We start from the raw sequence: 56235 nt of genomic DNA, 5'->3' as shown, positions 1-56235 counted from the left end.
ATCTTCTCCAGCGCGGGCTGGAGGATCGGGTACGCGGCGATCATCGCCCGGGAGCGCGGGTTGGACGTGTGGAAGGTGGCGACGATCGGGCCCTGCGCCGCCCAGCAGGCCAGCAGGCCGAGCGACGGGGAGGCCGGCTCGTGGATGTGGATCACGTCGAACGTGCCGTCGTGGAGCCAGCGCCGTACCCGGGCCGCGGACAGGAAGCCGAAGTTCAGGCGGGCCACCGAGCCGTTGTAGGGCACGGGGACCGCGCGTCCCGCGGAGACGACGTAGGGCGGCAGGGGCGTTTCGTCGTCGGCGGGGGCGAGCACCGACACCTCGTGGCCGAGGCGGATGAGGTGGTCGGCCAGGTCGCGGATGTGGAACTGGACTCCCCCGGGCACGTCCCAGGAGTACGGACAGACGATCCCGATTTTCACGGGCGCCCCTTCTCGGCGTCCTGCTCGGGACTTCGCAGATCGTTTCGGGGATCGTTTCGGAGATCGGCGGGACTCTTCGCGGGGTCGAGGTCCGCGAGCCACAAGCGCTGGAGCATGTGCCAGTCCTCCGGGTGGTCGGCGATGCCGGTGGCGAAGGCGGCTGCCAGCGCCTGTGTCATGACAGACGTCTTCTCGGCGCGCGTACCTGTCCCGGGTACCTCGATGGGGGGATGTACGCGTCCCCGCATGACGGGCGAGTCGTCGTACCAGAGTGTCGCCGGCAGCAGCAGCGCGCCGGTCTGCTGGGCGAGGAGGGCCGGTCCGGCGGGCATGCGCGTCTTCTCCCCGAAGAACTCGACCTCGACGCCGGACGCGGACAGGTCGCGGTCGGCGACCAGGCAGACCAGGCCACCGTCGCGCAGCCGCCGGGCGAGTCTGCCGAACGCGGAGCCGCCGTCGTGCGGCACGACCTCCATGCCGAGGCCCTCGCGGTAGGCGACGAAACGGTCGTACAGCGTCTCGGGCTTGAGGCGTTCGGCAACGGTCGTGAACGGGATCTTCAGCTCGGTGGTGAGCCAGGCGCCGGCGAGGTCCCAGTTGGCCAGGTGCGGCAGTGCGAGGACAACGCCCCTGCCTGAGGCGAGGCCGTCGGTGAGGACGTGGATGTCCCTTATCTCGCAGCCGGCCCTGATGCGTTCCTCGCTCCAGGCGGGGAGGCGGAAGGACTCCATCCAGTACCGCAGGTACGAACGCATGCCCGCGCGGGACAGCTCGGCGAGGCGCTCGGGGCTCGCATCGGGCACCACGCGCGCGTAGTTGGCCTCCAGCCGGCGGACGAGGGTGCCGCGCCGCTTCCAGGTGGCGTCGGCGATCGTCCGGCCGAGGCGGACGGCGACGGGTTCCGGGAGCTTCTTGACGGTGCTCCAGCCGAGGCCGTACAGCCCGTCGGTCAGACGGTCCTGCAGTGCGCTCACGGCGTCGCCTCGCTGTTCCGGGTGGCGTCCGGCGTCTCCTGGGCGACCTCAGCGGCCGCCTCCGCCTCGGCGGACTCCCGGCGGACGGTGACGACGCGCTGGATCAGCGTGACGAGGCTGCCGACGGCGACGATCCACAGGGCGATGGGCAGCAGGACGTCGATGCCGGGCACGCCGAACGCGTGCAGGCCCGAGAGGCCGGCCGCGACCAGCGAGATCACCAGGCGTTCGGCACGCTCCACCAGGCCGTTGACCGCCACCGGCAGTCCGATGGACTCGCCGCGGGCCTTGGTGTACGACACCACCTGGCCGCTCGCCAGACAGAAGATCGAGACGGCGCACAGGGCGATGTCGTCGCCGTTGCCCGCGTACCAGAGGGCGAAGCCGCCGAAGATCGCGCCGTCGGCGACCCGGTCGAGCGTGGAGTCGAGGAAGGCGCCCCAGCGGCTGGAACGGCCCATCTGGCGGGCCATGTTGCCGTCGACGAGGTCGGAGAACACGAACAGCGTGATGACGACCGTGCCCCAGAAGAACTCGCCCCGGGGGTAGAAGACCAGCGCGCCCGCGATCACTCCGGCGGTGCCGAGGAGCGTGACCGTGTCGGGGCTGACGCCCCTGCGGATCAGAAACGCGGCGAACGGTGTGAGGACACGCGTGAAGAATGCACGCGCGTACTTGTTCAGCATGGCCTTCCCGAGGGTCGGTGTCGCCGCGTGGCCCCTGCTGGCCACCGGCTGGCCCATCGTAGCCACGCGCGCGCGTGTGCGACCGTCGGGCACCAGCCTGCCGTGTCCTGGCCCGATGGCGCCGGTGTCACGGCGTGATCACGGAACGTCCCCACCGGGGCCCACCTGGGCAGCGAGGAGCGATCGCGTCCCCCGTATGGACGCGCAGTGACGCGAGTGCAAAGCTCGAAGACACCGCGGGCGTCATCGGAGCCGCCACCGCACGCGGATCCGCATGTCCGCGCCCACAGTGACCTCACCGTGCACGGGAGGCAGGATCATGGGCGACAAGGCGAACGCACATCCCGGAGCCGCCGGCAGGGCTACGGCGGCCGACCACCCCGCGTCCGTACGGAATGTGGTGCTGGTCGGCCACTCCGGTTCGGGCAAGACCACTCTGGTGGAGGCTCTCGCGCTGACGGCGGGAGCGGTGAACCGGGCGGGCCGTGTGGAGGACGGCGGCACCGTCTCCGACTACGACGAGATCGAGCACCGGCAGCAGCGCTCGGTGCAGCTCTCCCTTGTGCCCGTCGAATGGAACGGGTACAAGATCAATCTGCTGGACACCCCCGGATACGCCGACTTCGTCGGGGAACTCAGGGCCGGTCTGCGAGCGGCGGACGCGGCCCTTTTCGTCGTCTCGGCCTCCGACGGCGTCGACGGCTCGACCCGCATGGTGTGGGAGGAGTGCGCGGCGGTCGGCATGCCGCGGGCGATCGTGATCACACACCTGGAGGCCGCGCGGGCGGACTTCGACGAGATGACCAGGGTCTGCGCGGAGACGTTCGGCGGGGACGACCCCGACGCCGTGCTCCCGCTGTATCTGCCGCTGCACGGCCCGCAGGGTCCGGACGGGCACGCGCCCGTGACCGGTCTGACCGGGCTGCTGTCGCAGAAGCTGTACGACTACTCCTCCGGGGAGCGCAAGGAGTCCGAACCGAGCCCCGAGCAGCTCCCCGCGATCGAGGAGGCCCGCAACCGGCTCATCGAGGGGATCATCGCCGAGAGCGAGGACGAGACCCTCATGGACCGCTATCTCGGCGGCGAGGCCATCGACGTCGAGACCCTGATCGACGACCTGGAGCGGGCCGTCGCCCGCGGGGCCTTCCACCCCGTACTGGCCGCCGCCCCCGCGGCCGAGGGCGCCCGGCAGGGCCTCGGCACGGTCGAGCTGCTCGAACTGATCACCGGCGGTTTCCCCACTCCCCTGGAGCGGGACACGCCCTCGGTCACCACACCCGACGGCCGGCCCCGCGAGATCAAGACGGCGTGCGACCCGGAGGGACCGCTGGTCGCCGAGGTCGTGAAGACGGCCAGCGACCCCTACGTGGGCCGCATCTCGCTGGTACGGGTCTTCTCCGGGACCCTGCACCCCGACGAGACGGTGCACGTCTCCGGGCACGGCCTCACCGACCGCGGGCACGAGGACCATGACGTCGACGAGCGGATCGGTGCCCTGTCCGCACCGTTCGGGAAGCAGCAGCGCACGCTCACGCACTGCATCGCCGGCGACCTGGCGTGTGTGGCGAAGCTGAGCCGCGCGGAGACCGGGGACACGCTTTCGGCCAAGGACGACCCGCTGCTCATGGAGCCGTGGGAGATGCCCGACCCGCTGCTGCCGCTCGCCATCCAGGCACACAGCAAGGCCGACGAGGACAAGCTCTCCCAGGGCCTCGCCCGGCTGGTCGCCGAGGACCCGACCATGCGGCTCGAACAGAACCAGGACACCCACCAGGTGGTCCTGTGGTGCCTGGGCGAGGCGCACGCCGACGTGGCGCTGGAGCGGCTGCGCAGCCGGTACGGCGTCCAGGTCGACGTCGTACCGCACAAGGTCTCCCTGCGGGAGACGTTCGCCGACAGGTCGGCCGGGCGGGGTCGGCATGTGAAGCAGTCCGGCGGACACGGGCAGTACGCGATCTGCGAGATCGAGGTGGAGCCGCTGCCCGGCGGCTCGGGCATCGAGTTCGTGGACAAGGTCGTCGGCGGTGCCGTGCCCCGGCAGTTCATCCCGTCCGTCGAGAAGGGTGTGCGGGCGCAGGCCGCCAAGGGCGTCGCGGCCGGCTATCCGCTCATCGACGTACGGGTCACGCTGCGGGACGGCAAGGCGCACTCGGTGGACTCCTCGGACGCCGCGTTCCAGACGGCGGGCGCGCTGGCGCTGCGCGAGGCGGCGGCCGACGCGAAGATCCATCTCCTGGAGCCGGTGGCCGAGGTGTCCGTCCTGGTCGGCGACGGGTACGTGGGCCCCGTGATGAGCGATCTGTCCGGGCGGCGCGGCCGGGTCGTCGGCACCGAGCAGGCGGGCGGCGGACGCACCCTCGTCCGGGCCGAGGTACCGGAGATCGAGATCGACCGGTACGCCGTCGATCTGCGCTCCCTGTCCCACGGCACCGCGCGCTTCGGCCGCCGGTACACACGGCACGAGCCGATGCCCTCCCATGTCGCCGAGAAGGTCCGCGGACAGACGAAGGAGAGCTGAAGGACAGCTGAGGGAGAACTGCCGGTTCGGGATCGACGGAAGGCCCCGGCGACCTGTCGGCGGGCGGCTCCGGCCGTCCGCCGACAGCTACGGGAGCCGTCCGCCGACAGCTACGGGAAGGGACAAGGCCGGTTCACGGCCGGTGGGTTCCGTGAATGTCCGTTCTTCGCACCGCGCGATGTCCGTGGCTGCGGATACGCTGATCACCTGATCGACAAGTGTGGCTTGATCAGGTCCAGATCGGGTGATGACCTGATCAACAGGTGTGCGGAGCACGGAAGTCGGGAAAGCCGCAGAAGCGAGTATGCGGCGATGGGGGCGGCGGTGGCGGACGAATTCGATTTCTCTCCCGGGGCACAGGTGCCGCTGACGGGCACCGCGGGACAGACCGCGGCGACGTACGCCCTGGCGTCTGCGGCCTACCGGGACAACGAGATCGCGGAGATCCTCAAGGCCAACAACGATTGGCACAAGTCCACGGTCAAGCCGGGCCGCAAGTGGGCGACCATCTTCCGGCCGAACCTCGGGGAGGCGTTCTCCCTGGCGGTGCGGGACCGGATGGTCGGCGCGGGCCGCAAGCCGCTCATCCAGTCCTTCGGCATGGAACCGCAGGTCGTCGTCGAGCACTGCCTCGCGGCCACCAACATCCGCAGGGAGCGCGACAACTGGCTCTCGGCCGTGATGGTCCTGTGCGGCGTGCTCTTCCTTCCCGGGCTCCTCCTGTGGCTGCTGGTCTTCCAGATCCGCACGACGGTCGCCAAGCGTGACGACAAGCGGGCCGGCGCCCTCGGCACCACGCTGCTGGTCGCCGTCGGGGCCCTCGCCGTGATCTTCCTGCTCAGGATGCCGTTCGACGGTTTCTGGGCCTGGTATGCCCGTGCGTGCGTCGTGCTGCCCGTGGTCGGCTGGTTCTGGGCCAAGCAGATCTGCGAGCGCACCGCCAAGGACCTGCGGGACCGTTGGGCCGGTCTGCTGGCCGGGGGCGGTGTCGGCGCCAAGATCCCCGAGGCCGTCCCCGGCAGCCCCGGCGAGACCAAGGCCGAGCAGCTGCGCAAGGAGCTCGCCCGGCTCAGCGCCGAGCAGCGCTCCAACCTCGTCTTCTACGCCGGCCCCAAGGGCATCCTCGGCATGGGCACCCGCTGGGGCAGCTGGCAGCTCGCCGAGGACCTGGTGCCCGCCGACTCCGGCAAGGAGATCCACCCGTTCCGCAGCTGGGACGTCATACGCGCCATCCACGACCAGCTCCGCATGCTGGAGCGCACCCCGCTCAACACCGGTGGTTTCACGGCGCCTTCCATCAAGCACTGGGTGGTCAGCCCCATCGGTGAGGGCGCCGGAGCCGTGGCCCGCCCCGACAGCACCGACGTGGACGCGTACCAGTACAAGAACCACGCCATACAGGAGATCTGCAACAAGCAGCACTTCGGCAGCGGCAACCGGCACTACCTCGGGGTCCAGTGGACGCTCTGGGACGGCCAGTTGATCATCACCATGCTGGTCACGGTCACCGTCCTGCACCAGACGCTCCGCATCGAGGTGACCGGGCACGCCCTCGGTCCGGTGCACGGCCTGTTCACGACCGGGCCGGCGGCCAAGGAGAAGGAAGTCCAGAAGTCGCTGAGGTTCTGGGAGACCCGCAAGGTGAAGCTCCCGCTCGTCGACGCCGACGAGGTCGTACGGCTCGCCGCGCGCGCCCCGCTGACCTGGTACCCGCCGCTGCTCAACTGGCTCGGCGGTTCCATGGGCCTGCCGGAGCCGTTCGGCCTGCGGCACGCCTGGGCCGACCAGCCGTGGCGGCACCGCTTCATGGCGGACGACGCCCTGCGCGCCGCCACACCCGTGCTCCGCGTGGTCCACAACGCCGCCATCAAGGTCCTGCGGGAGAACGGCGTGGACACCGAGAAGTTCGGTTCACGGGCCGGGTTCCTCAGCGGGGCGGTGCAGGATCCTACGCCGCGGAAGGCCGACCTCTACGACGCGTGAGCGCTGCGCTGGGCTTGGCCGGGGGGTGCGTGGGGGTGGGGGCGCGTTGTCGGGTGCGGGTGGGTGGGGGCTGGTCGCGCAGTTCCCCGCGCCCCTGAAAAGCAGGGGCTGCGCCCCTTGCTTTTCGGCCCGCTGACCGTCGTCTTTCAGGCCCGCGGCCCCGTCGTCTTTCAGGCCCGCAGGGCCTGGTCTTTTTGGGGCGCGGGGAACTGCGCGACCAGCCCCCACCCACCCGCAGACGACAACGCGCCCCGGTGCCCCGTTCAGCCCGCCGGCCAGGCCTCCGCGAGCATCTTCCTGGTGTCCGCGAGGAGTTGGGGCAAAATCCGCGTGTGACCGACCACCGGCATGAAGTTGGTGTCGCCGCCCCAGCGGGGGACGATGTGCTGGTGGAGGTGGGCCGCGATGCCCGCGCCCGCGACCGTGCCCTGGTTCATGCCGATGTTGAAGCCGTGGGCTCCTGAGGCGGTGCGGAGGGCGGTCATGGACTGCTTGGTCAGCTCGGCCAGCTCGGCGGTCTCCGGCCCGGTGAGGTCCGTGTAGTCGGCGACGTGCCGGTAGGGCACGACCATGAGGTGGCCACCGTTGTACGGGTAGAGGTTGAGCACCGCGTACACATGCTCCCCGCGCCTGATGACCAGGCCATCCTCGTCCGATTTGGCCGGAATCGAGCAGAACGGACAGCCGTCGTCGGCCCCCGGGCCGGTCGGCTTGTTCTCGCCCTGGATGTACGCCATCCGGTGGGGCGTCCACAGGCGCTGGAACGCGTCCTGCGTACCCACTCCGATCTGCTGCTCCGGCTCACTCGTCATGCAGTGCAGCATATGACTTCGCCCGTTCGCGGCGTGTCGAGGCCCCCGGGGGAGCTGATCCCCGGGGGCCTCGACCACCTGCGCACCGCGCTCACGTACGCCGTACGCCTCAGATCTGGACGCGGTCCTCCACGACCTTCGCGATCTTCGCGATGGCCTCCTCGACGGGGATGCCGTTCTCCTGGGAGCCGTCGCGGTAGCGGAAGGAGACGGCGCCGGCCGCCATGTCCTCGTCGCCCGCGATGACCATGAAGGGCACCTTGGCCTTCTGCGCGTTGCGGATCTTCTTCTGCATACGGTCGGAGGAGGCGTCGACGTCGACGCGCAGCCCCGCGGCCTTGGCCTTCTTGGCGAACTCCGCCAGGTACGGCACATGCGCGTCGCCGATCGGGATGCCGACCGCCTGGACGGGCGCCAGCCAGGCCGGGAACGCGCCCGCGTAGTGCTCCAGGAGCACCGCGAAGAAGCGCTCGATCGAGCCGAAGAGAGCGCGGTGGATCATGACCGGGCGCTGCTTGGAGCCGTCCGGACCGGTGTACTCCAGGTTGAAGCGCTCGGGCAGGTTGAAGTCGAGCTGGACCGTCGACATCTGCCAGGTGCGGCCGATGGCGTCCTTGGCCTGGACGGAGATCTTCGGACCGTAGAAGGCGGCGCCACCCGGGTCCGGGACCAGCGGGAGGCCCTGCTTCTCGGCGACCTGGCGGAGCGTCTCGGTGGCCTCCTCCCATGCCTCGTCGGAGCCGACGAACTTCTCCGGGTCCTTGGTGGACAGCTCCAGGTAGAAGTCCGTGAGGCCGTAGTCGCGCAGCAGGTTCAGGACGAAGGTGAGCGTCTTGTCGAGCTCGTCGGCCATCTGCTCGCGGGTGCAGTAGATGTGCGCGTCGTCCTGGGTGAAGCCGCGGGCACGGGTCAGACCGTGCACGACACCGGACTTCTCGTACCGGTACACGGTGCCGAACTCGAAGAGCCGCAGCGGCAGTTCACGGTAGGAGCGGCCGCGCGCGTCGAAGATCAGGTTGTGCATCGGGCAGTTCATGGGCTTGAGGTAGTAGTCGACGCCCTCGTCGAGCTGCATGGGCGGGTACATGCCGTCGGCGTACCAGTCCAGGTGGCCCGAGACCTCGAAGAGCTTCCCCTTCGTGGCGTGCGGGGTGTAGACGAACTCGTAGCCCTCCTCCTCGTGCCGACGGCGCGAGTAGTCCTCCATGACCCGGCGGATGACGCCGCCCTTGGGGTGGAAGACGGCGAGGCCGGAGCCGATCTCGTCCGGGATGGAGAACAGGTCGAGTTCGTTGCCCAGCTTGCGGTGGTCGCGCTTCTCGGCCTCGGCGAGGAAGTCGAGGTGCGCCTTCAGCTCCTCCTTCGAGGGCCAGGCGGTGCCGTAGATGCGCTGGAGCATCGGGTTCTTCTCGCTGCCGCGCCAGTACGCGGCGGCGTTGCGCATCAGCTTGAACGCCGGGATGTTGCGGGTGGTGGGCAGGTGGGGACCGCGGCAGAGGTCCTTCCAGCACAGGTCACCGGTCTTGGCGTCCAGGTTGTCGTAGATCGTCAGCTCGCCGGCGCCGACCTCGACGTCCGCGCCGTCGTCGGAGGATGCCGAGCCCTTGAGGCCGATCAGCTCCAGCTTGTACGGCTCGCCCGCCAGCTCCTCGCGGGCGGCCTCGTCGGTGACGACGCGGCGCGAGAAGCGCTGGCCGCGCTTCTGGATCTCCTGCATCTTCTTCTCGACGGCCTTGAGATCCTCCGGCGTGAACGGCTTCTCCACGTCGAAGTCGTAGTAGAAGCCGTCCTTGACCGGCGGGCCGATGCCCAGCTTCGCCTCCGGGAACAGCTCCTGCACGGCCTGGGCCATGACGTGCGCGGTGGAGTGGCGCAGGATGTTGAGACCGTCCTCGGAGGAGATCTCCACGCCCTCGACGGTCTCGCCGTCCTTCACCTCGTACGCGAGGTCCTTCAGCTCGCCGGCCACGCGGGCGGCGACGACGGTGCGCTCGCCGGCGAAGAGGTCGGCGGCCGTAGTGCCCGTCGTCACCACGCGCTCGTCCCGCTCGGAATCGCGTTGGATGATCACACGGACGTCGGACACCGGTTTCTCCTACCTGAAGGGCGGCCCGGTCATCTGATGCGGGCCTGGGCCATTGGGAAGGATCGTACCGAGCCCGGGGTCCTGCTCGCGAAACAGATACCTCAGTCCCCTCCGCAGGCCTCCCCGAAGAAGGCTGTGATCTCTGCGGTCTCGTGGAGCGACTTCATCAGCCGGTCCCGCTCGGCCTCGTCGACCTGCACGGGGGCGACCCCGGCGGCGTTCGTGAGCCGCCGGAACCCGCCCCGGCTCTCCAGCCGCCCGTGGACGCGGACCGGCAGTCCGACGAGATGCGCGTGTCCCGCTATCCGGTACGACTCCTCGTCCAGGGTCATGCGGACGTGCGGGACCTCGGCCCCGGCGATGACCCGCAGCCGTACCGTGCCCTCGCCACGCGCGGCCGACCGGCGCATCCGCACCACGGCCCCGGTGATCCGCACCGGCATCGAGGGCTCCTCGCGCAGATAGCGGGCCCCGGCCTCGCGCAGCACGGGCAGGTCGCCCGGTGAGAACTCGACGGGCTCGGCCGGTGTCGCACCGCCCTCGGGGACACCGGCGGCGGGCGCCCACTCGACGGCGATCCGGGCGCCCTCGGTGCCCCGGACGAGGGCGACGAGGGCCTCGGTCAGCTCATGGCTCACCCCGGCCTCGACGGCGCCGTCGAAGGCGTCCATGCCGCCGGTGGCGCGCTGGTAGTCGATGGCCTCCCGGGCGGCGTACAGGGCCTGGTGGAGGCGCAGGGCGAGGCGGCGGCCGGTGGCCACGGGCACGAAGGCGGTGAGGCTGCGGCCGCCGGGGGCCGCGCCGACGAGGACGCCGTCGAGGGAGGCCGCGGCGGGACGGCGGTGCCGGGCGCCGTAGTAACCGGCACGCGCGCGGGTGGCCAGTGCCGCCGCGAGGAGCATCTGGCGGGCGGCCGAGCGCAGTTGGTCCTCGACGACCCAGGAGGCGGTGCCCACGGGGCCGGTCGGCACGTCCCGCCACCAGCGGATCTCGTCGCTGGGCACGGCGAGTCCGACCAGCACGTCCCGCGCCGCGGGCGAGCCGCTCCGGGACAGCGCGGTGAGGGCCTCGCCGAGCAGGTCGTCGCTGTCGGGGAAGGCCCGGTTCTCCGGCACGAGCAGGCTCATGCCCCGGCCGGCCGGTCCCGGTGGGGTCCAGCGGCCGTACCGTCCGGTGGCGCCGCCGCGCCGCTGCCAGCCGTGCCGGCGCAGGAGGGCGCCGAGGACGGCGGGGTCGACCTGGGCGGGGTCGGGCGGCTGGGTCCAGGTGGGCTCGACGGGGTGGGGCCGCACGGGGCGTAGGGGCTCGTCGAGGGAACGGCGTACGGACCCGCCCTGTTCCTCGGGACGACTCCCCGGGTAGGGAGGGCTCCCGGGCCCGTCCTCGCCGTTGGCGCGTCGGCCGGACGCGTCGTCGTCGGGCCATCGGCCGGCCGCGTCGTCGATGGGGCCGTGGGTCACGGTCTGCCTCCCGTTCCGACCCGCGTCATGATCTCGCAGAGCGCTCGGTCGTCGAAGATGCGCGAGGTCGGTATGCGCACGGTGGTGCGGCGCCGACCGGTGATCGGGTGTCCGGCGAGATTGATCCAGTAGCAGCAGTGGCGCAGGTCGAGCCGGTCGTGACCGGCTCGCAGCCACTGTTCCTGCGATCTGGGGACGATCATCACGACCAGGATCTTGTGCACCGAGACGGGCGTGCGGGCGAGCTTCGCCAGGTGCGCGTTGTCGAGGGTGAAGGAGAAGAACCGGCCCGGCGGGTTCGGCGCGAGCTGGTAGGTGGCCTTGAGCTGCACCTTGATGGTGACCTCGTCGTCGACCGTGTGCCCGGGCGAGCCATGGCTGACGTGCCAGTCGATGCCGTTGTCCGGAAAGGGCTGGGAGAGGGAACAGCCGGCCGCGGCGGCCACCGCGTGCAGGTAGCCCACCTGCAGGGTCTCCATGCAGGCGGTGGTGGCGAGGGAGCCGCGATGCGATGCCGCGCGCTCGGGCAGCAGCCCGCCCCGCTCGGGCTGCGCTATGGCCATGACCAATAGCCTTCCAGTGCAGGTGTTTCACCGTGCCGAGCCCCTGAACTGCACAGACCCGTACTTCTGTTGTCTCCGTCCGGCGTACGGCGCAAACAGCCCGGGTATCACCAAACAGGCAGAAGACGGGACGTCAGCTGCCGTGGGTGAACGAGGAGTTGTGTACGTATGACGTGTTGGTACGAGGGGCCCTTGGCGGCGTTCGACACGGAGACCACGGGCGTGGACGTCGAGACCGACCGGATCGTGTCGGCCGCCGTCGTCGTCCAGGACGCGCCCGGCACCCGTCCCCGGGTGACCCGGTGGCTGGTGAACCCGGGAGTGCCGGTGCCCCCTGGGGCGACGGCCGTGCACGGGCTGACGGATGAGCATCTGCAGCGCGAGGGCCGCTGGCCCGCGCCGGTGATGGAGGAGATAGCCAGGGCGCTGGCCGAGCAGGCGGCGCGCGGCCGCCCGCTGGTGATCATGAATGCGCCGTTCGATCTGACCATGCTGGACCGTGAGTTGCGGCGGCACCGCGCGTCGTCGCTGGACCACTGGTTCGAGACGACGCCGTTGCAGGTCCTCGATCCACGGGTCCTGGACAAGCATCTGGACCGCTACCGCAAGGGCCGTCGTACGCTCACCGATCTGTGCGCGCACTACGAGGTCGTCCTGGACGGCGCGCACGACGCGGCGGCCGACGCACAGGCCGCGATGGATGTCGTCCGCGCGGTGGGGCGCCGTTTCGCGGCCCGCCTCGCCCGTCTCTCCCCCGCCGAACTGCACACCCTGCAGGCGGTGTGGCATGCGGCGCAGGCGCGCGGGCTGCAGGCCTGGTTCGCGCGCAGCGGCACGGACGAGGCGGTGGACCCGGCGTGGCCGCTGCGTCCGGATCTGCCGGCCGCGGCATGAAAAAAGCCGGTCCGCGTCTGCGGACCGGCCTTACCCGGTGGGCGATACTGGGTTCGAACCAGTGACCTCTTCGGTGTGAACGAAGCGCTCTCCCACTGAGCTAATCGCCCGGGAACGCAGTGAACAATACAGGTCCCGACGGCTCTGGTTCAAACCGCTTGCCCACGGGCCGCGAGGTACGCGAGGAGTCCCCGCCTGCCCGCCCGCATCATCAGCGTGTGGTTGGCGCGGAACACGGGCCGCCCCGGTACGGCGAGCCGGCGCAGCAGGGGCTTGGTGACGTCGACTTCCTGGTCGTAGCGGGCGAGGGTGCCGGTCCCGTCCGCGGTGAGCGTCCAGCGGGCCCAGCCGTCCAGGTCACCGGTCATCTCGATCTCCAGAATCCCGGCGGCCGGGTCGCGTCGCGCCTCGCGGGCGGTGAAGACGAGGTCGTAGGGCACGACCGAGCGGATCCGGACGGTGCCGGTGGTGTCGTCGGTCCGGATCACCTCGCGCACCTGCGGCCACCAGTGCGGATAGTCCTCGGCCCGCTGGAGCACGTCGTAGACGGCGGCGGGCGGCGCCGGCAGGTTCCAGCGGCTGCGGAAGCGGTAGTGGCACCAGTCCATGGTCGGATTCTGCCTGCGCGGAGGCCGTCTGCGCGGGATCTGAGTACGTCCTGAGTACTCGCACTCATGTCGTACGAGGTGACGCGGACCACACTCCGGGACATGACGCATTTTCCGTCCCCGGCCGAGGAGTTGCGGGTCCTCGACTCCGAGCTGCGGCGACTCGACGCCCGCCGCACCTTCCTGCTGGCCCGCCGCGCCTGGCTGGTCAACGCCCTGTACGCGCCCGCCCCCGCGCCCGCCGCTCCGCCCGTGCGGCGCCCCGAGGCGACGGCACCCGGTGTGCAGAACGTGCTGCTGATCCTCGGCGGCGTCCTGCTGACGGTCGCGGCGATCGCGTTCACGCTGGTCAGCTGGGGGCACATGGGAATCGCCGGCCGTGCCCTGGTCCTCGGCGCGGTGACCCTGGCCGCCCTCGGCGCCCCCGTACCGCTCCTGCGCCGAGGCCTGCGCTCGACCGCCGAGGCGGTGGCCGGCCTCGGTCTCGCCCTGACGGTCCTCGACGCGTACGCCCTGCACGAGGTCGCGTTCACCGGGTCGGACGGCACGGGATACGCGGCCGCCGCGTCGGCGGTGCTGGCGGGGGCGTGGGCGGCATACGGGCTGGGGCTCGGTTCACTGGTGCCCTCGGCGGCCGGGGGCACGGACGGCCGTCCGGCCGGGAACACGAACGCGGTCACGCGCACCCCTCTCCGACTGCCGCTCCCCCTGGCCCTCGTCGTCGCTCAACTCCCCCTCCTGCTCTGGTCGTTCGCGATGAACGCCGGTGTGGAGACGGTCACGGCCGTGCTGCTGGTGACAGCGGCGGCCGACACCGCGGTCGCGCTCCGGGTGTCCCCCGAGCCGGTACGGATCGTCGCCATGGTCGGCGCGTTCGGCTGGGGTGCCTGGGGTGTACTGGCGGCCGGGTGGCTCTCGTGGGCCGCCGCGGGCCCGAGCGCCGCCGCCCGTGCGGCGGCGCTCCTCGCCCTCGCCGCGGCGGTCGCCCTGACGGCGGCCTGGCGCGCCCCGAAGCCGGCCCTGGCCCTCGGCACCGCGCTCACCGGCGGGCTCCTCGCGGTAGCGGGCCTCGGCGGCATCGCACGCTCGGTCCTGCCCGACGAGTGGACGGTCCCGGCCCATCTCCTCTGCGGGGTCGCACTGTTGGCGGCCGTACGCACACGGATCCCCGAGCCCGTACGCCGAGGCCTCGCCCACGCCTCCGCCGTCGTCCAGGCCCTCGCCCTGGCCACCACCCTGCCCGTCCTGCTCGTCGTCCTGCTGGGCCCGGCCGGCTGGATCGAGCGGATCTGGTCCGGCACGCCCACGGACACCCGCGCGGCGGTGACGCTCGACGCGCCATGGCCCCCGAACACGGCGACCGTCCCCCTCGTGCTCGCCGTCGTCGCCGGAGTCCTGGCGCTGACCGGACGCACGGCCTCCTGGCGCACCCCGGCCCTCGTGGGCGCCTTCGTCCTCACCTGGGCGACGGCCCTGGTGTTCCCTACGGTCCTCGAACTGCCCTACGCGGCCGGGCTGACCGTGCAGGGCCTCGTGGTCGTGGCCACGCTGGGAGTCGCGGGATTCCTGCGGTCGGCGGCGCCCCAACGCCTCCGGGCGCCGCTGCCCCTGACGGGCGCCCTGCTGGCTCTCGTCACCTCCCTGAGCCTGGCCCTCCTCTCCCTCGCCACCGAACCGGCGACGCTCGCCGTGCTCGCCGCCTCGACCGCCCTGTTCGCGCTCGCGGCCTGCCGCACGGACCTCGGCCCCCTCACCGCGCCCGCCTCCCTCGCGTACGCCACCGCCCTGACCTGCGCGATCGGCGCCTCCTCAGGCTGGGAGCCGCAGCACACGGCCCTGCTCGTCCTCACCGTCCCGGCCACCGCGGCCCTTCTCGCGGCACGCCTCGGCGGCTCCCCCATGACCATCCCGATCGAGGCGACCGGCGCCGCGGCCGGCCTCCTGGCCATCGCCCTCTCCGCCACGCACCCGCCCCTGCTGGCCCTGACCCTCGCACTCTGCGGAGTCATCGCCGCGGGCACGGCCGTACGACCGGACCGGCGATACGTCGGCTACGCGGCCGCAGCGCTCTTCGTACTGGCCTCCTGGGTGCGGCTGGCGGTCTGGGAGGTCGGCTCCCCGGAGGCGTACACCCTGCCGGTGACCGTCCCGGCCCTGATCGTCGGCCACCTACGCCGACGCCGTGACCTGACAGCCTCGTCCTGGACGGCGTTCGGCCCGGGCCTGGCGGTCACCCTCGGCCCGAGCCTCGTCGCGGCCTGGGGCGACGAACACTGGCTCCGCCCCCTGCTCCTGGGCATCGCCGCCCTGCTCATCACCCTCACGGGCGCCCGCCACCGCCTTCAGGCCCCGCTCCTGCTCGGCGGCGCCACCCTCACCCTGGTCGCCCTGCACGAACTGGCGCCGTACATCGCCCAGGTCGTGGACGCCCTGCCCCGTTGGGTACCTCCCGCGCTCGCCGGTCTGGCACTGCTCGCGGCGGGTGCCACGTACGAGCAGCGACTGCGCGACGCACGGCGAGTGCGGGAGGTGTTCGGGAAGATGACGTGACACTCCTGACGTACCCGGGGGCGCCCCTTCAGGGGCGCGGGGAACTGCGCGACCAGCCACAACGGACCCGCAGTTCCCCACCGACGCCAAGGCACACCCCCAAGCCCCGGCGCCCCGGCGCCCCCAGCGGAGCGTCACGGCATCTTGTCGCCCACCAACGCCAGGTTCTGAATGGCCGCCAACCCGTACAGCGCCGTCGCGTTGGTCGACACCCACGCCGCCTCGCTGCCCGGCACCAGCGCCGTCGGCCCTTCGATCTTCTTCGTGGACCAGTCGGTCGACTCCTTGTAGTCCCAGGTGTCGGCGCTGTTGTAGAACTGCCGCCACGCCCGGGCCGCCAGCTTGTCGTCGCCCAGCTGGACCGCCGCGTACGCGTCCTGCCGCGAGTGGCCCTGGAAGAGCAGCAGGGTCCCGAAGTGGGAACCGTAGCGGGCGGTCTGCTCAGCCCTGGTCGCGTTGAAGTACCGGCAGTAGTCGAGCCAGGCCTCCTTGAACTTCGGCATGTCGATCTGGTCGAGGAGTTCGGCGTTCAGCTCGACCAGGCCGAACATCGCCGACAGGTGCGAGACGCCGACCCTGGGCTCGGTGGCGACGGCGAACTTGCCGGTGTCCAGGTCGTAGAGCGCGTTGCCCTGGACGAAGCCGTTGGGCTGGGCCGCGATCGTCTCCATCGTCGACAGGACGCGCTCCTTGGCCTTCTCCCACTTCGGCCCGCGCCGCTCCCACTCGGTCAGCCAGGCGGACACCAGCCCGGACCAGTCGGTACCGAACCCGATCGACAGCGCGTTGCGGTCGGGGGTGTACGGCTCGGTGCGGATCTTGCGGATCGGGTCGAGGACGAGGAACGTCTCGTCGGAGTCGACGTTGGCGTGCATGAGGTCACCGACGCGCTCGTCGGCGGTGAGGAAGTAGTAGTAGCGCCGGTACGTGGTGTTGGCGATGCGCTGCTGCTTGGCACTGTCGGCGTAGTGCTGCACCCCGTGCCGGGTGCCGAGGCCGGCCCATTTGCCGAGGTGGTAGACGTCGACCTCGCCGGTGTGCCGGGTCATGGCCTCGGCGAAGCGGAAGATGTCCGCGCGCCCGGAGCGCATGTACGCGAACCACAGCCACAGGTCCGGCGAGAGCTCGGAGTTGTCCCAGGCGTAGCCGCCGACGTCGTAGCACCACTGGTGGCGGCTGGGGTCGTAGCTGTGCATGATGTCGCCGTAGTCCCAGAAGCCGTACCAACGGCGCATCTCCACCTGGTCCTTGTAGTAGGTGAAGAGGAAGTCGAGGTGGTCCTCGATCTTCGCCTTGGCGGCGGTGGACCGGTCCGGCTCGGCGAACAGCCGGCCGAAGACGCCCGCCTTGATGAGCTGCTTGGGCGGGGCGGCGAGCTGCGGGGGCGTACGGACGGCCTCGACCTGCTCGGCCATGTCCTCGGCGCTCGGGGTGGACTCGTGGGCCCAGAAGAGGAGTTCGCTGGTCCGGGCGATGCCGTAGGGCGTGCCGAACCCGGGCTCGTAGTCCTCGTAGGTGATGTTGAGGCCTTCGAGCTGCTCGGGGTAGGTGTCCTGGCCCATGCCGTCGTGGTAGAAGCGCAGGTCCATGGGCTGCGCCTCGGGCGACCAGAGCCAGAGGGTGACCTCGGCGGTATCGGTCTGGGCGTCGCGGATGTCGAGCTGGGCGGGGAACTTCTCCCAGAAGTCCCGCAGGCCGAAGGCGAAACCGCCGGACGCGCCACCGACGTAACCGAAGCCGCTCGCCCGTCGGCCGCCGCCCGCCGGGATCCAGCCGTGGCCCTTCTTGGTGCGCTTGCGGACACCGAAGCCGTCGGCGGAGAGCTGTGAGAGCGTGTAGTCGCCCCACTCGGGGATGTACTGGAGGCGGGTGGTGACCCGCTGGTCCCAGGTGGACGGGTCGGGCAGTTTCTTGCCCTCGAACTGGGCCGTGCGCACGGCCGTGCCCGGGTCGCGCCGCAGCCCGGTGATGCCCTTGACCGCCTCCCGCAGCAGACCCGTGCCCTCGCCTCCGATACGGATGTGGCGGTCGTACGCGGCGTCGCGCATCGGCACCTTGAAGCGGACGCCGATGCCGCGGACGAAGTCGCCGCTGGCCTTGCCGGGCTCCTGGGTGCCGTCGAAGGTGATGGTGTGCACCATGCGGAACGACTCGGCGCCCGCGTAGAAGTAGAGGCGGATCGAGAAGGGCAGCCAACTCCGGTCGCCCTTGCGGTGCTTGCCGTCGATGCGGACCACGGCACGCACCGGGCCGTCCTGCTCGACCTCGACCTCGCCGATGACGCTCTCGAAGCGCTCGTACTTCTCCGTGCCCTGGTCGCCGTCCTCGATCTCGGGCTGACGCAGCAGCACCAGGCGGCCGGTGTGGGCGATCTCGGTGGAGCCGCGCAGCACGGACTTCACGAGGGTGGAGCCGGACTTGCCGATCTTCGCGGTGATGACACCGGTCGACACATCGATGGTGCCGCCGCTCTTGTCGACGGTGACCTTCTTCTCCGGCGCGGCGGGGGTGCCGGCGGCGAGGGTGAGCTTGCCGGAACCGGCGCCGGCGCCCACCGCGTGCGCGGTCCACTTCACGGAGCCGTCCGGCCAGTAACCGATCGGCCAGGACTGCACGGCCACAGCCTTGCCGTCCGCAGCGGTCAAGGAGAACGACTGGTCCTTCTCGTATGCGCCCTTCGGCCACGGCACACCCACCGTCGAACCGGGAGCGGCGCCGAGTCCGCCGTCCTCCAGCCAGTCCAGGACCACGGGTTCCGCGTCCGCGGCCTCGGCTCTGGGCGCGGCCTGCGCGTTCGAACTCCCTAGCGCCCAGCTGAACTGCGCGGCGGCTCCGGCGACGGCGGCCGCCTTGAGAAGGGACCTGCGGTCGATGGGGGACATGGCCTTTCCTTTCGGTGCGGGAAGTCTTGCGTGCGGGTGGTCAGGGGCATGACAGAGAGAGGTGCGGCACCTCTGGGTGCCGACCTGGTGCGAGGCACCGCCCGCTTCGGGTCAGCGGCGGCGCCGGTACCGCTCCTCCACGGCGACGGCCGCCGCCGCGACGGCCCCGAGGACCGGGACCGCCAGCGGGGCGACGAACCAGGCGGAACAGGCCACCACGGCCAGTCCGCCGACGAGCAGAAAGGATCCGGCGGGGTCGAGCACGGTCCGCCGCCCGGCCGCGCCGAGCAGGGCCCGCCAGGTGGCGCCGGGCTGCCAGACCGCCGCCGCGCGCAGTGCGGCGACGGCGGCGCCGATCAGCGCGAGGACCCCGACGACGCCGACCAGCGGCCCGCCGGGGATCCCTGCGCGTACGGCCTGGACATCCACCCACACCGCCGCGAGCGCCGCCCATCCGGCGAGCCCGACGAGCCAGCCGCCGCGCACCGCGGTCCGGAAGTCGGCCACGAACTCCCGCCAGCCGCCGGCCTCATGAGCCGTACGACGTCTCAGATGCCGGGAGCCGGCGGCGAACGCGGCGGGGTACGTCACCAGCGGCAGCGAGGCCAGCGCGATCCACACCCCTGTGAGCAGACACTCGGCGAACAGCGCGAACCGCTCGGCGAGCAGGGACTCCTCACGGGGTGCGGCGGCCTTCGCGCGGGCACGGGCCTGGGCCATCGGTCCGCTCACCTCAGCCCTTCAGTCCGGACGTGGCCATGCCGTCGATCAGATAGCGCTGGAAGGCGAGGAAGAAGGCGAGCACCGGCAGCAGGGCCACCAGCGACATCGCGATCATGCCGCCGTAGTTGGCCACGGCGTCCTGGTCCACGAACATCTTCAGACCGAGCGAGACCGTGTACTTCTCGGGCTCGTTCAGATAGATCAACGGGCCCATGAAGTCGTTCCAGGAGTTGATGAACGTGAAGATCGCACTGGTGATGAGCGCGGGCCGGCACAGCGGCAGCACGATCGACCAGTAGATCCGGAAGTGCCCGCAGCCGTCGAGCCGGGCCGCCTCGTCGAGCTCCTTGGGCAGGTTCCGCATGAACTGCACCATCAGGAAGACGAAGAACGCCTCCGTGGCCAGGTACTTCGGCAGCAGCAGCGGGGTGTACGTGTTGATCATTCCCATGTTGCGGAACAGCACGTACTGCGGAATCAGCAACACGTGGTACGGCAACAGAAGGGTGCCGATCATCAGCGTGAAGAGCAGGTTGCGCCCCGCGAACTTGATCTTCGAGAACGCGTACGCCGTCAGCGAGCAGGACACCAGGATCCCGATCACCGAGCCGACGGCGAGCGTGAGCGAGTTGAAGAAGAACGTGGAGATCGAGATGTCGGCGATGCCGTCGGAGAGCCGTGTGTAGTTCCCGATGATCGGGTCGCTCGGCAGCAGATCCAGACTGCCGATGATGTCCTCGCTCTTCTTGAAAGAGCCTCCGATGACCCAGATCACCGGATAGAGGATCACGGCGAGGATCGCGAGCGACCCGATGTGCCAGGCGAGGGAGCCGGGCAGACTGCGCCGCAGGGCACCCGCCTTCGCGGACGGGGCCGGAGCTGGGGAGATCTCGGTGGCCTGTGCGCTCATCGGGCACCCTCCTCGTAGTGCACCCAGCGCTTCTGGGACCAGAACAGCACCGCCGTCACCAGGGCGACCGCGACCAGCAGCATCCAGGCCATCGCGGAGGCCAGGCCCATCCGGCTGTTCTCGAAGCCCTGGACGTACAGATAACAGGTGTAGACCATCGAACCGTCCGCCGGACCGCAGGCGTTGCCTCCGGCGCCGCCGCCGACGATGTACGCCGAGCTGAAGATCTGGAAGGAGTGGATCGTCTCCAGCAGGACGTTGAAGAACAGGACGGGGGAGATCATCGGCAGGGTGATGTTCCAGAACCGCCGGAACGTACCCGCCCCGTCGACCTCGGCCGCCTCGTACAGCTCACGCGGGACCTGCTTCAGGCCGGCGAGGAAGATGACCATGGGGGCGCCGAACTGCCAGACGGTGAGCGCCACCAGGCTGTAGATGATCATGTCCGGGTCGCCGGTCCAGCCGCCGACATCGATCCCGAAGATCTTCTGTGTACGGTCGACGATCGCGTCGTCGGAGAAGATCGCCTTCCAGACGATCGCGATGGAGACGCTGGCCCCGATCAGCGACGGCGCGTAGAAGGCGGCCCGATAGAAGGCCTGTCCGCGTCGCTTCTGGGCCAGGAGCAGCGCCACGCCGAGAGCCGCGATCAGCTTGATCGGCGTACCGACGACGACGTACCAGAGCGTCACCCGCACTGAATTCCGCCACCGCGGATCGGCGAACATCTCGGAGAAGTTGTCGAGGCCGATCCACTTGGGCGCGTCGAACAGGTTGTAGTCGGTGAAGGCGAAGTAGAGCGAGGCGGCCATCGGGCCCGCTGTCAGCAGCAGGAACCCGGCGATCCAGGGGGACATGAAGAGATAGCCGGCCAGGGTCTCCCGGCGGCCCCGCCGCTTGAGTGCGGCGGGGCGCGGGGACTTGGCCGGACGGTGCCGCGGCTCGGAGTCCTTGGTCAGGTCCTCCATCGCAGGGGCGTGTGTCACGGCGGTTCCCATCAGCTGCCGAGAGCCGTCTTCGACTCGGTGAAGAACTGCTTGACGGCGTCGTCCACCGACCGCTTGCCCATGGCGAGTTCCTCGGCGATGCGCATGAACCCGGCCTCGCAGATGTCCGCGCCGTTCGGATGCGGGGTGATGGGCTCCAGGACACCGGCGTCGACGAGGGACTGCTCGTACTCGGCGATCGTCTTGTTGACCGGGTCAGTCGGCTTGTACGCGTCGTACTGGGCCTGCGTCGCGGGCACACCCCGGTCGTAGCCCATGATCTTGGCGACCTCGGGCTCGTGCACCATGAAGTCGATGAACTGGGCGACTTCCTTGGGATGCTGAGTGCGCTTGGACGCGCTGAGCATGAGGGACCCCAGGTACTGGCCGGTCTTCTTGCCGTCGGTGGTCGGGATGGGGGCCAGGCCGTACTCGCTCTTGCCCTCGGAGGTGTAGCGGACGGTGAAGTTGTCCCAGGTGAACTCACCGGCGGCGAGTTCCGCCGCGACCGCCGACTTGGGCTTGGTCTGCGCGACCTTCTTGGGATCGGCGTAGACGCCCTCCTCGATGCCCTTCTCGGCCTTCGTCCACCAGGCCTTCAGGTCCGCCTCGGTGAAGCCGAGCCCGCCCTCGGTGAAGAACGCCTTGCCGTTCTGGCGCAGATAGAGGTCGTAGAGGTACATGACGCCGTACATGCCGCTGTCGCCGGCCCGTCCCGCCTTGTCCCGGATCTTCTTCATCGCAGCGTCGAAGTCGTCCCAGGTCCAGCCCTGCTCCGGCTTCACGCCGGACTTGGTGTAGACAGGCTTGTCGATCACGAGGGCCATGGAGTTGGAGCCGACCGGAACACCGAGGAGTTTGCCGTCGACCTCACCGAACTTCTCCAAGCCCGCTCTGAAGCCGTCCATGGAGAGGTTGCCCGCCTCGACCTGCGCGCTGAGATCGAGCAGCACATTCTTCGCGTCGTATTTCCGCAGGAAACCGATGGCATTCTGGAAGACGTCCGGCGGATTTCCACCGGAGGCCTGCGTGTTGAACTTCTTCCAGAAGTCGGGATACACCTGGAAGTCCGTCTTCACCTTGATCTTCGGGTACTTCTTCTCGAAAAGCGCGATGGTCTTCTTGATGCGCTCGGCTCGGTCCTCGGCACCCCACCAGGCGTAACGGATCGTCACCGTCCCGTCCCCGGCGCCACTGTCGCCGCCACAGGCCGTGGCCGTCGCCCCCAGCCCCACGACGGCCAGTGAGGCTCCGGCCGCCTTGAGGACCGTTCGCCTCTCAACGTTCCTGTTTTGCTGCATGGTTGAGCCTCCCCGCGACGTTGCGTCCCGCGCCATGAATCGTTTCAAGTAAGCGCTTGCTGGCACAAGGTACGGAGACCCTCAGGAGACGTCAATGATTCGGACAGGATTTGATGGAAAGCGGAGCCGTCGACACGCCGGACGACGGAGCGCGGCAGGTGACGCCCGGTCAACTGAAAGCCCAGGTCCGGCAGTTGCGGTCGACGGGTCGAACGCGATGTGGGGCTCCGGCGGCGAACGGTCGAGGCTGAAAGGAGTCAGCGGGGCGGCGCGACGGCACACCCGCCGAACCACCCCCGGAACACGGCCGCCCGACCGAGCGTGAGCCCCGGGACGTGGGTGAGGAGGTATCGGATTCAGCCATTTAGAGGGAGGGCGGCCGCCGGGGAGAAACCGCATCGGCCGCGCGCCCCTCGCGCCCGGAACTCATCGGTCGACATCCCTGCACGCCCGGACGGACCGCTAGCGGTCCCGGAAACCCCCACACGCAGCCACACGCAGCCACAACGCAAACGACCCGGCCCACGTTTCCGTGGGCCGGGTCGTAGTCGACTGGTGGGCGATACTGGGTTCGAACCAGTGACCTCTTCGGTGTGAACGAAGCGCTCTCCCGCTGAGCTAATCGCCCGGGCGCAGGGAGAACATTACCCCATGTCAGGGGGTCCCTCCGACAGCGTTCGGAATCCCCCGTGCCGTCCCGGCCGTGTTCACTGGTCCTTGATGTTCCAGGGCATCTCGAAGCCGAACTTCCAGACGTAGACGCCGACGAGGACGGTCACGATCACCAGGCCGATCGACGTCAGAATGATGTTGCGGCGCCGGACTCTGGGGTCGAGGGCTCGCTGGGTGGCCTCGGTGACCTTCCGCTTGGTCCAGCGGAGCACCAGCTGGGCCCAGACGAATTCGGTCGCCCAGATCGCCATGCCGCCGAAGATCACGACCCAGCCGGGGCCGGGCAACGGCAGCATGATCACGCCCGCGACGACCACCGCGAGCCCCACGATGAAGATGACCACCTGCCAGCTCAGGTGCAGCATCCGCCGGGCTCTGACGAATTCCGGCGCACGAGATCCGAGCGGCGCTTCGTTCTTGGCCACATCGGCCTCACTGTTCGCTACGTTCGTCTCACTCTTCGTTCCGTCGGCCGCCACGGCGACCTCCCCCGTTCCGTCACTCCCCGTGTCCATACGGCCAAACCCTACCGGAGAGAAACCGGTCACCGGAATGGTCGTACCCACAGAAGACGGTCTCGGCCGGATGAGCTACCAAAAGCGACGCAAAACTCCCAGAGGGGTTTACAACGGCACCGTAGGTGGCATGTCGATTTCGCCGACGTGCGAATCCCCGAGCGCACACTGAGCGAAAGGCCATGGCGCTTATGAACACCACGGTCAGCTGCGAGCTGCACCTGCGCCTCGTTGTGTCGAGCGAGTCCTCACTGCCTGTTCCCGCGGGACTGCGGTATGACACGGCCGATCCCTACGCCGTGCACGCCACCTTCCACACCGGAGCCGAGGAAACGGTCGAATGGGTGTTCGCCCGCGACCTCCTCGCCGAGGGCCTGCACCGGCCCACCGGCACCGGCGACGTCCGTGTCTGGCCGTCCCGCAGCCACGGTCAGGGCGTCGTGTGCATCGCCCTGAGCTCTCCCGAGGGCGAGGCCCTCCTCGAAGCCCCGGCGCGGGCCCTGGAGTCCTTCCTGAAGCGCACAGACGCCGCCGTGCCGCCCGGCACGGAACACCGGCACTTCGACCTCGATCAGGAGCTCTCGCACATCCTGGCGGAAAGCTAGGAAGCCCCACACAGCCGCCCGGCGCCGTCCACTCGGGGAGACGGCTCGGGCCAAGACAACCGAATACGGCTCAGGCCGACCCATCGACGCCGTCGTCGCGGACCTCCGCGCGGCGGCGTCGCCTTGCCCTGATACGACCGGAAGGGGCCCGGGGCACCAATCGGGCCCTCGGCCCGTTCCGCTCGTATCAGGGGTGCTTCGGACCGGTCCACGCCGGTCCGCCGCCTCGCCGAGCCACTACCATCGGCCACCATCGGCGGGCGCCCGCCCGACCCTCGCAGGCCAGGGAGCGAAACGTGCTGATCACCCACGACACCCGGTGTGCCCTCGACACCGTGGTGGATCTGGTGAACACCGCGCCGGAGAACGATTCGGCGACGGACGGGCTCACGGACGTCCCGTCGCTCGCCGACTTCGTACGAAACCACGGGGTCAGCGACGTCGGCGTGCTGTCGGAGTTCGATCTTTCGGCCGTGCGCAGGATCCGCGGCCGGTTCACCGAGGTCTTCGCGGCCCCCGACGCGGGCTCGGCCGCCTCGGTCATCAACGATCTGATCGCCGCCGCGGGCACCACACCCCGGCTCACCAACCACGACGGCTACGACTGGCATGTGCACTACTTCGCGCCCGGTGCCTCCCTCGCCGACCATCTCGCGGCCGACTGCGGCATGGCCCTCGCCTTCTTCGTCGTCGCCGGGGAGCAGGAGCGGCTGCGCCGCTGCGAGGCGCCCGACTGCCGGCGTGCCTTCGTCGACCTCTCCCGCAACCGCTCGCGCCGCTACTGCGACAGCCGCACCTGTGGAAACCGCCTGCACGTGGCCGCCTACCGGGCGCGCCGCAAGGAGGCGGCGGGCTGAGGAGACGGCGGGCGGTTCGGCGAGGGCGCGGTCGGGGACTGACGGAGCCCTCGACGGGTGACGTCAGGGGCTCCGTTTACAGCTCAGAGCATCAGCAGGTCGTGCAGTGACGCCATGAGCAGCAGGCAGCCGATCACCGCAAGGAAGATCATCAGCGGTGGCTGGGAGAGCGCGAAGAGACAACCTCGCCGCTCCTGGGGTGGGGCGGTCGTGTCGCTCTGTGTTGTGTCCAGCATCTCGCCGCGATGATGACGCAGCGGAGACCCTCCGCGCGATCAACCCACCCGGAATGACGGAGAGTTCGCCAATATCCACAACGTCCGGAGCGAACGTGATCACTTGGGCGCCGCCGCCCGACCTTCTGTGTCGTTTCAGTCCGTGGCGTTTCGGGCGGTCGGAGCCTTGCGCTCCTTCGGATCAGATGCCGTGCTTCTTCAGGATCGCCTCGATGTCGCTGAAGTCGTCCCCGCCGGACGCGCCGGAACCGGTCGCCCGGGGTGTGGCCGCCGGGCGGGCCGCCGGCCGTGAACTCCGGCCCAGCGAGGGCGCCGAGGCCGCCGGGGCTATCGCCTCGGTGCCGGACGTCTTGGCCGCCTTGCGCTCCTTGCCGGTGCCTCCACGGCGCCGCTCCACGGCACGCGTGGTCATGAACAGGAACCAGGCGGCGCCGAGCACGCCGAAGCCGGCCCACGCGGTCGGGCTGAACGCGGTGTCGGCCACCCACTCGACGACCCCGGTCATCACCAGGCCGAGGGGCACGAGTGAATAGGCGGCGATTCGAGTCGCCCTGAGGAAACGCTTCCGGTACGCCGTGATCGCGGCGAGGCCCAGGCCTGCCGCGGAGACGGCGGCACAGACTGTCTCGGCAATCATCCGGTCCTCCAGGCTGTGCTCGGTCGGGCGGTCTCGGTCCGTCCCTTCCATCCTGCACCGTCACGCGTCCGATATGCCATGGTCCGGGGAGACCTCAGGGACATCTCCGGGTCGTCTCGGGGTCGGCCCTGGATTGGGCCGGTGCGGACCCGGGCTGGGAGACTGATCCCCATGAGCGACTTCTCCCCCGTGCCGTCCGCCGTCGTCCTGGACGTCTGGTGCGAACTCCAGTGTCCCGACTGCCGCAGCGCCCTCGACGACATCCGCGCGCTGCGGGCCCGTTACGGCGACCGGCTCGACGTACGGCTGCGGCACTTCCCGCTGGAGAAGCACAAGCACGCGTTCGCCGCCGCGCAGGCCGCCGAGGAGGCCGCGGAGCAGGGGCAGGCGTGGCCGTACGTCGAGGCCGTGCTCGGCAGGGTCGAGGAGCTGGACCGCGCGGGCGAGCCGTTCCTGGTCGAGGTGGCCCGTGAACTCGCTCTTGACGCCGAGGAGTTCGACACCGCGCTGATCGACGGCCGGCACATCCTGATCGTCGACGCCGACCAGGCGGAGGGCAAGGCGATCGGTGTGACGGGCACCCCCACCTATGTCATCGGCGGCGAGCGCCTCGACGGCGGCAAGAGCCAGGCGGGGCTGCGTGAGCGGATCGAGGAGATCGCCGACCGGCTGCTGGCCGAAGGCGCCTGACCTCCGGGGCGCCTCGCTGCAGCCGTCAGAGGAGGGGCTTGGACAGGTGGTAGGCGGTCGTCTCGTAGCCGAGCGACTCGTAGAGGCATTCGGCCCGGAGGTTTCCCGCGAAGACGTTGAGGGCGATGGTGGTCTTCCCGGCGGCCACCGCCTGGGCCTCCGCCAGCAGCATGAGCGTACGGCCGTGTCCCCTGCCCCGGTGTGCGGCGTCCGCCTCCACGTCGTACACGAAGGCGGTGTCGTCGGTCAGCCACAGCCACAGGGTGCCGACTCTGGTGCCCTCGTGTTCCAGCACGCTGCACAGGTTGTTCTCGGAGGCCACTCCCTGCCGCAGGCACCGCTCGTAGTCGTCGGCGGCCCTGGCATACGCCTCCGCCTCGGGTACGCCGCGGGTGATCAAGTCCTGCGCGTAGCCCTCCAGCCCGGCCTCCCTCCACGGCCCGTACTCGGCCTCGGTCATGGGCCGACCGCGGCTGCCCGCGGGCAGCTCGGGCGGGGTGCCGTCGAGGGCCTTGCGCATGCCCCGGTTGCGCAGGACGTAGCCGAGCGCCTGGGTCAGCCGCAGCGCCGGCTCGGCGCCGGCCGGGACGGTCGTCTCGATCCGCCGGCAGCCCCAGCCGCGGGCCACCTCCTCGGCGGCGAGTGCGGCCACCGTGGCCCGGCCGCGCCGCCGGTCCGGTTCATCGATCCGCAGATCCAGGATCCGGGCGGCCGAGGACCCGGGATCGGGGCGCGTGCCGAGGTGTATCTCGCCGACGGGACGGCTGTTCACGCACACCTGATAGCGGCGCGAACGGGACCCGTCGGCGGCGTGCTGAAGCGGCTCGATGGGCCGCAGGGTGGTGGTCATCAGGGGTGTTCTACCCGCTCCGGACCGCCGGGTCAGCCCAATATCGGCGGCATTTACGGGTCCAGGTCGTCGCCGGATCGCTCGTCGAAGACCCGCATCGCCTTGGCCGTCACCGGGCCCGGAGTGATGGACAGTTCGCGGGCGTCGACGCGGTGCACGGCCTGCACGTCGCGCAGGCTCGACGTCAGGAAGATCTCGTCGGCGCGCTCCAGCACGTCCAGCGGCAGGTCGGTCTCGCGGGCGCCGGTCCACTCGACGACTAGGGCGCGGGTGATGCCCGCGAGGCAGCCGGAGGCGACCGGCGGGGTGTGGATCTCGCCGTCGAGGACGACGAAGACGTTGGAGCCCGTGCCCTCGCAGAGCTGTCCCACCGTGTTGGCGAACAGCGCCTCGGTGGCGCCCTGTTCGTGGGCGCGGGCGAGGGCGACGACGTTCTCGGCGTACGAGGTGGTCTTCAGGCCGGTGAGGGCGCCGCGCTCGTTGCGGGTCCACGGGACGGTGATCGCGGCGGTGGAGTCGGCGCGCCGGGCGGTCTCGCCGAGCGCGACGACGAGGGTAGGGCCGTGGTCGCCGCGGTCGGAGCCGAGCGGTGAGACACCGCCGGTGTAGGTGATGCGCAGCCGGCCGAGCGCCACCGGGCCCGCCTCCAGGACGGCGGTGCAGGCGCGGCGCACCTCGTCGAGGTCGGGCTCGGGCAGGCCGAGTCCGCGCGCCGAGCGGGCCAGCCGGTCGAGGTGGCGGGTCAGCGCGAACGGCCGCCCGTCGACCGCCTTCACGGTCTCGAAGACGCCGTCGCCCACGGTCAGCCCGTGGTCGAGGACGGAGACACGGGCGGAGTCGATGTCCTGCAGTCCGCCGTCGAGCCAGATCTTCACGTAAGGGTCCTCCCACTCGCCTCGTACGTTCCCGACGCTACCGCGAGCAGCCGGGCGGCCTTCAGCTCGGTCTCCCGCCACTCCGCCTCGGGGTCCGACCCCCAGGTGATGCCCGCGCCCGTGCCGAAGCGAAGCGCGCCCGCCGCCCGGTCGATCCAGAAGGTACGGATCCCGACGGCCAGCTCAGCGGTGCCCCGGTCCGCGTCGACCCAGCCGATGCCCCCGGTGTACGGGCCGCGCGGGGCTGTCTCCAGGGCGTCGATGATCCGCAGGGCGCTCGACTTGGGCGCGCCGGTGACGGAGCCGGGAGGGAAGGCGGCGGCGAGCAGCTCCGGCCAGCCGGTGTCCGTGCGCAGCCGACCGCGCACGAGCGAGACCAGGTGCACCAGCCCCGGGTGCTTCTCGACGACGCACAGGTCGGGCACGGTCACGGAGCCGGTGGCGCAGACCTTCCCGATGTCGTTGCGGACCAGATCGACGATCATCACGTTCTCGGCGTAGTCCTTCTCCAGGAGATCCGCCTCGGTGCGTCCGGTCCCCTTGATCGGGCCCGACTCGACGACCCGGCCGTCGCGGCGCAGGAAGAGCTCGGGCGACGCGGTGGCGATCTCGACGCCGTGCGCCGGGAGGCGAATCGTTCCTGCGAACGGCGCCGGGTTGCCGCGCGCCAGTAGCGCGGTCAGGGCGTCCACATCGGCGTCCGGCGCGACAGGGGCCGACAGCACCCGGCAGAGGTTCGCCTGGTACACCTCGCCGGCGGCGATGTGCTCGCGTATCCGGCGTACGCCCGCCGTGTACGCGGAGCGATCGAGGGACGACGTCCAGTCATCGACACCCGGCCCCCACCACTCCCCCGGCACCGGAGGGGGCGCCGGCTCGCGACGTACGTCACGGAAGCGCGCGCACATCAGACCGCCCTCGTAGTCCGCGCACACGGCCCAGAAGCCGGACGAGTCCAGGGCGGCGGCATCGCTGGTCACATCGGTGAGACCGGTGGCCACGAGGTCGCCGAAGCGGGCGAGCGGAGGGAGGTCGAGCACGCAGTCGAGTCTAGGACGGGTGCCTCGCGGGCGGACCCGGCCGGGTCCTGGACCGGACGTACCGCAGCACGCTGCACAAACGCGTTTTTGTACTGGCCCCGGAATCCGCTAGAGTTCAACTCGTCGCCGGGACGCGGAAGCGGACTGGACACGACAAGCGGACGTAGCTCAGTTGGTAGAGCGCAACCTTGCCAAGGTTGAGGTCGCCAGTTCGAACCTGGTCGTCCGCTCGCAGGAAAGTGGGGGATCTTCCCGAACCCCGCACTCCTGGTGGAGTGGCCGAGAGGCGAGGCAACGGCCTGCAAAGCCGTCTACACGGGTTCAAATCCCGTCTCCACCTCCAAGGACGATTAGCTCAGCGGGAGAGCGCTTCCCTGACACGGAAGAGGTCACTGGTTCAATCCCAGTATCGTCCACTGAGGCCTCAGGGCTTCTGGAGCCGCGAGGCTTCGACCCGCGCGATTAGCTCAGCGGGAGAGCGCTTCCCTGACACGGAAGAGGTCACTGGTTCAATCCCAGTATCGCGCACGCGAGATCCACAGCCCACGGGTTGTGATCCCCAGGACGATTAGCTCAGCGGGAGAGCGCTTCCCTGACACGGAAGAGGTCACTGGTTCAATCCCAGTATCGTCCACACACACCGAGCCCCCGGCCGCTTCTCGCGGTCGGGGGCTTCGTCGTCCTTCGGATCAGCTGGAGAACAGCATGTGGCCGAAGCCGCGGTCGCGGTGGCCGTGGTGGCTCCCGTGATGCCCTCCGTGGTGACCACCGTGCGGGGCGCCCCAGGCCGGGGCGTTGTGACCGCCGCCCGCCGGGTACTGCGGGGCGGCCGGCGGAGGCGGAACGGCCGGGCCGCCGCCCCACTGGGACTCCAGGCGGGTCAGGGACTCCAGCTCGCCGTAGTCGAGGAAGATCCCCCGGCAGCCACTGCACTGCTCGATCTGGACGCCATTGCGGTTGTAGGTGTGCATCTGCGCATGGCACTTCGGACACTGCATGTGCATGGTTCGGCTCAACTCCTCGCCGTTCGGTGCTGCTTCGCGTTACGCCAGGACAGACACTGTCCGGCTGCGGTCGGTTGCACCCTACGTCGGGAAAGCGTTCGCCGACTCGGGCGGGATGCCTCCCATACGGTCACACGCGTCGACAACGGACCGCTGCGCGTCGTCGAGGGGGCGGCCGGCCGCCGTGGACTTAGCGATCGCCAGGGCCGCGGTCTGCACGGTGAGCGCGCGGGCCGGTACGTCCAGTACGGGCCAGGGGTCGCCGTGCGCGGGGACCGCCGGGCCGCCGGCCTGCCGGTACGCGGTGAGGAAGCGGGTCCACTCGTCGGGGAGGAGGAGGCCGCAGGCGTACCAGGCGGCCGGGCGGGCCAGGTCCCAGGCGGGGACGCCCACGCCCAGGTCGTCGACGTCTATGAGTCGCCATGGGCCGGTCGTCGCCGGGTGGCGGACGAGCTGGCCGAGGTGCAGGTCGCCGTGGCAGAGGGTGGTCGCGTCGGGCATGGGGGCCTCGGCTCGGGCCCAGGTGGGAAGGGTGTGCCAGGCGCGGAGGATGGGGGCGGTGGCCGGGTGGTGGGGGGCGGCGGCTTTGAGGCGGGCGATGGCTTGGGCGGCCTTGGCGGGGCCGCGCATGGGGGGCAGGTGCGGGGGTGGGGGCTGACGGTGAAGGCGGGCGAGGAGGGTGGCCGCGTCCTCCCATGGCGCGTGCTCCGGGGTGTCGGGGTCGACCGGGGTGCCGTACGGCCAGAGCGTGATGAGGCGGCCGTGGAGGGGGGCCGGGGTGGGGTGGAGGGGGGCGAGGAGGGTGTCGGGGTGGGCGGTGGCCACCGCCAGGCGGAGGGTCAGGTGGGTGGGGTTCGTTTCGGGGGCGTGGGCCTTGGCGACGGTGTTCGCGTGGCGGACGACTGTGCCGTCGGCGCGTTCGGCGAGGACCGTGTCGGGGTGGGAGCAGGGGGTGGATTCGGGGTGGGCCGTGCTGCGTACCTTGGCCCTCAGGGCGGGGAGTACGTCGGCATCGGCGGTGGCGGTCATGGGTCCCCCTGCGGAGTGGTACGGCGGCGGCGCTGAGCGTGAGCCTACGCAGGCAGGTGCTGTGGGCTGGGGCCGGCCGGGGGGAGGTTCCGCGGCTCGGCGGTCACGAGGTGCCGCTGCGCCCACCCGTGCCGCCCCAGCGGCACGATTGCCCGCAGTTGGGACAGGTCGGGTGGGGGTCACGTCGACACGCTGCCGGCAGCTGGGACAGGTGGGGATCACTGCGACGCGTTGGGCGCAGCCAGGGCAGGCGGGGGTTTCGGTGGCGGGCTGCCGTAGCTGGGCAGGGGAGGTTTGTGGTGGTGGGCTGCCGCAGATGGCTGCGGAGGGGTAGCGACAGCGTCCGTGCTGCCGTCCCGTACGCAGAAAAACAACGCCCGCGCAGCTCCCCAGCTGCGCGGGCGTTTATTGCCGTCCGCCGCACCCCCGTCCCCACGGGGTTTCATGGGTGGATGTCCCCGCCCGGACCGCTCTTCCGGGCCTGGAGTCGCCGCTCAGCGCCCCAGCATCACACCCACGGACGACGCTTGTGTGACCACTGCTTCCCAGCCGCCGAAGGCGTACACGAGCAGGGCCGCCAGGGGGAGGACCATCGCGGTCGCCACCAAGGGGTGGCGACGACCCGGACGGCGCTCGGCGGTGAACGCTCCGCGCTCCCGTGTGCGGATCGCGGTCCGCGGTGCCGTGTAGGCCATGGTCCCTCCTCTGACTGTTCTCGTCGGTCTTGCTTGTCGGTTGGCAGCGGCGGGTGTCTGACCTCGGGGGACGAGTGCTGCACCCGCCGCTTGACCTCAAATCTAGGCGCGCGGCGGGTCGGGGTCGTCATGCCCTCGTACCGATTGGCGGGCCTCCCCGAGGATGAGCAATGACCTGCGATGTACTCCCCAGGGTGGAGACGCGGTCCTAGGTCTCGGGGTCTTCCCGGAGGGGACGCCCGGACTGTCCCTTCTGCTACGGGTTGCGCTCCGAGCCGTCCTCGCGCGGCACCGGCTGTTCGACCAGCGCGAGGACCCGGTTCGCCATGAACCGGGCTGTACGGACCACGGAGCCGTTGCGGGTGACTTCGCTCACTTCCACGACACCTCGGCGTACCGCCGTCTCCACCCGGCGGCCGGCCCTGCTCGCGATCACCTCGTAGGTGCGCGTCGTGTCCCCGGCGTCCACGACTATCTCCACACGGTCACCCTTCACGGGTTCAATCCCCCTTCTGTGGCGGGCGGTTGGGATCACAGGCAGCCCAACACCGGCCCGAACTCCTGTTCCCTGACCACCTTTCAAGTTTCCCACCCGGCACTGACAATCGATCGGGTCGTGAGGGCGCGGCCTCTGCGCACGCCCGGCCGTGGAAACGTAAGCTGTGGCTCGTCAGACGGAACGGGCAGCGGGGATGAACATGGCGATGATGCGCCTGAGGCGCGAGGACCCGCGCGTCGTCGGCTCGTTCAGGATCCACAGACGGCTCGGCGCGGGCGGAATGGGCGTTGTCTACCTGGGCTCCGACCGGCGTGGACAGCGAGTCGCGCTGAAGGTGATCCGCCCGGATCTGGCGGAGGATCAGGAGTTCCGGTCGCGGTTCGCGCGCGAGGTGTCGGCGGCTCGGCGGATCAGGGGCGGGTGTACGGCCCGGCTGGTCGCCGCCGACCTGGAGGCGGACCGGCCGTGGTTCGCCACGCAGTACGTGCCGGGGCCCTCGCTGCACGACAAGGTCGCCGATGAGGGGCCCATGTCGGCCGCCGATGTGGCCGCCGTCGGTGCCGCCCTCTCCGAGGGGCTCGTGGCCGTGCACGAGGCCGGTGTCGTACACCGTGATCTGAAGCCGTCCAACATCCTGCTGTCCCCGAAGGGACCGCGGATCATCGACTTCGGTATCGCCTGGGCGACCGGGGCCTCGACCCTGACCCATGTCGGTACGGCCGTGGGATCGCCCGGCTTTCTCGCGCCCGAACAGGTGCGCGGGGCCGCGGTCACGCCGGCCACGGACGTCTTCTCCCTCGGGGCCACGCTCGCATACGCGGCGACCTCCGACTCGCCCTTCGGACACGGCAGTTCCGAGGTCATGCTCTACCGGGTGGTGCATGAGGAGCCGCAGCTGCGCGGGGTGCCCGACGCGCTCGCCCCCCTTGTCCGCGCCTGTCTCGCGAAGGACCCGGAGGAGCGGCCCAGCACGCTGCAACTGTCGCTGCGGCTCAAGGAGATCGCCGCCCGTGAGGCGCACGGGCTGGTCGATGTCCGGCCGCCCGCGCCTCGTACGGATCCGGACCGGCCCTCGGGGCGGCTCGCGGAGCAGTACGTCGAGCAGCGCACGTTGCGGCAGCCGCCGGAGCCCCGTGGGACTCAGCCGGGAAGGTCGGGTGCACCCGGTACGCCGCCGCCCCGGAACGGTTCCCGTACGGGCGGGGGCGGAGCACGGACCGGCGGTGGCTCGCGGCCCACGCCGTCCCGCAACACCACCGGCCCCGGGAAGCGGACCGCGCAGCGCGGTGGTGCCGGGCGGCCGGGGCCCCGGACCAATGGGACGGGGCGGCGGCCCGCCAATCCGCGGTTGCTGCGGCAGCGGCTCGTCGTCTTCGTCGTGGTGACGTTGCTGGCGGCGCTCGGTATCGCTACGGCGCAGGGGTGTCAGGGGCCGCCGCGTGGGCTCGACGGTGACGGTGGGCGGAGCGGCGGCGTGCGGCAGGAGCGGTCGTTGCTGGAGTCGGGCAGCGGCTGACCGTTGGCCCGCGCGGCGACAGAGACAGAGCTCGGGACTGCTGCTCGGTTGTTCGCCGCGGATTCGAGGGGCCGGTCGCGCAGTTCCCCGCGCCGCTTACGGCGCGGGCCCTCTCAGAGTTGTGGGCGGCCCGTCGCCACCGCGTAGAAGGCGACTGCCGCCGCCGCGCCCACGTTGAGGGAGTCGACGCCGTGGGCCATGGGGATGCGGACCCATTCGTCGGCGGACATCAGGGCCTTGGTGGAGAGACCGTCGCCCTCGGCGCCGAGCATGAGGGCGACGCGGTCCATCCGGTGCGGGGCGGCCTCGTCGAGGGATCTCGCCTTCTCGTCCGGGGTGAGGGCGAGCAGGGTGAAACCGGCGTCGCGGACCGCGTCGAGGCCCTTGGGCCAGGTGTCCAGGCGGGCGTACGGCACGGAGAAGACCGCGCCCATGGAGACCTTGACGCTCCGGCGGTAGAGCGGGTCGGCGCAGTCCGGGGAGAGCAGGACCGCGTCCATGCCGAGGGCGGCGGCCGAGCGGAAGATCGCGCCGATGTTGGTGTGGTCGTTGACCGACTCCATGATCACGACCCGGCGGGTGGCGCCCAGGAGCTGGTCCGCCGTCGGCAGGGGCTTGCGCTGCATGGAGGCGAGGGCGCCCCGGTGCACGTGGTAGCCGGTGACCTGCTCGGCGAGTGCCGGGCTCACCGCGTAGACGGGGGCCGGGAGTTCGTCGATGACGTCGCGCATGACGTCGACCCACTTGGCGGAGAGCAGCATCGAGCGCATCTCGTAGCCGGCTTCCTTGGCCCGTCTGATGACCTTCTCGCCCTCGGCGATGAACAGGCCCTCGGCGGGTTCGCGCCTGCGGCGCAGCTCCACGTCGGTCAGGCCGGTGTAGTCGCGCAGGCGGGGGTCGTCGGGGTCCTCAACGGTGATGAGATCGGCCACAGGGTGATACTGCCTTGTCCTGGGTGTGGTGCCAACGGCTTGGGACGGGTTGGGTTACCGGTGGTTACCGTTCCGCTGTCCTACGGTCCGGGATCGCCGCCCGGGTGTCACGCGTCCGTGCCGGGCCCCACCTTCACGACCTCGCCGATCACGATGACCGCCGGCGGCTTGACCTCCTGCGTACGCACGGTCTCGGCGACCGTCGCGAGGGTCGCGTCGACCCGGCGCTGGGCGGCCGTGGTGCCCTCCTGGACCAGGGCGACCGGGGTGTCCGGGGACTTGCCGTTCGCCACCAGGGTCTCGGCGATCCGGCCGATCTTGTCGACGCCCATGAGGATCACGAGGGTGCCGGTCAGCCGGGCGAGGGCGGGCCAGTCGACGAGGGAGCGCTCGTCGTCGGGGGCCACATGGCCGCTGACCACGGTGAACTCGTGGGCGACGCCCCGGTGGGTGACCGGGATGCCGACCGCGCTCGGGACGGAGATCGAGCTGGAGATGCCGGGGACGACCGTGCACGGGATGCCGGCCTCGGCGAGTGCGTGCAGTTCCTCCATGCCCCGGCCGAAGACGTACGGGTCACCGCCCTTGAGGCGTACGACCGACTTCCCCTGCTTCGCGTGCTCGATCAGCGCGTTGTTGATCGCTTCCTGGGCCATGAAACGGCCGTACGGGATCTTCGCCGCGTCGATCACCTCGACGTGCGGCGGGAGTTCGGCGAGCAGGTCGCGCGGGCCGAGGCGGTCGGCGATGACGACGTCGGCCTCGGCGAGGAGGCGGCGGCCGCGCACGGTGATCAGGTCCGGGTCGCCGGGGCCGCCGCCGACGAGGGCGACACCGGGGGTGCGGGTGCGGTGGTGAGGGGCGACGAGGGTGCCGTCGCGCAGGCCCTCGACGACCGCGTCGCGGATGGCGGCGGTGTGGCGGGGGTCGCGGCCCTCGGCGCGGGTGGTCAGGACGGCTACGGTGACGCCCTCGCTGTGGCCCGTCGCCGGGGTCCAGGCGGTCGCTTCCTCGGCGTTGTCGGAGCGGACGCACCAGATGCGGTTCCGCTCCGCTTCGGCGGACGCGCAAGTGTTCGCTTCCGAGTCGCCGGTGGCGATCAGGACGTACCAGGCCTCGGCGAGGTCGCCCTCCGCGTAGGGGCGTTGCTCCCAGGTCAGCTCGCCCGCGTCCGCCATCGCCTCCACGGACGGGGTCGCTTCCGGGGAGACGAGGAGGATGTCGGCGCCGGCCGCGATGAGGGCGGGGAGACGGCGCTGGGCGACCTGACCGCCGCCGATGACGACCACTCGGCGGCCGGTGAGGCGGAGGCCTACGGGGTAGGCGGGGTGTTCGGCCATGAGGGTGCGGCTCCTCGGGCTGGCGGCGGTGCGGTGGGGCGCTGCGGCTTTGGAGCGGCCCTGACGTGGGGATTTTAGGCTGCGGGTCCGATGGGTGGCTGGGGTGGGTGGGGTTGGGGTGGGTGGGGTTCCTTTCCCCAAGCCCGCCCCTTCCCGAAACCGAGGGCGCTGCCCCCGGCCCCCCGGCTGGGTGGTGCGTGCCGTCGCCGGGTGCACGGCCGAATGGGCGGTTGTGCCCACCCGTTCCACCTGCGAAACGACTGCCCACAACCGCGCCCGGGCCGCGAAGGCACCCGGGACTCCACTCACCTACTTTTCGGTTACCCCCGCCGAGTCGAACGTCGCCACCTCGTGCATCGCTCTGGCGGCGCTCTGGACGACCGGGAGGGCGAGCAGGGCGCCGGTGCCCTCGCCGAGGCGGAGGTCGAGGTCGACGAGGGGGCGCAGGCCCAGCTTCTGGAGCGCGGCCACGTGGCCCGGTTCGGCGCTGCGGTGCCCGGCGATGCAGGCGGCGAGGACCTCGGGGGCGATGGCGCGGGCCACGAGGGCGGCGGCGCCGGCGCTGACGCCGTCGAGGATGACCGGCGTACGGAGGGAGGCGCCGCCCAGGAGGAGGCCGACGATGGCGGCGTGTTCGAAGCCGCCGATCGCGGCCAGGACGCCGATGGGGTCGGCGGGGTCCGGCTGGTGGAGCTCGATCGCGCGGCGGACGACCTCGGTCTTGCGGGCGAGGGTCTCGTCGTTGATACCGGTGCCCCGGCCGGTGACCTCGGCAGGGTCCGCGCCGGTGAAGACGGAGATCAGCGCGGCGGAGGCCGTGGTGTTGGCGATGCCCATCTCGCCCGTGATGAGCCCCTTGTTGCCGGCCGCCACCAGGTCGCGGGCGGTTTCGATGCCCACCTCGATGGCCTTCTTGGCCTCCTCGCGGGTCATCGCGGGCCCGGTGGTCATGTCGGACGTACCGGCGCGGACCTTGCGCGGCAGCAGACCCGGCGTGGCCGGGAGGTCGCTCGCCACGCCCACGTCCACCACGCAGACCTCGGCGCCCACCTGGGTGGCGAACGCGTTGCAGACCGCTCCCCCGCCGAGGAAGTTGGCGACCATCTGGGCCGTCACCTCCTGCGGCCAGGGGGTGACGCCCTGGGCGTGGACGCCGTGGTCGCCCGCGAAGATCGCGACGGCGGCGGGCTCGGGGATCGGCGGCGGGCACTGGCGGGACAGGCCCGACAGCTGGGCGGAGATGATCTCCAGCATGCCGAGCGCGCCGGCCGGCTTGGTCATGCGCTTCTGGCGCTCCCATGCCTCGCCGAGCGCCTTGGCGTCCAGCGGGCGGATGCCGGCGACGGTCTCGGCGAGCAGGTCGTGCGGCTCGGCGCCGGGCAGGGCGCGGCGGCCGTACGTCTCCTCGTGGACGACCCAGGACAGCGGGCGGCGCTTGGCCCAGCCCGCCTGCATCAGCTCGGGCTCCTCCGGGAACTCGTCGACGTAGCCGACGCACAGGTAGGCCACGACCTCCAGGTGCTCGGGCAGGCCCAGGGCGCGGACCATCTCGCGCTCGTCGAAGAAGCTGACCCAGCCGACGCCGAGACCTTCGGCGCGGGCCGCGAGCCACAGGTTCTCGACCGCGAGGGCGGAGGAGTAGGGGGCCATCTGCGGCTGGGTGTGACGGCCCAGGGTGTGGCGGCCGCCGCGCGTGGGGTCGGCGGTGACGACGATGTTCACCGGGGTGTCGAGGATGGCCTCGATCTTCAGTTCCTTGAACTGCTTCGCCCGGCCCTTGGGCAGCGACTTCGCGTACGCCTCGCGCTGGCGCTGGGCCAGTTCGTGCATGGTGCGGCGCGTCTCGGCCGAGCGGATGACGACGAAGTCCCAGGGCTGGGAGTGGCCGACGGAGGGTGCCGTGTGGGCGGCCTCCAGGACCCGGAGCAGCACGTCGTGCGGGATGGGGTCGCCGCGGAAGCCGTTGCGGATGTCGCGGCGCTCGCGCATGACCTTGAGGACGGCCTCGCGCTCGGCGTCCTCGTACGGGGGCGCGGCCGGGCCCGTGGGCTGCCGTACTTCTTCCCCTACGTCTTCCCGTACGTCCTCGGGTGCTTCGTCCACCGGGGCCGTGCTCTCCTCGGCTGCTGCCACTGCTTCCACCGCCGCTGCTTCGCTGTCTTCCTGGTCGGCGGCCCTGGTGTCCAGGTCCGCCGCGTACTGGACGACCTGGGGATCCGCGTCGTCCGCCGCAGCGAGCGGCTGCGATACGACGATCGTCTCGGCCTCGGAGTCCCGGGGGGCGGGGACGATGGCCATGGGCTCCGCCGCCTCCGGGGCTTCGTCGGCCGCCTCCGGCTGTCCCTCGGCCGCCGGGAACTCGGCGGCGACGGGCGTCACCTGGTCGTCCGCGGGGAGCGGCGGGACCACTGTCCCACCGGGCGGGGTCGGGGCCAGGTGCGGGGTGGTCGGCACCGAACCCTCGACGGGCACGAACTGGCCCAGCGGCTGGTCGGCGTCGGGGTGGGGCTCCTGGGGTGCGTCCGCGAGCGGAGTCTCAGGGGCGGGCTCGGCCGGGGTCTGGACGACGGCTCCTTGGGGGGCGTCGATCTGAGAGGGCACGGGCGCCGGGGACTCCACGACGGGGGGCTCGGCGACGGGGGGCTCGGCGACGGGGGGCTCGGCGACGGGGGGCTCGCTGGCTGAGGGGTCCATGGCGGCCGGGTCCGTGGCGGCCGGGTCCGTGGCGGGGTCGGCGAGCTCGTTCGGAGCCTCGCCGGTCGGCTGCTCGACGGGGGCGGGCTCGTGGGCGTCCGTGGCCTGGTCCGCCGCGGTCGCGTCCGTGGCATCGGCCTCGGCTTCGGCTTCGAGCACGGACTCGGCCACGGACGGCTGCTCCGCCTCCGGCTGAGGGGCGGAGTCGGCGACCTGCGCCACCTGGTCCGCCACCGCCGCGACGTCCGCCGCGGGTGCGACCGGCTCGGCGGCCTGCGGGCCCTGGACGGCGGGCTGCGGTTCCGGCTGCGCGGACTCCAGCGGCTGGGCCTCTTCGGCGACGGCCTCCGGCTGGGGTTGCGCGGCCTCCACCGGCTGGGCCTCCGCTGCCCCGGCCTCTGTCGGCTGCGGCTCCTCGGCGACCGGGGCTTGCGCCGTGGGCTGCTGCTGGTCCTGCGCGGGCGCGGGGTCCTGCGCCGCGTCCGGTACTACGTTCTCGGCCTGCGCGTCCGGGGCGCCGACGGCGCTCTCCTGGTCAGGCGCCGCAGTCGCGATCTCGGGATCCGGCACGTCGGCAACGGCCTGCTGATCCGCTGCGGCGGTCGGCGCCGGCTGCTCGGAGGCGGCCACGGCCTGCTCGGCGTCGTCCGCCATGGTCGGCGGCACGGCGGCGTCGGCGGGCGTGGGCGTCGCGGCGTCGTCCTGCGGCAGTGCGTCGGCCTCGGCGACCTGCGGCGGTACGGACGCGTCGACGGGCTCGGCGCCCTCCTCGGGCTCCTGCTGAACCTGGGGGACGTCCTGGGCCTCGGCGGCAGCCTGGGCCGGGTCGGGGTCCTGGGCGGCCGGGGGGAACGGAGTGGCGTCCGGCACCTGCGCGGCCGATGCGGCGGGACCGACCTCCTCAGGGGCCGACCCCTCGGGAGCCTGCGCCTCGGCTGCTGTCTCCACGGGCTCGGGGGCCTGCTCCACCTCGACCTGCGGTGTCTGCGTGGCCTCTCCGGCGGGCGGGACCTCGGCGGCCTCGGGCGCCGACGGCATCACGGCCGCCTCCGGGGCCTGAGGCTGGACATCAACCAGGCCATCGGCTGCTTCGGGAGCCTGAGGCTGGACGGCACCCAGGCCATCGGATGCTTCCGGGGCCCGGGGCTGGACCGTAGCCAAGCCTTCCGCCGCCTCCGGGGCATGGGGCTGGGCAGGAACCGTGGCTTCGACGGCCTCCGGGGTCTGCGACTGAGCGGCGGCAGCCGCGGCTTCGGCCGTCTCCAGGGGCTGGGGTTCAGCAGCGGCCGGGGCTTCGACGGTCTCGGTGGCCTGCAGCTGGGCGGCAACCGGCGTCCCGACGGCCTCCGGGGCCCGGAACTGGGCCATCGCGGCTTCCTGGGCCAGGGCATAGGCGGCGTCCTGGGCCTGGTGGAGGGCCTCGGGGTCCTGGGCCTCTTGAAGCTCGTCCGGTGCGTCCGCGACCAGCGGCGTCTCCGCCACGGCCACGGAAATCTGCTCCTCCTGCGGAACGACCGTTTCTTCAGCCGCACCCCCGGTGGCCACTCCCGGCGCGGGAGCCGCCGGTGCGGGGGCGCCGACCCACTGCGACGCGGTCTGCGGGGGCACGTCGAGGTACTCGGGTCCGGTGGCGGCAGGGCCGGGCTGGCGTGCCGCGCTGGGCGGCACGGGGGCGTCCGCCGGACCGCGGTCGGCGAGGGAGCGGACCGGGCTGGCGGAGGCGTCGGGGGTGGGCGGGCCGAGGTGCAGCGGGCGACGAGCCACCGGCGGCTGCGGGACGGGGGTCGCCACCGGAGTGCGGACGGCGCTGAGATCGTGCGAGCCGCTGTCCCGGCCGGACATCTCGTGCGGGCCCGGCTCGTGCACGACCTGGACGACGGGCTCGGGGGCGGGCGGCGGCATTTCGTTGCCCCACGCGCCCTGGGCGCCCGGCAGCAGAAGGTCTTCGTCCTCGGCGGCGGTCTCGGAGAGGTAGGTGTACGCACCCGGCGCAGGGACGCCCGGCTGTTCCACCATGCCTGCGCTCTCCGGCAGTCCCTCGCCCGGGACCTGGCCGGTGTCGGTCATGCGTACCCCTCGCCCATCGGTTAGTGCTTCCATGCCAGCTGGCCCGGGAACGGCGCACCGACCGCCCCACCGTGGAGAACGAGCGTGCGCGCCCAGCGGCACGTGACGACCCGCCTGCAAGTCGACAAAGCCATTGACTGGCCATTGTCCCGGTCGTCCGGCCGTCGCGACAGCTTGATCCGCGACGGTCCACTGTGGACTGCGCCACGTTGCGCGTCCTCCCCGTTCTGCCGTACCACACACGCCCTCAAAACGGGCGCGCTTTCAGGACATTGACCGACGAAGTGCCGGGTGCCCAAGTGCGGTACGACAGTCGGCCAGCCTACCGCGCCGGTACGACAACCGGATCACAGGGAACGGTCGGGCAGCGTCCCGCTGAGCAGGAACGCGACGCTCCGTTCCCGCTCCGTCCAGGCCCTTGTGTCGAGTTCGACGGACTGCACGAAGTCGCACTGAACTGCGTATCCGTGCTCGCTCAGGTCCCGTCCGACGCGCTCGGCGGCGGGGCGGGTCAGGGCGTGGGTGACGATGCGCTGCGGGCGGCGGTCGGCGACGGCGGAGACCACCGCCGCTCCCCCGCCACCGACGCGTACGACGTCGGGTTCGGGGAGGTTCTCCAGGATGTGCGGGGCGGTGCCGTGGACGACCTGGAGCTGAACGCCGAAGCGGCGGGCGGCGAGGGTCGTACGGCCGCAGGCCTCGGGGTCGCGGTCGACGGCGATGACGGCGGCGCCGCAGCGGGCGGCCTCGGTGGCGAAGGCGCCGCTGCCGGAGCCGATGTCCCATACGAGGTCGCCCACGCGCGGTCCCAGGAGGGCCAGTTGGGAGGAGCGGAGCAGCTCGGCCTCGCCCTCGCCCATGGCGCCGCCGTAGACACCGGAGGGCAGGGCCCAGCCGCGCGGTCCGGCGCCGGGGTCGCGGCCGGCGATCCAGCCGCCGCCCTCGCCCGCGGTGACGGGGCCGCCGATGACGATGACGAGGTTGGGGTCGCGCCAGGTGTGGTCGACGGCCTTGTCGGAGGTGAGGACGGTGACACGTTCGCGTTCGGTGCCGAGTTCCTCGCAGATGACGAAGGTGCGGTGAACTCCGTCGAGGAGCAGGCCGAGTTCGGCGGGTCCGGCGCCGGGTGAGGTGAGGACGGCGACCTTGGTGTGGGCGCGGCACACGTTCACCGCGCGGCGCAGCGTACGGCGGTGGGCGACGACCACTTGGGCGTCGTCCCAGGGCATGCCCGCACGGGCGAAGGCGGCGGCCACGGAGGAGACGCCGGGGACGACCTCGACCTCCAGGCCGAACTCGGGGGCCCGCAGCGTGCGGACGACTCCGAAGAAGCCCGGGTCGCCGTCGGCGAGGACCACGGCGGTGCCGCGGTGGGAGGCGATGCGGCGGGCGGCGAGGGCGACGCTGCCGAGCCGGATGCGCTCGGCGGCCGGGGGCACCTCGGGCAGGGCCAGGTGGTGGGCGGCGCCGGCCACCAGGGTGGCGGCGGCGAGGGCGGCGCGCGCCGCGGCGGTCAGGGGAGAGCCGTCCCAGCCGATCACCGTGACCCGGTCGGCCATCGTCGTCAGTCTCCAGAGGGTCTTCGCAGGTCGTCGGGAATGCCCGCACAGGGTCCCGTGAGGGTACCTGGTGGCGCGGAGGGACCCGGCGGCCGGGCGGCGGCCGTGCGCCTGCCCGTGGGTTGTTCAGTTCCAGTCCGAGTAGGAGCCGAAACCACCGCTGTCGGCCAGTTCCTCGCTGACGCCCTCGATGTCCTCGGGGAGGAGGCTCCAGATGATGAAGTCCGTGCGGATCTCGGTCCAGCCGTCCTCGGCGGTGCGGGTGCGCGCTATGCAGGCGTTGCGCAGCACGCCCTCGCTGATGCAGCCGATCTTCTGCGCGACCTGCTGGGAGGCGGTGTTGTCGGCGGCGGTGCGCAGCTCGATACGCTCGAACTTCTGCTCGCGGAACAGCCATTGGGCGGTCGCGAGGGCGGCTTCCGAGGCGTAGCCCTCGCCGCGCGCCCAGGGGGCGACGACGTACGACAGTTCCGTGGACCGGACGTGCCAGTTGGTCTTGGTCAGCTGGATGACACCGACCAGGCGCTGGGTGAGGAACTCGGTGACGGCGAGGTCGAGGCCGCGTCCGGAGGTGCGTTCGGCGGGCGCGTAGTCGGTGATCCAATTACGGGCGCCGCGTTCGGTGAAGGGCTGCGGGACATCGGTCCAGGCCATCACCTGCTCGTCGTTCATCATCTCGGTGAACGCCTGGATGTCGTCCTCGTCGAACGGGCGCAGAACCAACCGCTCCGTGCTGATGGAGATGTCGGGAAAGGTGCTCATCATGCGCCGCTCCGTAACCTTCGAAAACTTTGAGGGCCTGCTGAACTGCCCAGCATGCAGCATGAAAGCACTGAATCGCACCACAGGGCCCACTCCCAGTGAGGGAGCGGACCCCATGCGTGGCGATACGCCGTATACGTGCCGTCGCGCGGATCAGAAGGAGGGGATCACCGAGCCGTCGTACTTGTCCTCGATGAACTTCCTGACCTCGGCGGAGGTGAGGAGCTTGGCGAGCTTCTCGACGCGCGGGTCGTCCTCGTCACCCTCCTTGACGGCGAGGAAGTTGCCGTACGGGTTGTCCTTCGCGGACTCCAGGACCAGGGCGTCCTCGGCGGGCGAGAGGTCCGCCTCGATGGCGTAGTTGCCGTTGACGACCGCGGCGTCCACGTCGTCCAGGGAGCGTGGGGTCTGAGCCGCCTCCAGCTCCTTGAACTTGAGGTTCTTCGGGTTCTTCGTGATGTCGGCGGGGGTCGCCTCGTTGCCCACGCCGTCCTTCAGGGTGATGATCCCGCCCGCGTCGAGGAGCTTCAGGGCACGCGCCTCGTTCACGCTGTCGTTCGGGACGGCGATGGTGGCACCGCTCTTCAGGGCGTCCGCGCTCTTGACCTTCTTGGAGTAGAGGCCGAGCGGCTCCAGGTGGACCGTGACGACGGGTGCGATGTGGGTGCCCCGCTTCTTGTTGAAGTCGTCCAGGTACGGCTGGTTCTGGAAGTAGTTGGCGCCCACGGACCCGTCCTCGGTCGCCGTGTTCGGCGTGACGTAGTCGGTGAACTCCCTGACCTCCAGGTCGAGGCCCGCGTCCTTCGCCAGGTTGTCCTTGACGAAGGTGAGGATCTCGGCGTGCGGGGTCGGGCTGGCGGCGACGATCAGCGGGCCGCTCGTGTCGGAGGCGGATTCGCCTCCCGCCCCGCAGGCGGTGAGCCCGAGGGTGAGGGCTCCGGCTGCGAGTACGGCGGTGGCGAGTTTGGCGGCGTTACGCACGAAAAGTGCCTTTCCTTTTGGGTGGAGTGATCCCGTCTTGGGTGGAACGGGAAATCTGCGGGTGCCTGAAGGGCCCTAGGCCTTGGTGACCTCGGTCGCGGTGGGCCTGGCCTTCAGCAGCCGGAGCCTCGGCGCGGATCCGGAGTGGCCGCCGCGCCGGTGGAGGGCGTGGGCGGCGTAGTCGCCGGCGAACTGGATGACGGAGATGACGACCGCGAGGACGGCCACGGTGATCCACATCAGTTCGGTCTCGAAGCGCTGGTAGCCGTAGCGGATGGCGATGTCGCCGAGGCCGCCCGCGCCGACCGTGCCAGCCATGGCCGAGTAGCCGATGAGGGCGACGACGGTCGTGGTGGCGGAGGAGATCAGCGAGGGCAGGGACTCCGGGACGAGGACCTTGCGGACGACGGTCCAGGTGTTGCCGCCCATGGCCTGCACGGCCTCGACGAGCCCGTGGTCCACCTCGCGGACGGCCGTCTCGACGAGGCGCGCGAAGAACGGGATGGCGCCGATGGCGAGCGGCACGATGGCCGCCTCGCGGCCGATGGTCGAGCCGGTGACCCAGCGGGTGAAGCCCATCAGCGCGACCATCAGGATGATGAAGGGCATCGAGCGGGCGATGTTCACGATCTGCCCGATGACCTTGTTGGCGAGGACGTTCCGCAGCAGGCCGCCCCGGTCCGTGAGGACGAGCAGGACGCCGAGCGGGAGACCGCCGACGACCGCGATGAGGGTGGACCAGCCGACCATGTAGAAGGTGTCCCAACAGGCCTGTTCGAGCAGGGGCCGCATCTCGGTCCAGGTCACTTGGCACCTTCCTTCACCGGTGCGGACGCCCGGCCTTCGGGGCCGACCACGTCGATCCGCAGGCCCTGCTCGCGCAGGAAGCCGATGGGGACCACGTTCTCCTCGTAGCGGCCGGGCAGTTCGATGCGCATCCGGCCGATCTGGAGGCCGCCGACGGTGTCGATGGCGGCGCCGAGGATCGAGATGTCGATGTTGTACGTGCGGGACAGCTGCGAGATGACCGGCTGGGTCGCCGCCTCGCCCTGGAAGGTGACGTCAAGGACGGTGCGGTCGTCGCCGGATGCCTCGCCGCCCACCGGGAAGAGGGCGGGGGCCAGTTGGGAGCCAGGGGTGGCGAGTAGTTCGCCGACCGTGCCGGACTCCACGATGCGGCCCTTCTCCATGAGGGCGGCCGAGTCGCAGATCGTCTTGACGACGTCCATCTCGTGCGTGATGAGCAGGACGGTCAGTCCCAGCTGCCGGTTCAGGTCGCGCAGCAGCTGGAGTATCGAGCGGGTGGTCTCCGGGTCGAGGGCGCTGGTGGCCTCGTCGGAGAGGAGCACCTTCGGGTCTCCGGCCAGCGCGCGGGCGATGCCGACGCGCTGCTTCTGGCCGCCGGAGAGCTGGGCCGGGTAGGCCTTCGCCTTGTCGGCGAGACCGACGAGGTCCAGCAGTTCCAGGGCCTTGCGGGAGCGTTCCCTGCCCGACCTGCCGAGGATTTCGAGCGGCAGCTCGACGTTGTCCTGGACCGTGCGGGAGGAGACCAGGTTGAAGTGCTGGAAGACCATGCCGATGCGGCTGCGCGCCCGGCGCAGCTCACGGCCGGCACGGGGGCCTCGGCCGGCCAGGGCGGTCAGGTCCTGGCCCGCCACGGTCACGGTTCCGGAGGTGGGGCGTTCGAGGAGGTTGACACAGCGGATCAGCGAGGACTTGCCGGCGCCGGACTGGCCGATCACGCCGTACACCTCGCCCTCGCGTACGTGCAGATCGACGCCGTCGAGAGCGGTCGTCTCTCGGCCGCGACCTCGGTAGACCTTGGTCAGGCCCGATGTGGTGATCACTGGGGTTTCCATCACTGTCGAGTACGAGGGCGTGGGTGTGCCCTGGTACGGGAGGGAAGTCGGTGCGCGGGCAACTCGGTCACGTACGGCATACGGCGTACGGACATGCCACGGCGGCTCGCTTCGGGGCTCCCCCACTCTCGGCTTCGCTCGAGCGGGAGGGGCCCCCATGGCTCAGGGGTGGTGCTTGGGCCCTCTAGAAAGCGCACATTCGACACATACAACGAGCACCGGGCGTCATGGTCGCCTCGGTCGCAAGGGTGCGGCAGCTCGTCGTGGTCATGAGATCAGTAAAGCAGATGTATGGCGCAGGCGAGAGAGGGCTGTCCGCGAAGCGGACGCCCTACGAGGTCGTATCCGCAGGTCCAAAGAGGTGGCGTCCACCATGTGGGCACCCGCCGCTGTGGCCAAGGCCACGATGCGCGGTCTGTGGGTTTCCTGGCCCGGGGCCGAGCGCGGCGGGGTTTTGGGCCGTAATAGGGTCGCGGCATGCTTGTTGCCCTGACGGTGACGACCGCCGTCGCCGCGCTTCTGCTCGCCGCCTGGTGCGGCTGGGCCGCGTACCGCGATCAGCCGACCAAGGACTGGCACGTCATCGGCATGGCCGTGGTGTCGGTACTGGCTCTCGTCCAACTGGTCGTCGGGATCGTGCAGTTGGCGCGTGGGGAGAAGCCGGAGCAGGGGACCACGATCTTCGTCTCCTACCTCCTCGGGGCGTTCGCCTGTGTCCCGGTGACCGGGTTCATGTCACTGGCGGAGCGCACCCGCTGGGGCAGCGTGACCGTGGCGGCCGGCGGTGTGGTGCTCGCCGTGCTGCAGGTGCGGCTCTATGACATCTGGGGAGGCTGACGTGACGGTCGCTCCGCGGGAGAAGCCGGAGACAGGGCGGGCGCGGCTCATCAGCGGGCCGGGGATACTGCTGGTGTGGCTGTACGGCGTGATGGTCGTCGGGGCCGTGTCGCGGTCCCTCGTGCAGATCTCGACCGAGTTCGAGCATGCGCCGCTCGCTTACTCGCTGTCGGCGGTGGCCGGTGTGGTGTACGGGTTCATCACGTACTCGTTGGTGCGGGGCGGGGAGTTCGCCCGTAAGGCCGCGCGGATCTGTTGTGCGGTGGAATTGGCCGGCGTGCTGATCGTGGGCACGTGGACGCTGGTCGAGCCGTCGGCGTTTCCGGACAAGACGGTGTGGTCCGACTATGGGATCGGGTATCTGTTCATTCCCGTGATTCTTCCGATCACCGCGATGTACTGGCTGCGGAAGAGTGCGCGGCAGGGGAATGCCGCCTGAGGGTCGTCAGGCGGCTGCGGGTTCGTCCTGGCTGATCGCGCAGTTCCCCGCGCCCCTTTCAGGGCGCGCCCCCGTTCATGCCGTCGCCGCGTACGCTCCCGCCGGCTTCTCCAGGACCACCATCGGTACGCCGTCGTGGCCCTGGCTGGTGCCCACGGTCTCGTAACCGACGCGGCGGTACAGCCGAAGGTTGCCCTCGCTGCGGTGGCCCGCGCTGAGGCGGAACTTGGTGGCGCCGTGCTCCTCGGCGAGGGCCGACTCGGCGGCGCGGAGCAGCCTCGCGCCGATGCCGTGGCCCTGGAGGCGGGGGTGGACGCAGAGCTTGCCGATGGAGGCGGTGCCGTCTGCGTCGAGAGCGCCGCGCACCGAGCCGACCACTTCGTCTCCCAGCCGGGCCACGAACACACAGTCCGAGGCGACCTCCTCACGGACGGAGTCGAGGCTCTGGACGAGCGGATCGATGCGGTAGTTGCCGTACAGTGCCGCCTCGCTCTGGAAGCACAGGTACTGCAGCTTGAAGATCTGCTCGGCGTCCTGCCCGGTCGCCACGGAGATGGTCACGCTCATGCCCATGTGTGCACGCCTCCCGCTCACCTGCTCACCCAATGTCCTTCACTCCTATCCCCGCGGTTCGCGTGCCGCAACCTCCGCGGTCAGCAATCGCCGAAGACATCCCAGGCATCTGGAACGTTCCGGACCGAGGCTGCCCTGTGAGATACCCAACTCGCCCGCGATCTCGCGATAGGTGAGGTCCTTCGGGGACAACAGGGCCGCGAGCAGCCGGGGGCAACGGCCGGGGAGCCGGCGTACGGCCGCGTACAACGCGCGGCGGCGGGCGGCGGTGAGCGCCTGCTGCTCGGGGCCGGGGGCGTGCTCGTCGGCGGGCTCGGCGACGTACGGTCGTTCGAGGCGGGCCGTGCGGCGGCTGAGGCGGGCCTCGAAGCGGACGGCGCTGCGCAGCCAGCTCTCGGGGTCGGCGGGCGGGCCGTCGGCGTCGAGCCGTTCCAGCAGGCGCAGCCAGACCGCCTGCTCCAGATCCCCCGCCTCCGCCCCGGCCGCGGAGGCCTCGGCCGACACCTCCGCGACCAGCAGGGGCCGGAGGGTGGCGAGCATGTGGTGTGTCATATGCCCCGGGACGCCGCCGCCCCGGCAAGGGGTTGCCGGGGCGGACGGGAGTCACCCCAATCGGGGCATGGGGCTCGGGCGTTGACGCGCGGGGCCATGGGCCGGGTGGCTCATGGCCCTGCCGACGGCCGGCGGATCAGTCGTTGACGAAGTCCGCGTGGGCCAGCAGGCCCGTGTCCGGGTTGTCGGTGAAGATGCCGTCGATGCCGGTCTCGAAGTACACCTTGAACGCGCCGAAGGCGTCGCCGTAGGCGTTGGCGTCCGTGCCCTTGCGGAAGTTGGCGGGCAGGAAGCTGTTCTCGTTGCGCATCGTGTAGGGGTGCAGGATCAGACCCTTGGCGTGCGCGTCGGCGACGAGGGTGGTCGGCGTGGTGAGGTTGCCGCTCGAGTCGCGCGGGATGATCAGGTCGAGCGTGGGGCCGATGCCCTGGGCGTACGAGGCGATCCAGGCGAGCCCTTCCGGCTTGACCAGGTCGGCGACCGTGCGCGGGTCGCCCGCCTCGACGAAGTCCCAGGGCCGGGTGGCGGCGCCGGAGAGCAGGACGACGAGGGGGCTGTCGACCAGGCGGTTCAGGCGCTGGATGCTGCTCGGCTCGAACGACTGCAGGAAGACGGGCGAGTTCTTCTTGTGACGGTTGTACTTGCGCAGCAGCTTGGCGAGCGGCTCCTCCAGGCCGAGGCCCAGCTTGCGGAAGTAGGTGGGGTGCTTGGTCTCGACGTGCAGCCAGATCCGCTCGCCCCGCTTCCTGCCCTCCTTGTCGGCCCAGCGCAGCACCTCCTCGAAGGAGGGGATCTCCCAGCGGCCGTCGTAGAGGGTGTTCTCCTGGCGGTTGCCCGGGATGCGCTCCTTGGCGCGCAGGGTCTTCAGCTCGGCGAGGGTGAAGTCCTCGGTGAACCAGCCGGTGTAGGAGACGCCGTCAACGACCTTCGTGGTCTTGCGGCCCGCGAACTCGGGGTGCGCGGCGACGTCGGTCGTGCCGGTGATGTCGTTCTCGTGACGGCATACGAGATGGCCGTCCTTGGTGGGCACGAGGTCCTGCTCGATGACGTGCGCGCCCATGTCGAGGGCCAACTGGTACGAGCCGAGGGTGTGCTCCGGGCGGTAGCCGCTGGCACCGCGGTGCGCGATGACCGTCGGCACCGGCAGACTCCGGTACCCGTCGCCCGACTTCCCGCTCGCCTTGGCCTCGTCGGCTCTCGCCGTGGCCGGCAGTCCGAGGACCGCTCCGCCCGCGCCGAGCACCGCGGCACCGAGCAGCGCCCGCCGCCCCGTTCCGCGCCCCTGCTGCTGCGAGTCCTGCGACTGCCGCGACTCCTGCGTCCCCATGTCGGCTCCTCCCACCGCCCTGCACCTGTCAAAGCGGGACGATCGTAGGTGTCGTGAGGTGACCGCTGGGAGACCTGGGACGCAACACGCGGAAGACGCCGGATGTCGCACTGGAGACAGAAGTTGACGGAGTATCGGTTCGGGGACGCGACATCCGTCACATGTTGCGGGCCGGTGACAGCCCGCCATCGGGACGTCACCGCAGGTAAACGCGTGTCAACAGTTGGTATCCACTCGGTGAACCCGGTGTGCGCCACCCTGTGAGCCGGGAGTATCGTCCTCACCTGCACATACTTGTACCGGAACGCTTGACATGGGAGGGCCAGTTGTCCCGCTTCGCGCTCATCAAGGCAGTGCTCGGACCGATCATGCGCCTGATGTTCCGCCCTCGGGTGGAGGGTGCGGAGCACATCCCGGGGGACGGTCCGGTGATCCTCGCCGGCAACCATCTGACGTTCATCGACTCGATGATCCTGCCGCTGGTCTGCGACCGGCAGGTCTTCTTCATCGGCAAGGACGAGTACGTCACCGGCAAGGGCGTCAAGGGCCGCCTGATGGCCTGGTTCTTCATCGGCGTCGGCATGATCCCCGTCGACCGCGACGGCGGCCGGGGCGGTGTGGCCGCGCTGATGACCGGGCGGCGGATCCTGGACGAGGGCAAGGTGTTCGGCATCTACCCCGAGGGCACACGGTCGCCCGACGGACGGCTGTACCGGGGGCGTACCGGGATCGCCCGGCTGACCCTGATGACCGGGGCACCGGTCGTTCCGTTCGCGATGATCGGGACGGACAAGATTCAGCCGGGGGGTGCGGGGCTGCCCCGGCCGCACCGGGTGACGGTGCGGTTCGGTGAGGCGATGGAGTTCTCCCGGTACGAGGGGATGGATCGGGACCGGTATGTGCTGCGGGCGGTGACCGATTCCGTGATGACTGAGGTCATGCGGCTGTCGGGGCAGGAGTACGTGGACATGTATGCGTCGAAGGCGAAAGAGGCGGCGTAGCTCCGCTGGGGCCGGGGACTTCCGTCGTTCGTCGGCTGCGGGTTTGTGGGGGCTGGTCGCGCCCCGCGGCGGAGCCGCATATCGATAGAGCCCCGCGCCCCTAAGGTCGGCTGTCCAGCCGTTGGCCGCGGAGCATGAACCATGCCGCTGCCGCCGTCGCCAGAAGGACCACCGCTCCCGCGCCCGCGGCGATGGTGAGGCCGTCGACGAAGGACTCGCGGGCCGATGCGAGCAGGGTCTGAGCCGTTGCCGGCGGCATGCCCGCCGCCACCTCCACCGCGCCGCCCAAGGACTCGTGGGCCCCGGCCGGAGTGCCCGCAGGGGCCGTGAAGTCGCGGTACACGCCGGTCACGATGGAGCCCAGGACCGCGATGCCCAGGGCGGCACCCAACTCGTACGCCGTCTCGGAGACCGCCGAGGCCGAACCCGCCTGTTCCTTCGGGACGCTGGAGAGGATGACGTCGGCGGTGACGGTGAAGGCGAAACCCGCGCCGACGCCGACGATCAGCAGGGCCGCGCCGATCAGGGGGTAGCCGGTGGACCGGTCGACCAGGGTGAGCATGCCCAGGGCCAGGCCGATGGCCGCGAGGCCGCCCGCCACCACGGATCGGACGGAGAAGCGGCGGGCGGCGGCTCCCGCGACCAGGCCGGCCGCCACCGCGCCGACGGCCGCCGGGAGTTCCGCGAGGCCCGCCTCCAACGGGCCCCTGCCCTGGACGAGTTGCAGGAACTGGGAGAGGAAGAAGACCAGGCCGGACAGGCCGAGAATCGTCAGCAGGTCGGCGAGGACGGCTCCGGAGAAGCCTCGGTTGCGGAACAGTCGTATGTCCAGCAGCGGGTGCGGCAGGGTCAGCTGGCGGCGTACGAAGAAGTACAGCGCGGCGGCTCCGAAGAGGCCCGCGGCGAGCGCGTCGCCGTCGAGGCCGTGGGCGGCGGTCTCCTTCACCGCGTACACGACACCGATCATGCCGATGAGTGACAGGCCGACGCTGGGCAGGTCCCACGGGCCGGGGTCCGGGTGGCGGGACTCGGGCAGCAGCTTGATCCCGACGAGGACGAGGACGACCATCACCGGCAGGTTGATCAGGAAGACCGAGCCCCACCAGAAGTGTTCGAGCAGGAAACCGCCGACGACCGGGCCGACCGCCGTGCCCGCGGAGGCCGTGGCGCCCCAGATGCCGATGGCGAGGCTGCGTTCGCGCGGGTCGTGGAAGAGGTTGCGGATCAGGGCGAGGGTGGCGGGCATCAGGGTCGCGCCCGCGACACCGAGCAGCGCCCTTGCGACGATCATCAACTCGGGTGTCGTGGCGTAGGCGTTGAGCACGGAAATCGCGCCGAACGCGGTGGCGCCGAGCAGCAGCAGCTTCTTGCGGCCGACGCGGTCGCCGAGGCTGCCGGCCGAGACGAGCAGGCCCGCGATGACGAACGAGTAGACGTCGCCGATCCACAGGAGCTGGGTGCCCGAGGGCTTCAGGTCCTCGCTGATGTAGGGGCTCGCGAGGCCGAGGACGGTCGCGTCGACGGCCACCAGCAGCACGGCGAGCACGAGGACGGAGAGCGCGAGCCACCGGCCCGGCCTCTTCTCCGTCTCCACCGTGCGGGCCGGCTGCAGGATGCTGGTCATGATTCCTCTCTCGGTTGTCCGGAATGTGGCTCGGGGTGGCGCAGTGCGCCGCCGAGCAGCAGCTCGACGATCATGAAGTGGAAGTCCTTGGGGGCCACGCGGCCTTCCGAGACCGCCCAGGCACCGGAGGCCAGCAGGCCGTACAGCGCCTCGGTGAGCCAGGCCGGGGTGAGGTCGATACGGAACTCGCCGGCCGCCTGGCCGCGTCGGAAGAGGGCCGCGATGCGGTCGTCGATCCGGAACCAGCCCTCGTGCTGCTCCCCCTCGAACAACTGGTTCTCGGAGTAGAGGAAGGCGAGGAGGCCCGCGGCCGGTTCGACCTCCCGCACGAGCCGTCGTACGGCCTCGCGGGCCGGGCCCTCGGTCAGGCGGGCCGCGTCCAGTGCGGCCTCGCACTCCGCGATGCCGAGCGCCTCCAGCGCCCGTACGAGCGCGTCGCGCCCGGCGAACTGGCGGTGCAGCGTGGCCCGGCTGATCCCGGCGGCCTTGGCGACCTCGTCCATGGTCGCGGTGGATTTGCGGGTCAGTAGGGCGGCTGCGCTGCGCAGCACGTGTTCACGGTCGACGGCCATGAGACAACCATAGCCCACATGAGACATTCTTGTCTCATCACAGGCATGGATGTCTCATGGCAGGTCGCCCACCAGGGTTCTTTCTCAGTGCCAGGGCAGCCGGCCGCGCTTCTCCCAGTACGTCCGCGGGTCCTCGACGAGGTTCGCGAGGCGGGTCAGCTGTTCGTCGTCGAGGTCGACGACCGCCGCGTGCAGGTTGGAGGCGAGCTGGAGGGTGGTGGCGGCGCCGGAGAGGACGACACCGGCCCAGGGCTGCCGCAGAACGAGCGCCAGGGCGACCGCGTCGCAGCCGAGGCCCGTCTCCTGGGCGACCGACTTCAGCGCGTCCGGGGCGTACGGCTCGGCCAGGCGGCCGTTGGCCATGCCCTCCTTGACGATCACGGTGAGTCCGGCGTCGTGCGCCTCGGCGAGGGCGGGGGCGGCGGAGGTCTCCAGGGCGTTGTACGTCGACTGGACGGTACGGAAGAGGGGCTCGTCGTCAACCGTCACGGCGAGGGCGGCGCGGATGGCCTCCGCCTGGGCCGGGCCGCTCGTGGAGAAGCCGATGGTGACGCCCTGGGCGGCGGCCTCCGCCAGCTTGGCGTGGAGTTCCTTGTCGGTGAGGGCCGGGCTGTCCGGGGTCACCGAGTGGATCTGGTAGAGGTCGAGGCGGTCGCCGAGCAGCTCGACGCTCTCGGCGCGCTGCCGTTCGTACGCCTGGACGCTGTGGTCCTTGACCTCGTGCCGCTCGGCGTCGGTGGTCCAGTCGGCGGTGTAGGTGTAGCCCCACTTGCTGCCGACGACGATGTCGTCGATGTCCGGGCGGGTGCTCAGCCAGGCCGCCAGGAACTCCTCCGAGCGGCCGTACGAGCGGGCCGCGTCGAAGTAGCGGACGCCCTGGGCGTAGGCGGCGTCGAGGAGGTCGTGGGTGCGGGTGCGCAGCGCCTCGACGCCGCGGTCGGCTCCGAGGTCGTGGTCGCGGCCGAGGTTGATGTAGCCGGGGCGGCCGACCGCGGCGAGGCCGAGTCCGATGTGGCAGGTGGGGGTTGTCGCTGTGGCCAGTCGGGCGAAGGGCATCGCGGGCTCCGTTCGGTCGGCTCCTTGGGGCTGCCGACCAACGTAACTCGCGATGACCTTCGTTGTGTGGTGTGGGGCTCCGGGGAGTTTCCGCCCCCGCCGCCCCTATCCGTCCCCATCCCCAGGGACTGCGCCCCTTCGACCCCCGAGGTGCGGGTTCGGTGGGACTTCTCGCGCAGTTCCCCGCTCCTGACGGGGCGCTTTGCCTCAGCTCTTCTTGGCGGTGGCCCAAGCGTGCTGGGCCGCCACGTCCGTCTTGATCTCGGCCAGCTGGATCGCGACCGCGCTCGGGGCCGTGCCGCCTCGGCCGTTGCGGGAGGCCAGGGCGCCGGGGACGTTCAGGACCGTGCGGACCTCGGGGGTCAGATGGGCCGAGATCTTGGCGAACTGGTCGTCCGTCAGGTCGCTGAGCTCCTTGCCTTCGGCCTCGGCGGCCTTGACGCACTCACCGGCGACCTCGTGGGCGACGCGGAAGGGGACGCCCTGCTTGACGAGCCACTCGGCGATGTCGGTGGCGAGGGAGAAGCCGGCGGGAGCCAGTTCCTCCATGCGCTCGCGGTGGACCGTGAGGGTGGCCATCATGCCGGTGAAGGCGGGGAGAAGGACCTCCAACTGGTCGATGGAGTCGAAGACCGGCTCCTTGTCCTCCTGGAGGTCGCGGTTGTAGGCGAGGGGAAGGGCCTTCAACGTCGCCATCAGGCCCGTCAGGTTGCCGATCAGGCGGCCGGACTTTCCTCGCGCCAGCTCCGCGATGTCCGGGTTCTTCTTCTGCGGCATGATCGACGAGCCCGTGGAGAACGCGTCGTGGAGGGTCACGAAGGAGAACTCCTTCGTGTTCCAGATGATGACCTCCTCGGCGATCCGGGAGAGGTTCACGCCGATCATCGCGGTGATGAAGGCGAACTCGGCGACGAAGTCGCGGGACGCCGTGCCGTCGATGGAGTTCGCGGAGCTGCCGTGCTCGAAGCCGAGGTCCTTGGCCACCGCCTCCGGGTCCAGGCCGAGGCTGCTGCCCGCGAGGGCGCCCGAGCCGTACGGGGAGACCGCCGTGCGCTCGTCCCACTGGCGCAGGCGCTCCGCGTCCCGGGACAGGGACTGCACGTGGGCGAGGACGTGGTGGGCGAAGAGGACCGGCTGGGCGTGCTGGAGGTGGGTGCGGCCGGGCATCGCCACGTCCGGGTGGGCCTCCGCGAGGCCGATCAGCGCGTCCTGGAGGTCGGCGATCAGACCGCCGATCGTCCGGGCGTGGTCGCGCAGGTACATGCGGAAGAGGGTCGCGACCTGGTCGTTCCGGGACCGGCCGGCGCGCAGCTTGCCGCCCAGGTCGGGGCCGAGGCGCTCCAGCAGGCCGCGCTCCAGGGCGGTGTGCACGTCCTCGTCGGCGATGGTGCCGATGAACTCACCCGACGCCACGTCCGCTTCGAGCCGGTCCAGGCCCTCGATCATCCGGGTCAGCTCGTCCTCGGTGAGCAGGCCCGCCTTGTGCAGCACGCGCGCGTGGGCGCGGGAGCCGGCGATGTCGTACGGCGCCAGCCGCCAGTCGAAGTGGACGGACGCGGACAGCTTCGCCAGGGCCTCGGCGGGACCGTCGGCGAAACGGCCGCCCCAGAGCCGTACGTCACCGCTGTTGCTGCTCACTTGCGTTGCTCCTAGAGAGGGTGTGGATGTGACCGCAGGTTATCGGCCCTTGGACAGGTCCCGCTCGGCGGCGATCTTCGACGACAGGCCGTAGATGTCGATGAAGCCCTTGGCCGCGGCCTGGTCGAACGTGTCGCCCGTGTCGTACGTCGCCAGGTTGAAGTCGTACAGCGAGGACTGCGAGCGCCGGCCCGTGACCACCGCGCGGCCGCCGTGCAGCGTCATGCGGATGTCGCCGGAGACGTACTCGTTGGCCTCGTCGATGAAGCCGTCGAGGGCGCGCTTGAGCGGGGAGAACCACTGGCCGTCGTAGACGAGTTCGCCCCAGCGCTGCTCGACCTGCC

50 protein-coding genes and 7 tRNA genes (2 of these 57 running past the window's edge) are annotated in these 56235 nt (G+C 70.9%); 16 read left to right on the top strand and 41 right to left on the bottom strand.

Annotation, left to right across the window (positions count from 1 at the left end):
• The 3 genes in view from JIX56_RS38200 to pgsA are tightly spaced (each overlapping or abutting the next) and all read right to left on the bottom strand, a layout consistent with a single transcriptional unit that may run on beyond the window.
• Positions 1-422 carry the 5' end (the start) of a glycosyltransferase family 4 protein gene (locus JIX56_RS38200; protein ID WP_257547527.1) on the bottom strand. It extends 739 nt beyond the left edge of the window, so the window shows 422 of its 1161 coding nt (coding positions 1-422); it begins with the start codon at positions 420-422; the stop codon falls past the left edge of the window.
• A complete protein-coding gene (locus JIX56_RS38195) occupies positions 419-1396 on the bottom strand; it encodes a phosphatidylinositol mannoside acyltransferase (protein ID WP_257547525.1) in 978 nt (325 codons plus the stop codon). Before JIX56_RS38195 ends, JIX56_RS38200 begins: the two co-directional genes overlap by 4 nt.
• On the bottom strand, positions 1393-2139 hold the full coding sequence (pgsA, locus tag JIX56_RS38190; RefSeq protein ID WP_257551348.1) for a phosphatidylinositol phosphate synthase: 747 nt from the start codon (positions 2137-2139) through the stop codon (positions 1393-1395). Before pgsA ends, JIX56_RS38195 begins: the two co-directional genes overlap by 4 nt.
• A gap of 262 nt (positions 2140-2401) precedes the next feature.
• On the opposite strand from pgsA, the gene JIX56_RS38185 reads away from it, so the two are divergent.
• Positions 2402-4600 carry an elongation factor G-like protein EF-G2 gene (locus tag JIX56_RS38185; RefSeq protein ID WP_257547524.1) on the top strand — a complete coding sequence of 733 codons (2199 nt, stop codon included), beginning with the start codon at positions 2402-2404 and terminating at the stop codon, positions 4598-4600.
• 312 nt (positions 4601-4912) lie between these two features.
• Complete coding sequence (locus JIX56_RS38180) at positions 4913-6583, top strand: hypothetical protein (RefSeq protein ID WP_257547522.1); 1671 nt, start codon at positions 4913-4915, stop codon at positions 6581-6583.
• Between the two features lie 263 nt (positions 6584-6846).
• On the opposite strand, the gene JIX56_RS38175 is transcribed toward JIX56_RS38180, so the two are convergent.
• The 4 genes from JIX56_RS38175 to JIX56_RS38160 all read right to left on the bottom strand — a co-directional run bounded on the left by JIX56_RS38175 (position 6847) and on the right by JIX56_RS38160 (position 11504).
• Positions 6847-7407 carry an HIT family protein gene (locus JIX56_RS38175; protein ID WP_257547520.1) on the bottom strand — a complete coding sequence of 187 codons (561 nt, stop codon included), beginning with the start codon at positions 7405-7407 and terminating at the stop codon, positions 6847-6849.
• 97 nt (positions 7408-7504) lie between these two features.
• Positions 7505-9481, bottom strand: coding sequence for a threonine--tRNA ligase (gene thrS / locus JIX56_RS38170; RefSeq protein ID WP_257547518.1), 1977 nt, complete (start codon positions 9479-9481; stop codon positions 7505-7507).
• A gap of 101 nt (positions 9482-9582) precedes the next feature.
• Positions 9583-10941 carry a hypothetical protein gene (locus tag JIX56_RS38165; RefSeq protein ID WP_443031939.1) on the bottom strand — a complete coding sequence of 453 codons (1359 nt, stop codon included), beginning with the start codon at positions 10939-10941 and terminating at the stop codon, positions 9583-9585.
• The gene (locus JIX56_RS38160; RefSeq protein ID WP_257547517.1) at positions 10938-11504 is read right to left on the bottom strand and encodes a DUF4365 domain-containing protein; all 567 of its coding nucleotides are present in this window, start codon (positions 11502-11504) and stop codon (positions 10938-10940) included. Before JIX56_RS38160 ends, JIX56_RS38165 begins: the two co-directional genes overlap by 4 nt.
• A 168-nt stretch (positions 11505-11672) precedes the next feature.
• On the opposite strand from JIX56_RS38160, the gene JIX56_RS38155 reads away from it, so the two are divergent.
• Positions 11673-12398, top strand: coding sequence for a 3'-5' exonuclease (locus JIX56_RS38155; protein WP_257547515.1), 726 nt, complete (start codon positions 11673-11675; stop codon positions 12396-12398).
• A 38-nt stretch (positions 12399-12436) separates the two neighbouring features.
• On the opposite strand, the gene JIX56_RS38150 is transcribed toward JIX56_RS38155, so the two are convergent.
• Positions 12437-12508 (bottom strand) — tRNA-Val (locus tag JIX56_RS38150).
• Positions 12509-12547: 39 nt separating this feature from the next.
• Entirely contained in the window at positions 12548-13006 is a 459-nt protein-coding gene (locus JIX56_RS38145; protein WP_257547513.1) for an SRPBCC family protein, read from the bottom strand.
• A 102-nt stretch (positions 13007-13108) separates the two neighbouring features.
• Between JIX56_RS38145 and JIX56_RS38140 the strand changes: the two genes are divergently transcribed.
• Complete coding sequence (locus JIX56_RS38140) at positions 13109-15556, top strand: SCO7613 C-terminal domain-containing membrane protein (protein ID WP_257547511.1); 2448 nt, start codon at positions 13109-13111, stop codon at positions 15554-15556.
• A 134-nt stretch (positions 15557-15690) separates the two neighbouring features.
• Here the strand turns inward: JIX56_RS38140 and JIX56_RS38135 are convergent, their stop codons facing one another.
• From JIX56_RS38135 to JIX56_RS38105, 7 genes are all read right to left on the bottom strand, one after another.
• A complete protein-coding gene (locus JIX56_RS38135) occupies positions 15691-18438 on the bottom strand; it encodes an exo-rhamnogalacturonan lyase family protein (RefSeq protein ID WP_257547510.1) in 2748 nt (915 codons plus the stop codon).
• Positions 18439-18549: 111 nt separating this feature from the next.
• Positions 18550-19158, bottom strand: coding sequence for a hypothetical protein (locus tag JIX56_RS38130; RefSeq protein WP_257547508.1), 609 nt, complete (start codon positions 19156-19158; stop codon positions 18550-18552).
• Between the two features lie 13 nt (positions 19159-19171).
• Positions 19172-20071, bottom strand: a complete 900-nt coding sequence (locus JIX56_RS38125) for a carbohydrate ABC transporter permease (protein WP_257547506.1) — start codon at positions 20069-20071, stop codon at positions 19172-19174.
• Entirely contained in the window at positions 20068-21069 is a 1002-nt protein-coding gene (locus tag JIX56_RS38120) for a carbohydrate ABC transporter permease (RefSeq protein ID WP_257547504.1), read from the bottom strand. Before JIX56_RS38120 ends, JIX56_RS38125 begins: the two co-directional genes overlap by 4 nt.
• A complete protein-coding gene (locus JIX56_RS38115) occupies positions 21069-22358 on the bottom strand; it encodes an ABC transporter substrate-binding protein (RefSeq protein WP_257547502.1) in 1290 nt (429 codons plus the stop codon). The genes JIX56_RS38120 and JIX56_RS38115 overlap by 1 nt, the downstream gene beginning before the upstream one ends.
• A 553-nt stretch (positions 22359-22911) precedes the next feature.
• Positions 22912-22986: transfer RNA gene (locus JIX56_RS38110), tRNA-Val, on the bottom strand.
• Positions 22987-23065: 79 nt separating this feature from the next.
• Entirely contained in the window at positions 23066-23545 is a 480-nt protein-coding gene (locus JIX56_RS38105) for a TIGR02611 family protein (RefSeq protein WP_257547500.1), read from the bottom strand.
• A gap of 191 nt (positions 23546-23736) precedes the next feature.
• On the opposite strand from JIX56_RS38105, the gene JIX56_RS38100 reads away from it, so the two are divergent.
• Positions 23737-24150, top strand: coding sequence for an SsgA family sporulation/cell division regulator (locus tag JIX56_RS38100; RefSeq protein ID WP_004002642.1), 414 nt, complete (start codon positions 23737-23739; stop codon positions 24148-24150).
• A gap of 296 nt (positions 24151-24446) precedes the next feature.
• Positions 24447-25007: a CGNR zinc finger domain-containing protein gene (locus tag JIX56_RS38095; RefSeq protein WP_257547498.1), complete on the top strand. Its 561-nt coding sequence runs from the start codon at positions 24447-24449 to the stop codon at positions 25005-25007.
• A gap of 83 nt (positions 25008-25090) precedes the next feature.
• Here JIX56_RS38095 and JIX56_RS38090 read toward each other — a convergent pair whose 3' ends face one another.
• The gene (locus JIX56_RS38090) at positions 25091-25243 is read right to left on the bottom strand and encodes a hypothetical protein (protein ID WP_200300465.1); all 153 of its coding nucleotides are present in this window, start codon (positions 25241-25243) and stop codon (positions 25091-25093) included.
• A gap of 181 nt (positions 25244-25424) precedes the next feature.
• Positions 25425-25880, bottom strand: a complete 456-nt coding sequence (locus JIX56_RS38085) for a hypothetical protein (RefSeq protein ID WP_257547497.1) — start codon at positions 25878-25880, stop codon at positions 25425-25427.
• Positions 25881-26051: 171 nt separating this feature from the next.
• On the opposite strand from JIX56_RS38085, the gene JIX56_RS38080 reads away from it, so the two are divergent.
• Complete coding sequence (locus JIX56_RS38080) at positions 26052-26570, top strand: DsbA family protein (RefSeq protein WP_257547495.1); 519 nt, start codon at positions 26052-26054, stop codon at positions 26568-26570.
• A gap of 25 nt (positions 26571-26595) precedes the next feature.
• On the opposite strand, the gene JIX56_RS38075 is transcribed toward JIX56_RS38080, so the two are convergent.
• From JIX56_RS38075 to JIX56_RS38065, 3 genes are read right to left on the bottom strand one after another with little or no spacing between them, the layout of a single operon-like run.
• Positions 26596-27420 carry a GNAT family N-acetyltransferase gene (locus JIX56_RS38075; protein ID WP_257547493.1) on the bottom strand — a complete coding sequence of 275 codons (825 nt, stop codon included), beginning with the start codon at positions 27418-27420 and terminating at the stop codon, positions 26596-26598.
• A gap of 53 nt (positions 27421-27473) precedes the next feature.
• A complete protein-coding gene (locus tag JIX56_RS38070) occupies positions 27474-28295 on the bottom strand; it encodes an aminotransferase class IV (RefSeq protein ID WP_257547491.1) in 822 nt (273 codons plus the stop codon).
• Entirely contained in the window at positions 28292-29335 is a 1044-nt protein-coding gene (locus JIX56_RS38065) for an anthranilate synthase component I family protein (protein ID WP_257547489.1), read from the bottom strand. The genes JIX56_RS38070 and JIX56_RS38065 overlap by 4 nt, the downstream gene beginning before the upstream one ends.
• A gap of 157 nt (positions 29336-29492) precedes the next feature.
• Here JIX56_RS38065 and JIX56_RS38060 point away from each other — a divergent pair.
• The 5 genes from JIX56_RS38060 (at position 29493) to JIX56_RS38040 (ending at position 29969) form a co-directional block, all read left to right on the top strand.
• Positions 29493-29565, top strand: a tRNA-Gly gene (locus JIX56_RS38060).
• Positions 29566-29604: 39 nt separating this feature from the next.
• Positions 29605-29678, top strand: a tRNA-Cys gene (locus tag JIX56_RS38055).
• Between the two features lies 1 nt (position 29679).
• Positions 29680-29751, top strand: a tRNA-Val gene (locus JIX56_RS38050).
• Between the two features lie 40 nt (positions 29752-29791).
• Positions 29792-29863, top strand: a tRNA-Val gene (locus JIX56_RS38045).
• A gap of 34 nt (positions 29864-29897) precedes the next feature.
• Positions 29898-29969: transfer RNA gene (locus tag JIX56_RS38040), tRNA-Val, on the top strand.
• Between the two features lie 55 nt (positions 29970-30024).
• Here JIX56_RS38040 and JIX56_RS38035 read toward each other — a convergent pair.
• The 4 genes from JIX56_RS38035 to JIX56_RS38020 all read right to left on the bottom strand — a co-directional run bounded on the left by JIX56_RS38035 (position 30025) and on the right by JIX56_RS38020 (position 32559).
• Positions 30025-30333: a TFIIB-type zinc ribbon-containing protein gene (locus JIX56_RS38035; RefSeq protein WP_257551344.1), complete on the bottom strand. Its 309-nt coding sequence runs from the start codon at positions 30331-30333 to the stop codon at positions 30025-30027.
• 87 nt (positions 30334-30420) lie between these two features.
• Positions 30421-31368: a phosphotransferase family protein gene (locus JIX56_RS38030; protein WP_257547487.1), complete on the bottom strand. Its 948-nt coding sequence runs from the start codon at positions 31366-31368 to the stop codon at positions 30421-30423.
• A 494-nt stretch (positions 31369-31862) separates the two neighbouring features.
• On the bottom strand, positions 31863-32063 hold the full coding sequence (locus JIX56_RS38025; RefSeq protein WP_257547485.1) for a hypothetical protein: 201 nt from the start codon (positions 32061-32063) through the stop codon (positions 31863-31865).
• Between the two features lie 256 nt (positions 32064-32319).
• Positions 32320-32559, bottom strand: a complete 240-nt coding sequence (locus tag JIX56_RS38020; RefSeq protein WP_257547483.1) for a hypothetical protein — start codon at positions 32557-32559, stop codon at positions 32320-32322.
• A gap of 196 nt (positions 32560-32755) precedes the next feature.
• Here JIX56_RS38020 and JIX56_RS38015 point away from each other — a divergent pair, with 196 nt between their 5' ends.
• Positions 32756-34078 (top strand): serine/threonine-protein kinase, encoded by a 1323-nt coding sequence (locus JIX56_RS38015; RefSeq protein ID WP_257551342.1) that lies wholly within the window; start codon positions 32756-32758, stop codon positions 34076-34078.
• Positions 34079-34191: 113 nt separating this feature from the next.
• Here the strand turns inward: JIX56_RS38015 and JIX56_RS38010 are convergent, their stop codons facing one another.
• The 8 genes from JIX56_RS38010 to JIX56_RS37975 all read right to left on the bottom strand — a co-directional run bounded on the left by JIX56_RS38010 (position 34192) and on the right by JIX56_RS37975 (position 46260).
• A complete protein-coding gene (locus JIX56_RS38010; protein WP_257547481.1) occupies positions 34192-35010 on the bottom strand; it encodes a TrmH family RNA methyltransferase in 819 nt (272 codons plus the stop codon).
• Between the two features lie 107 nt (positions 35011-35117).
• A complete protein-coding gene (cobA, locus tag JIX56_RS38005) occupies positions 35118-36350 on the bottom strand; it encodes a uroporphyrinogen-III C-methyltransferase (protein WP_257547480.1) in 1233 nt (410 codons plus the stop codon).
• A gap of 309 nt (positions 36351-36659) precedes the next feature.
• Complete coding sequence (gene cobT / locus JIX56_RS38000; protein WP_257547478.1) at positions 36660-41111, bottom strand: nicotinate-nucleotide--dimethylbenzimidazole phosphoribosyltransferase; 4452 nt, start codon at positions 41109-41111, stop codon at positions 36660-36662.
• Between the two features lie 347 nt (positions 41112-41458).
• Positions 41459-42670, bottom strand: a complete 1212-nt coding sequence (gene cbiE / locus JIX56_RS37995; protein ID WP_257547476.1) for a precorrin-6y C5,15-methyltransferase (decarboxylating) subunit CbiE — start codon at positions 42668-42670, stop codon at positions 41459-41461.
• A gap of 126 nt (positions 42671-42796) precedes the next feature.
• Positions 42797-43435 carry a GNAT family N-acetyltransferase gene (locus tag JIX56_RS37990; RefSeq protein WP_257547474.1) on the bottom strand — a complete coding sequence of 213 codons (639 nt, stop codon included), beginning with the start codon at positions 43433-43435 and terminating at the stop codon, positions 42797-42799.
• A gap of 150 nt (positions 43436-43585) precedes the next feature.
• A complete protein-coding gene (locus tag JIX56_RS37985; RefSeq protein WP_257547472.1) occupies positions 43586-44413 on the bottom strand; it encodes a MetQ/NlpA family ABC transporter substrate-binding protein in 828 nt (275 codons plus the stop codon).
• Between the two features lie 75 nt (positions 44414-44488).
• Complete coding sequence (locus JIX56_RS37980) at positions 44489-45220, bottom strand: methionine ABC transporter permease (RefSeq protein ID WP_257547471.1); 732 nt, start codon at positions 45218-45220, stop codon at positions 44489-44491.
• On the bottom strand, positions 45217-46260 hold the full coding sequence (locus tag JIX56_RS37975; protein WP_257547469.1) for a methionine ABC transporter ATP-binding protein: 1044 nt from the start codon (positions 46258-46260) through the stop codon (positions 45217-45219). Before JIX56_RS37975 ends, JIX56_RS37980 begins: the two co-directional genes overlap by 4 nt.
• Before the next feature lie 489 nt (positions 46261-46749).
• On the opposite strand from JIX56_RS37975, the gene JIX56_RS37970 reads away from it, so the two are divergent.
• Both JIX56_RS37970 and JIX56_RS37965 read left to right on the top strand, forming a co-directional pair.
• A complete protein-coding gene (locus tag JIX56_RS37970) occupies positions 46750-47109 on the top strand; it encodes a hypothetical protein (RefSeq protein WP_257547467.1) in 360 nt (119 codons plus the stop codon).
• Positions 47090-47548: a hypothetical protein gene (locus JIX56_RS37965; RefSeq protein ID WP_257547465.1), complete on the top strand. Its 459-nt coding sequence runs from the start codon at positions 47090-47092 to the stop codon at positions 47546-47548. The genes JIX56_RS37970 and JIX56_RS37965 overlap by 20 nt, the downstream gene beginning before the upstream one ends.
• A 75-nt stretch (positions 47549-47623) precedes the next feature.
• On the opposite strand, the gene JIX56_RS37960 is transcribed toward JIX56_RS37965, so the two are convergent.
• The 3 genes from JIX56_RS37960 to JIX56_RS37950 form a co-directional block, all read right to left on the bottom strand.
• A complete protein-coding gene (locus tag JIX56_RS37960; protein WP_257547464.1) occupies positions 47624-48121 on the bottom strand; it encodes a GNAT family N-acetyltransferase in 498 nt (165 codons plus the stop codon).
• 45 nt (positions 48122-48166) lie between these two features.
• Positions 48167-48673, bottom strand: a complete 507-nt coding sequence (locus tag JIX56_RS37955; protein WP_257547462.1) for an RNA polymerase sigma factor — start codon at positions 48671-48673, stop codon at positions 48167-48169.
• A 136-nt stretch (positions 48674-48809) separates the two neighbouring features.
• Positions 48810-50000, bottom strand: a complete 1191-nt coding sequence (locus tag JIX56_RS37950) for a glycerophosphodiester phosphodiesterase (RefSeq protein WP_257547460.1) — start codon at positions 49998-50000, stop codon at positions 48810-48812.
• Positions 50001-50326: 326 nt separating this feature from the next.
• On the opposite strand from JIX56_RS37950, the gene JIX56_RS37945 reads away from it, so the two are divergent.
• Entirely contained in the window at positions 50327-51001 is a 675-nt protein-coding gene (locus tag JIX56_RS37945) for a lysophospholipid acyltransferase family protein (protein ID WP_257547458.1), read from the top strand.
• A gap of 100 nt (positions 51002-51101) precedes the next feature.
• Here JIX56_RS37945 and JIX56_RS37940 read toward each other — a convergent pair whose 3' ends face one another.
• The 5 genes from JIX56_RS37940 to JIX56_RS37920 all read right to left on the bottom strand — a co-directional run.
• Positions 51102-52625 (bottom strand): MFS transporter, encoded by a 1524-nt coding sequence (locus JIX56_RS37940; RefSeq protein WP_257547456.1) that lies wholly within the window; start codon positions 52623-52625, stop codon positions 51102-51104.
• On the bottom strand, positions 52622-53197 hold the full coding sequence (locus JIX56_RS37935; RefSeq protein ID WP_257547455.1) for a TetR/AcrR family transcriptional regulator: 576 nt from the start codon (positions 53195-53197) through the stop codon (positions 52622-52624). Before JIX56_RS37935 ends, JIX56_RS37940 begins: the two co-directional genes overlap by 4 nt.
• A gap of 84 nt (positions 53198-53281) precedes the next feature.
• Positions 53282-54253: an aldo/keto reductase gene (locus JIX56_RS37930; RefSeq protein WP_257547453.1), complete on the bottom strand. Its 972-nt coding sequence runs from the start codon at positions 54251-54253 to the stop codon at positions 53282-53284.
• 207 nt (positions 54254-54460) lie between these two features.
• A complete protein-coding gene (gene argH, locus JIX56_RS37925; RefSeq protein WP_257547451.1) occupies positions 54461-55891 on the bottom strand; it encodes an argininosuccinate lyase in 1431 nt (476 codons plus the stop codon).
• A gap of 39 nt (positions 55892-55930) precedes the next feature.
• Positions 55931-56235, bottom strand: partial view of an argininosuccinate synthase gene (locus tag JIX56_RS37920; RefSeq protein ID WP_257547449.1) — the 3' end only. The gene runs 898 nt beyond the window's last position; 305 of the gene's 1203 nt are visible here — the last part of the coding sequence; its start codon lies beyond the right edge, outside the window; it ends in the stop codon at positions 55931-55933.

It is taken from the genome of Streptomyces sp. CA-210063, assembly GCF_024612015.1.
Taxonomy (GTDB): Bacteria; Actinomycetota; Actinomycetes; order Streptomycetales; family Streptomycetaceae; genus Streptomyces.
The sequence above is the reverse complement of the archived record's forward strand: the minus strand, read 5'-3'. Positions and strand labels throughout refer to the sequence as shown.

What these genes read in the sequence shown, in the direction of transcription:
- JIX56_RS38030 (WP_257547487.1), bottom strand. Translation starts at nt 31,368, where the DNA reads ATGACCGCCACCGCCGATGCCGACGTACTCCCCGCCCTGAGGGCCAAG.
- JIX56_RS38120 (WP_257547504.1), bottom strand. Translation starts at nt 21,069, where the DNA reads ATGGGAACCGCCGTGACACACGCCCCTGCGATGGAGGACCTGACCAAG.
- pgsA (WP_257551348.1), bottom strand. Translation starts at nt 2,139, where the DNA reads ATGGGCCAGCCGGTGGCCAGCAGGGGCCACGCGGCGACACCGACCCTC.
- JIX56_RS37935 (WP_257547455.1), bottom strand. Translation starts at nt 53,197, where the DNA reads ATGGCCGTCGACCGTGAACACGTGCTGCGCAGCGCAGCCGCCCTACTG.
- JIX56_RS38130 (WP_257547508.1), bottom strand. Translation starts at nt 19,158, where the DNA reads ATGGCCCAGGCCCGTGCCCGCGCGAAGGCCGCCGCACCCCGTGAGGAG.
- JIX56_RS37990 (WP_257547474.1), bottom strand. Translation starts at nt 43,435, where the DNA reads ATGATGAGCACCTTTCCCGACATCTCCATCAGCACGGAGCGGTTGGTT.
- JIX56_RS38100 (WP_004002642.1), top strand. Translation starts at nt 23,737, where the DNA reads ATGAACACCACGGTCAGCTGCGAGCTGCACCTGCGCCTCGTTGTGTCG.
- JIX56_RS38135 (WP_257547510.1), bottom strand. Translation starts at nt 18,438, where the DNA reads ATGTCCCCCATCGACCGCAGGTCCCTTCTCAAGGCGGCCGCCGTCGCC.
- JIX56_RS38125 (WP_257547506.1), bottom strand. Translation starts at nt 20,071, where the DNA reads ATGAGCGCACAGGCCACCGAGATCTCCCCAGCTCCGGCCCCGTCCGCG.
- cobT (WP_257547478.1), bottom strand. Translation starts at nt 41,111, where the DNA reads ATGACCGACACCGGCCAGGTCCCGGGCGAGGGACTGCCGGAGAGCGCA.
- JIX56_RS37950 (WP_257547460.1), bottom strand. Translation starts at nt 50,000, where the DNA reads ATGGGGACGCAGGAGTCGCGGCAGTCGCAGGACTCGCAGCAGCAGGGG.
- JIX56_RS38145 (WP_257547513.1), bottom strand. Translation starts at nt 13,006, where the DNA reads ATGGACTGGTGCCACTACCGCTTCCGCAGCCGCTGGAACCTGCCGGCG.
- JIX56_RS38175 (WP_257547520.1), bottom strand. Translation starts at nt 7,407, where the DNA reads ATGCTGCACTGCATGACGAGTGAGCCGGAGCAGCAGATCGGAGTGGGT.
- JIX56_RS38080 (WP_257547495.1), top strand. Translation starts at nt 26,052, where the DNA reads ATGAGCGACTTCTCCCCCGTGCCGTCCGCCGTCGTCCTGGACGTCTGG.
- cobA (WP_257547480.1), bottom strand. Translation starts at nt 36,350, where the DNA reads ATGGCCGAACACCCCGCCTACCCCGTAGGCCTCCGCCTCACCGGCCGC.
- JIX56_RS37970 (WP_257547467.1), top strand. Translation starts at nt 46,750, where the DNA reads ATGCTTGTTGCCCTGACGGTGACGACCGCCGTCGCCGCGCTTCTGCTC.
- JIX56_RS37965 (WP_257547465.1), top strand. Translation starts at nt 47,090, where the DNA reads ATGACATCTGGGGAGGCTGACGTGACGGTCGCTCCGCGGGAGAAGCCG.
- JIX56_RS38035 (WP_257551344.1), bottom strand. Translation starts at nt 30,333, where the DNA reads ATGCAGTGTCCGAAGTGCCATGCGCAGATGCACACCTACAACCGCAAT.
- JIX56_RS38085 (WP_257547497.1), bottom strand. Translation starts at nt 25,880, where the DNA reads ATGATTGCCGAGACAGTCTGTGCCGCCGTCTCCGCGGCAGGCCTGGGC.
- JIX56_RS37930 (WP_257547453.1), bottom strand. Translation starts at nt 54,253, where the DNA reads ATGCCCTTCGCCCGACTGGCCACAGCGACAACCCCCACCTGCCACATC.
- JIX56_RS38160 (WP_257547517.1), bottom strand. Translation starts at nt 11,504, where the DNA reads ATGGCCATAGCGCAGCCCGAGCGGGGCGGGCTGCTGCCCGAGCGCGCG.
- JIX56_RS38115 (WP_257547502.1), bottom strand. Translation starts at nt 22,358, where the DNA reads ATGCAGCAAAACAGGAACGTTGAGAGGCGAACGGTCCTCAAGGCGGCC.
- JIX56_RS38015 (WP_257551342.1), top strand. Translation starts at nt 32,756, where the DNA reads ATGAACATGGCGATGATGCGCCTGAGGCGCGAGGACCCGCGCGTCGTC.
- JIX56_RS38180 (WP_257547522.1), top strand. Translation starts at nt 4,913, where the DNA reads ATGGGGGCGGCGGTGGCGGACGAATTCGATTTCTCTCCCGGGGCACAG.
- JIX56_RS38185 (WP_257547524.1), top strand. Translation starts at nt 2,402, where the DNA reads ATGGGCGACAAGGCGAACGCACATCCCGGAGCCGCCGGCAGGGCTACG.
- JIX56_RS38155 (WP_257547515.1), top strand. Translation starts at nt 11,673, where the DNA reads ATGACGTGTTGGTACGAGGGGCCCTTGGCGGCGTTCGACACGGAGACC.
- JIX56_RS37960 (WP_257547464.1), bottom strand. Translation starts at nt 48,121, where the DNA reads ATGGGCATGAGCGTGACCATCTCCGTGGCGACCGGGCAGGACGCCGAG.
- JIX56_RS38075 (WP_257547493.1), bottom strand. Translation starts at nt 27,420, where the DNA reads ATGACCACCACCCTGCGGCCCATCGAGCCGCTTCAGCACGCCGCCGAC.
- JIX56_RS38140 (WP_257547511.1), top strand. Translation starts at nt 13,109, where the DNA reads ATGACGCATTTTCCGTCCCCGGCCGAGGAGTTGCGGGTCCTCGACTCC.
- cbiE (WP_257547476.1), bottom strand. Translation starts at nt 42,670, where the DNA reads ATGGCCGACCGGGTCACGGTGATCGGCTGGGACGGCTCTCCCCTGACC.
- JIX56_RS38105 (WP_257547500.1), bottom strand. Translation starts at nt 23,545, where the DNA reads ATGGACACGGGGAGTGACGGAACGGGGGAGGTCGCCGTGGCGGCCGAC.
- JIX56_RS38025 (WP_257547485.1), bottom strand. Translation starts at nt 32,063, where the DNA reads ATGGCCTACACGGCACCGCGGACCGCGATCCGCACACGGGAGCGCGGA.
- JIX56_RS37955 (WP_257547462.1), bottom strand. Translation starts at nt 48,673, where the DNA reads ATGACACACCACATGCTCGCCACCCTCCGGCCCCTGCTGGTCGCGGAG.
- JIX56_RS37940 (WP_257547456.1), bottom strand. Translation starts at nt 52,625, where the DNA reads ATGACCAGCATCCTGCAGCCGGCCCGCACGGTGGAGACGGAGAAGAGG.
- JIX56_RS38090 (WP_200300465.1), bottom strand. Translation starts at nt 25,243, where the DNA reads ATGCTGGACACAACACAGAGCGACACGACCGCCCCACCCCAGGAGCGG.